Annotated in this window: 53 protein-coding genes (1 of these 53 running past the window's edge); 24 read left to right on the forward strand and 29 right to left on the reverse strand. The window is 75.6% G+C overall.

Going from position 1 to position 54,925, the window contains the following annotated elements:
- The first annotated feature begins 244 nt into the window (after positions 1 to 244).
- The 4 genes from OG550_RS08270 (at position 245) to OG550_RS08285 (ending at position 4,460) form a co-directional block, all read left to right on the forward strand.
- On the forward strand, positions 245 to 565 hold the full coding sequence (locus OG550_RS08270; RefSeq protein WP_327676022.1) for a hypothetical protein: 321 nt from the start codon (positions 245 to 247) through the stop codon (positions 563 to 565).
- Positions 562 to 2,055, forward strand: coding sequence for a dihydrolipoyl dehydrogenase family protein (locus OG550_RS08275; RefSeq protein ID WP_327676023.1), 1,494 nt, complete (start codon positions 562 to 564; stop codon positions 2,053 to 2,055). Before OG550_RS08270 ends, OG550_RS08275 begins: the two co-directional genes overlap by 4 nt.
- 206 nt (positions 2,056 to 2,261) lie before the next feature.
- A complete protein-coding gene (locus OG550_RS08280; protein ID WP_327676024.1) occupies positions 2,262 to 3,386 on the forward strand; it encodes a WD40/YVTN/BNR-like repeat-containing protein in 1,125 nt (374 codons plus the stop codon).
- 297 nt (positions 3,387 to 3,683) lie between these two features.
- A complete protein-coding gene (locus OG550_RS08285) occupies positions 3,684 to 4,460 on the forward strand; it encodes a GNAT family N-acetyltransferase (protein ID WP_327676025.1) in 777 nt (258 codons plus the stop codon).
- Positions 4,461 to 4,500: 40 nt separating this feature from the next.
- Here the strand turns inward: OG550_RS08285 and OG550_RS08290 are convergent, their stop codons facing one another.
- Positions 4,501 to 5,406 carry a DMT family transporter gene (locus OG550_RS08290; protein WP_327676026.1) on the reverse strand — a complete coding sequence of 302 codons (906 nt, stop codon included), beginning with the start codon at positions 5,404 to 5,406 and terminating at the stop codon, positions 4,501 to 4,503.
- A 62-nt stretch (positions 5,407 to 5,468) separates the two neighbouring features.
- Between OG550_RS08290 and OG550_RS08295 the strand changes: the two genes are divergently transcribed.
- Both OG550_RS08295 and OG550_RS08300 read left to right on the forward strand, forming a co-directional pair.
- Complete coding sequence (locus OG550_RS08295) at positions 5,469 to 6,335, forward strand: MurR/RpiR family transcriptional regulator (RefSeq protein ID WP_327676027.1); 867 nt, start codon at positions 5,469 to 5,471, stop codon at positions 6,333 to 6,335.
- A gap of 201 nt (positions 6,336 to 6,536) precedes the next feature.
- Entirely contained in the window at positions 6,537 to 7,619 is a 1,083-nt protein-coding gene (locus OG550_RS08300) for a LacI family DNA-binding transcriptional regulator (RefSeq protein ID WP_327676028.1), read from the forward strand.
- Positions 7,620 to 7,695: 76 nt separating this feature from the next.
- Here the strand turns inward: OG550_RS08300 and OG550_RS08305 are convergent, their stop codons facing one another.
- From OG550_RS08305 to OG550_RS08340, 8 genes are all read right to left on the reverse strand, one after another.
- Positions 7,696 to 8,982, reverse strand: a complete 1,287-nt coding sequence (locus OG550_RS08305) for an FAD-dependent oxidoreductase (RefSeq protein ID WP_327676029.1) — start codon at positions 8,980 to 8,982, stop codon at positions 7,696 to 7,698.
- A gap of 325 nt (positions 8,983 to 9,307) precedes the next feature.
- Positions 9,308 to 9,499, reverse strand: a complete 192-nt coding sequence (locus OG550_RS08310) for a hypothetical protein (protein ID WP_327676030.1) — start codon at positions 9,497 to 9,499, stop codon at positions 9,308 to 9,310.
- Between the two features lie 11 nt (positions 9,500 to 9,510).
- Positions 9,511 to 10,542 carry an ABC transporter permease gene (locus OG550_RS08315; protein WP_327676031.1) on the reverse strand — a complete coding sequence of 344 codons (1,032 nt, stop codon included), beginning with the start codon at positions 10,540 to 10,542 and terminating at the stop codon, positions 9,511 to 9,513.
- Positions 10,539 to 11,555 (reverse strand): ABC transporter ATP-binding protein, encoded by a 1,017-nt coding sequence (locus tag OG550_RS08320; RefSeq protein WP_327676032.1) that lies wholly within the window; start codon positions 11,553 to 11,555, stop codon positions 10,539 to 10,541. Before OG550_RS08320 ends, OG550_RS08315 begins: the two co-directional genes overlap by 4 nt.
- Positions 11,552 to 11,980, reverse strand: coding sequence for a GntR family transcriptional regulator (locus OG550_RS08325; protein ID WP_327676033.1), 429 nt, complete (start codon positions 11,978 to 11,980; stop codon positions 11,552 to 11,554). The genes OG550_RS08320 and OG550_RS08325 overlap by 4 nt, the downstream gene beginning before the upstream one ends.
- A 90-nt stretch (positions 11,981 to 12,070) precedes the next feature.
- Positions 12,071 to 13,681 (reverse strand): DUF2079 domain-containing protein, encoded by a 1,611-nt coding sequence (locus tag OG550_RS08330; RefSeq protein ID WP_327676034.1) that lies wholly within the window; start codon positions 13,679 to 13,681, stop codon positions 12,071 to 12,073.
- Positions 13,682 to 13,875: 194 nt separating this feature from the next.
- Positions 13,876 to 14,520, reverse strand: coding sequence for a response regulator transcription factor (locus tag OG550_RS08335; protein ID WP_327676035.1), 645 nt, complete (start codon positions 14,518 to 14,520; stop codon positions 13,876 to 13,878).
- A complete protein-coding gene (locus OG550_RS08340) occupies positions 14,508 to 15,815 on the reverse strand; it encodes a sensor histidine kinase (RefSeq protein WP_442905958.1) in 1,308 nt (435 codons plus the stop codon). Before OG550_RS08340 ends, OG550_RS08335 begins: the two co-directional genes overlap by 13 nt.
- A 199-nt stretch (positions 15,816 to 16,014) precedes the next feature.
- Here OG550_RS08340 and OG550_RS08345 point away from each other — a divergent pair, with 199 nt between their 5' ends.
- Complete coding sequence (locus OG550_RS08345; RefSeq protein WP_327676037.1) at positions 16,015 to 17,079, forward strand: fatty acid desaturase family protein; 1,065 nt, start codon at positions 16,015 to 16,017, stop codon at positions 17,077 to 17,079.
- A 121-nt stretch (positions 17,080 to 17,200) separates the two neighbouring features.
- Here the strand turns inward: OG550_RS08345 and OG550_RS08350 are convergent, their stop codons facing one another.
- On the reverse strand, positions 17,201 to 17,713 hold the full coding sequence (locus OG550_RS08350; RefSeq protein ID WP_327676038.1) for a GNAT family N-acetyltransferase: 513 nt from the start codon (positions 17,711 to 17,713) through the stop codon (positions 17,201 to 17,203).
- Positions 17,714 to 18,033: 320 nt separating this feature from the next.
- A complete protein-coding gene (locus OG550_RS08355) occupies positions 18,034 to 18,360 on the reverse strand; it encodes a rhodanese-like domain-containing protein (RefSeq protein ID WP_327676039.1) in 327 nt (108 codons plus the stop codon).
- Positions 18,361 to 18,407: 47 nt separating this feature from the next.
- Between OG550_RS08355 and OG550_RS08360 the strand changes: the two genes are divergently transcribed.
- Entirely contained in the window at positions 18,408 to 19,169 is a 762-nt protein-coding gene (locus OG550_RS08360) for a TetR/AcrR family transcriptional regulator (protein ID WP_327676040.1), read from the forward strand.
- 124 nt (positions 19,170 to 19,293) lie between these two features.
- Here the strand turns inward: OG550_RS08360 and OG550_RS08365 are convergent, their stop codons facing one another.
- Complete coding sequence (locus OG550_RS08365; protein WP_327676041.1) at positions 19,294 to 19,575, reverse strand: SHOCT domain-containing protein; 282 nt, start codon at positions 19,573 to 19,575, stop codon at positions 19,294 to 19,296.
- Between the two features lie 78 nt (positions 19,576 to 19,653).
- Positions 19,654 to 20,133 (reverse strand): DUF6325 family protein, encoded by a 480-nt coding sequence (locus OG550_RS08370; protein WP_327676042.1) that lies wholly within the window; start codon positions 20,131 to 20,133, stop codon positions 19,654 to 19,656.
- Positions 20,134 to 20,527: 394 nt separating this feature from the next.
- Between OG550_RS08370 and OG550_RS08375 the strand changes: the two genes are divergently transcribed.
- Complete coding sequence (locus OG550_RS08375) at positions 20,528 to 20,905, forward strand: YciI family protein (RefSeq protein WP_327676043.1); 378 nt, start codon at positions 20,528 to 20,530, stop codon at positions 20,903 to 20,905.
- A 238-nt stretch (positions 20,906 to 21,143) separates the two neighbouring features.
- Entirely contained in the window at positions 21,144 to 22,475 is a 1,332-nt protein-coding gene (locus OG550_RS08380) for an RNA polymerase sigma factor (protein ID WP_327683739.1), read from the forward strand.
- Here OG550_RS08380 and OG550_RS08385 read toward each other — a convergent pair.
- Positions 22,441 to 22,875, reverse strand: a complete 435-nt coding sequence (locus OG550_RS08385) for a MarR family winged helix-turn-helix transcriptional regulator (RefSeq protein WP_327683741.1) — start codon at positions 22,873 to 22,875, stop codon at positions 22,441 to 22,443. The two genes, OG550_RS08380 and OG550_RS08385, sit on opposite strands and share 35 nt — an antisense overlap.
- A 226-nt stretch (positions 22,876 to 23,101) precedes the next feature.
- Between OG550_RS08385 and OG550_RS08390 the strand changes: the two genes are divergently transcribed.
- Positions 23,102 to 23,884, forward strand: a complete 783-nt coding sequence (locus tag OG550_RS08390; RefSeq protein WP_327676044.1) for a dioxygenase family protein — start codon at positions 23,102 to 23,104, stop codon at positions 23,882 to 23,884.
- Positions 23,885 to 24,034: 150 nt separating this feature from the next.
- On the forward strand, positions 24,035 to 24,634 hold the full coding sequence (locus tag OG550_RS08395; RefSeq protein WP_327676045.1) for a maleylpyruvate isomerase N-terminal domain-containing protein: 600 nt from the start codon (positions 24,035 to 24,037) through the stop codon (positions 24,632 to 24,634).
- Between the two features lie 51 nt (positions 24,635 to 24,685).
- Here OG550_RS08395 and OG550_RS08400 read toward each other — a convergent pair whose 3' ends face one another.
- The 3 genes from OG550_RS08400 to OG550_RS08410 form a co-directional block, all read right to left on the reverse strand.
- Positions 24,686 to 25,099 carry a VOC family protein gene (locus OG550_RS08400; RefSeq protein WP_327676046.1) on the reverse strand — a complete coding sequence of 138 codons (414 nt, stop codon included), beginning with the start codon at positions 25,097 to 25,099 and terminating at the stop codon, positions 24,686 to 24,688.
- 125 nt (positions 25,100 to 25,224) lie between these two features.
- Positions 25,225 to 25,797: a GNAT family N-acetyltransferase gene (locus OG550_RS08405; RefSeq protein WP_327676047.1), complete on the reverse strand. Its 573-nt coding sequence runs from the start codon at positions 25,795 to 25,797 to the stop codon at positions 25,225 to 25,227.
- Positions 25,794 to 26,267, reverse strand: coding sequence for a group II truncated hemoglobin (locus OG550_RS08410; RefSeq protein ID WP_327676048.1), 474 nt, complete (start codon positions 26,265 to 26,267; stop codon positions 25,794 to 25,796). The genes OG550_RS08405 and OG550_RS08410 overlap by 4 nt, the downstream gene beginning before the upstream one ends.
- Positions 26,268 to 26,437: 170 nt before the next feature.
- Here OG550_RS08410 and OG550_RS08415 point away from each other — a divergent pair, with 170 nt between their 5' ends.
- The 3 genes from OG550_RS08415 to OG550_RS08425 all read left to right on the forward strand — a co-directional run bounded on the left by OG550_RS08415 (position 26,438) and on the right by OG550_RS08425 (position 29,351).
- Positions 26,438 to 27,223, forward strand: a complete 786-nt coding sequence (locus OG550_RS08415) for an SDR family NAD(P)-dependent oxidoreductase (RefSeq protein ID WP_327676049.1) — start codon at positions 26,438 to 26,440, stop codon at positions 27,221 to 27,223.
- Positions 27,224 to 27,309: 86 nt separating this feature from the next.
- On the forward strand, positions 27,310 to 27,669 hold the full coding sequence (locus OG550_RS08420; RefSeq protein WP_327676050.1) for a MerR family transcriptional regulator: 360 nt from the start codon (positions 27,310 to 27,312) through the stop codon (positions 27,667 to 27,669).
- A gap of 149 nt (positions 27,670 to 27,818) precedes the next feature.
- Entirely contained in the window at positions 27,819 to 29,351 is a 1,533-nt protein-coding gene (locus tag OG550_RS08425) for an AMP-binding protein (RefSeq protein ID WP_327676051.1), read from the forward strand.
- On the opposite strand, the gene OG550_RS08430 is transcribed toward OG550_RS08425, so the two are convergent.
- A complete protein-coding gene (locus tag OG550_RS08430; RefSeq protein WP_327676052.1) occupies positions 29,348 to 30,124 on the reverse strand; it encodes a helix-turn-helix transcriptional regulator in 777 nt (258 codons plus the stop codon). The two genes, OG550_RS08425 and OG550_RS08430, sit on opposite strands and share 4 nt — an antisense overlap.
- 187 nt (positions 30,125 to 30,311) lie before the next feature.
- Between OG550_RS08430 and OG550_RS08435 the strand changes: the two genes are divergently transcribed.
- Entirely contained in the window at positions 30,312 to 31,154 is an 843-nt protein-coding gene (locus OG550_RS08435) for a TIGR03084 family metal-binding protein (protein WP_327676053.1), read from the forward strand.
- A gap of 85 nt (positions 31,155 to 31,239) precedes the next feature.
- Positions 31,240 to 31,722, forward strand: a complete 483-nt coding sequence (locus OG550_RS08440) for a hypothetical protein (RefSeq protein WP_327676054.1) — start codon at positions 31,240 to 31,242, stop codon at positions 31,720 to 31,722.
- A gap of 207 nt (positions 31,723 to 31,929) precedes the next feature.
- Here OG550_RS08440 and OG550_RS08445 read toward each other — a convergent pair whose 3' ends face one another.
- Positions 31,930 to 32,559, reverse strand: a complete 630-nt coding sequence (locus tag OG550_RS08445) for a DUF7691 family protein (protein ID WP_327676055.1) — start codon at positions 32,557 to 32,559, stop codon at positions 31,930 to 31,932.
- A gap of 150 nt (positions 32,560 to 32,709) precedes the next feature.
- On the reverse strand, positions 32,710 to 33,516 hold the full coding sequence (locus OG550_RS08450) for a DUF4232 domain-containing protein (protein WP_327676056.1): 807 nt from the start codon (positions 33,514 to 33,516) through the stop codon (positions 32,710 to 32,712).
- Between the two features lie 60 nt (positions 33,517 to 33,576).
- Between OG550_RS08450 and OG550_RS08455 the strand changes: the two genes are divergently transcribed.
- The gene (locus OG550_RS08455; RefSeq protein WP_327676057.1) at positions 33,577 to 34,380 is read left to right on the forward strand and encodes a serine/threonine protein kinase; all 804 of its coding nucleotides are present in this window, start codon (positions 33,577 to 33,579) and stop codon (positions 34,378 to 34,380) included.
- A 117-nt stretch (positions 34,381 to 34,497) separates the two neighbouring features.
- Here OG550_RS08455 and OG550_RS08460 read toward each other — a convergent pair whose 3' ends face one another.
- From OG550_RS08460 to OG550_RS08470, 3 genes are all read right to left on the reverse strand, one after another.
- Positions 34,498 to 37,854 (reverse strand): error-prone DNA polymerase, encoded by a 3,357-nt coding sequence (locus tag OG550_RS08460; RefSeq protein ID WP_327676058.1) that lies wholly within the window; start codon positions 37,852 to 37,854, stop codon positions 34,498 to 34,500.
- Between the two features lie 218 nt (positions 37,855 to 38,072).
- The gene (locus tag OG550_RS08465) at positions 38,073 to 40,346 is read right to left on the reverse strand and encodes a Y-family DNA polymerase (RefSeq protein ID WP_327676059.1); all 2,274 of its coding nucleotides are present in this window, start codon (positions 40,344 to 40,346) and stop codon (positions 38,073 to 38,075) included.
- Between the two features lies 1 nt (position 40,347).
- Positions 40,348 to 41,139, reverse strand: a complete 792-nt coding sequence (locus tag OG550_RS08470) for a hypothetical protein (protein WP_327676060.1) — start codon at positions 41,137 to 41,139, stop codon at positions 40,348 to 40,350.
- A gap of 68 nt (positions 41,140 to 41,207) precedes the next feature.
- On the opposite strand from OG550_RS08470, the gene OG550_RS08475 reads away from it, so the two are divergent.
- Together OG550_RS08475 and OG550_RS08480 are read left to right on the forward strand one after the other, a co-directional pair.
- Positions 41,208 to 41,420, forward strand: a complete 213-nt coding sequence (locus OG550_RS08475; protein ID WP_327676061.1) for a hypothetical protein — start codon at positions 41,208 to 41,210, stop codon at positions 41,418 to 41,420.
- A gap of 220 nt (positions 41,421 to 41,640) precedes the next feature.
- Entirely contained in the window at positions 41,641 to 42,252 is a 612-nt protein-coding gene (locus OG550_RS08480; protein ID WP_327676062.1) for a DinB family protein, read from the forward strand.
- Positions 42,253 to 42,311: 59 nt separating this feature from the next.
- Here the strand turns inward: OG550_RS08480 and OG550_RS08485 are convergent, their stop codons facing one another.
- The 5 genes from OG550_RS08485 to OG550_RS08505 form a co-directional block, all read right to left on the reverse strand.
- Positions 42,312 to 43,169 (reverse strand): class I SAM-dependent methyltransferase, encoded by an 858-nt coding sequence (locus tag OG550_RS08485; protein ID WP_327676063.1) that lies wholly within the window; start codon positions 43,167 to 43,169, stop codon positions 42,312 to 42,314.
- Between the two features lie 17 nt (positions 43,170 to 43,186).
- The gene (locus tag OG550_RS08490) at positions 43,187 to 44,530 is read right to left on the reverse strand and encodes an RNA polymerase sigma factor (protein WP_327676064.1); all 1,344 of its coding nucleotides are present in this window, start codon (positions 44,528 to 44,530) and stop codon (positions 43,187 to 43,189) included.
- Complete coding sequence (locus tag OG550_RS08495; protein WP_327676065.1) at positions 44,527 to 44,928, reverse strand: YciI family protein; 402 nt, start codon at positions 44,926 to 44,928, stop codon at positions 44,527 to 44,529. Before OG550_RS08495 ends, OG550_RS08490 begins: the two co-directional genes overlap by 4 nt.
- Positions 44,929 to 45,225: 297 nt before the next feature.
- On the reverse strand, positions 45,226 to 46,836 hold the full coding sequence (locus OG550_RS08500) for a S1 family peptidase (RefSeq protein WP_327676066.1): 1,611 nt from the start codon (positions 46,834 to 46,836) through the stop codon (positions 45,226 to 45,228).
- Positions 46,837 to 46,913: 77 nt separating this feature from the next.
- A complete protein-coding gene (locus OG550_RS08505; RefSeq protein WP_327676067.1) occupies positions 46,914 to 47,402 on the reverse strand; it encodes a hypothetical protein in 489 nt (162 codons plus the stop codon).
- A gap of 468 nt (positions 47,403 to 47,870) precedes the next feature.
- Between OG550_RS08505 and OG550_RS08510 the strand changes: the two genes are divergently transcribed.
- Together OG550_RS08510 and OG550_RS08515 are read left to right on the forward strand one after the other, a co-directional pair.
- A complete protein-coding gene (locus tag OG550_RS08510; protein ID WP_327676068.1) occupies positions 47,871 to 51,413 on the forward strand; it encodes an ALF repeat-containing protein in 3,543 nt (1,180 codons plus the stop codon).
- Entirely contained in the window at positions 51,410 to 51,940 is a 531-nt protein-coding gene (locus OG550_RS08515; protein WP_327676069.1) for a hypothetical protein, read from the forward strand. Before OG550_RS08510 ends, OG550_RS08515 begins: the two co-directional genes overlap by 4 nt.
- Before the next feature lie 109 nt (positions 51,941 to 52,049).
- On the opposite strand, the gene OG550_RS08520 is transcribed toward OG550_RS08515, so the two are convergent.
- Positions 52,050 to 52,511 (reverse strand): MarR family winged helix-turn-helix transcriptional regulator, encoded by a 462-nt coding sequence (locus tag OG550_RS08520; protein ID WP_327676070.1) that lies wholly within the window; start codon positions 52,509 to 52,511, stop codon positions 52,050 to 52,052.
- A gap of 71 nt (positions 52,512 to 52,582) precedes the next feature.
- On the opposite strand from OG550_RS08520, the gene OG550_RS08525 reads away from it, so the two are divergent.
- Together OG550_RS08525 and OG550_RS08530 are read left to right on the forward strand one after the other, a co-directional pair.
- On the forward strand, positions 52,583 to 53,698 hold the full coding sequence (locus OG550_RS08525; RefSeq protein ID WP_327676071.1) for a substrate-binding domain-containing protein: 1,116 nt from the start codon (positions 52,583 to 52,585) through the stop codon (positions 53,696 to 53,698).
- A 192-nt stretch (positions 53,699 to 53,890) separates the two neighbouring features.
- On the forward strand, positions 53,891 to 54,925 hold the 5' portion of the coding sequence (locus OG550_RS08530; RefSeq protein ID WP_327676072.1) for an APC family permease. It continues 402 nt past the right edge of the window; 1,035 of the gene's 1,437 nt are visible here — the first part of the coding sequence; the start codon lies at positions 53,891 to 53,893; the stop codon falls past the right edge of the window.

The following is a 54,925-nucleotide window of genomic DNA, read 5'->3' on the forward strand; positions in this document are numbered from 1 at the left end:
GGCGGGGACGGGGAAGGCGGGCGGGGAAGGCGGGTAGGGAACGCGGGTGGGGCAGGGCGGGTAGGGCAGGGCGGGGATGGGGCCCCGTGGTCTCCGGATCCGGGCCGGACAGCAGGATCGTCCGCGTGTTCGGATGCGTCGGACGGGCGGGGCGGAGCAGGATGGGCACGACGCTCCCGGCCCGGGCCCGGCGCGCCGACCTGCACCGACCTGCGCCGACGACCGAACGGGGGCGGACCCGCCGATGAGTCAGTACCCCGTCTCCACGGACGACGGCGCCGTGCCCGAGGCCGTGTCCGCGCCGGGGCGGGCCGCCGCCGCCGCGGCGACCGGCGGCCCTGCCGACGCAGCGTCCCCCGGTGCGGTGGACGCCCGTTCCCGACCGCCCCGCCCGGACCAGCCGGTGCGGGCGGGCGGTTCGGACGGCGGCGCGGTCCGTGGCGTCGTCGGCGGCGTGCCCGGCGCGGGCGGGCGCACCCCGATCCCCCGCACCCGCGAACGCAAGCCCGTCGCCCCCGCCCCGCGGGCCGGGGCGGCCACCGAGACCACGGAGGACCAGGCATGACCACCGCTTCCACCGCTTCCGCCGCTTCTTCCTCGGCCGCTTCGTCGTCGGCCGCCCCCGAGGAGTACGACGTGATCGTCGTCGGGGCCGGACCGACCGGCGAGAACGTGGCCGACCGGACCGCCGCCGCAGGCCTGCGCACGGTGATCGTGGAGAGCGAACTGGTCGGGGGCGAGTGCTCGTACTGGGCCTGCATGCCGAGCAAGGCGCTGCTGCGCCCGGTGGCGGCGCTGGCCGACGCGCGCGCGGTGGCGGGCTCCCGGGAGGCCGTCGGCGGCGGCACGCTGGACCCGGCCGCCGTGCTGGCCCGGCGCGACTCCTTCACTTCGCACTGGCAGGACGACGGCCAGGTGAAGTGGCTCCGCGACACCGGGATCGACCTGGTCCGCGGCCACGGCCGGCTGGCCGGCGAGCGACAGGTGACGGTCGAGGCGGAGGACGGCAGCGAGCGGCTGCTCGTCGCCCGGCACGCCGTCGCGGTCTGCACCGGCAGCCGGCCCGTCCTCCCGCAGGACGTCCCCGGGCTGGCCGAGGCCCGGCCGTGGACCAACCGCGAGGCGACCGGCTCGTCCACCGTGCCCGGGCGGCTGGCGGTGGTCGGCGGCGGGGTGGTCGGCGTGGAACTGGCCACCGCCTGGCGGGCGCTCGGGTCGGAGGTCGTGCTGCTGGTACGCGGCTCCGCGCTGCTGCCCCGGATGGAGCCGTTCGCGGGTGAGCTGGTGGCGGACGGGCTGCGGGAGGCGGGCGTGGACGTGCGGTTCGGAGCCTCGGTCGGCTCCCTGGAGCGCGCGGACGGGCCCGGTTCGGAGGTCGGGCTGGTCCTGGCCGACGGCGGGCGGCTGACCGTCGACGAGGTCCTCTACGCCACCGGCCGGGCGCCGCGCACGGCCGACATCGGCCTGGAGCAGGTCGGCCTGCACCCCGGCGGCTGGCTCGACGTGGACGACAGCTGCACCGTGCTCGGTGTCGACGGCGACTGGCTGTACGCGGCCGGGGACGTCAACCACCGGGCGCTGCTCACCCACCAGGGCAAGTACCAGGCACGGATCGCCGGTGCGGCGATCGCCGCACGCGCCCAGGGGCGGCCGCTGGACACCGCACGCTGGGGCGCGCACGCCGCGTCGGCCGACAGCGCGGGTGCGCCGCAGGTCGTGTTCACGCACCCGGAGGTCGCGGCCGTCGGCCTCACCCTGGACGCGGCCGAGCGGGCCGGGCTGCGGGTCAAGGCGATCGACCACGACCTCGGCGCGGTCGCCGGCGCCTCGCTCTACGGCGACGACTACCGGGGCCGGGCCCGGGTCGTCTTCGACCTGGACCGGGAGGTGCTGGTCGGCGCCTCGTTCGTCGGCCCCGGGGTCTCCGAACTGCTGCACTCGGCCACCGTCGCCGTGGTCGGCGAGGTGCCGATCGACCGGCTCTGGCACGCGGTCCCGGCGTACCCGACGATCAGCGAGGTCTGGCTGCGCCTGCTGGAGGGCTGCCGGGGGTGAGCCCGCCGTCCCCCGCCCGCCGTCCGCCTCACGTACGTGGGACGGGCGGCACTCGGGGACGGGCGGCGCGGCGCGGGGACAGCACGGGGACAGCGCGGCGCAAAGGGCGCGGCCCGGCGCGGCGAGGTGTGGGAGTCGGCGGAGGGCGCGACACTGGCCGGAGGGGGTGTCAGGGCGGGGCCGTTACGCCGACCAGGTGGTGTGTGATGACCGAGGTGCTGTTGGCCGTCGGGACCGAGAAGGGCCTCTTCCTCGGACGCAGCCGCGACCGGCTGGACTGGGAGTTCAGCGGGCCGCACTTCCGGATGAACGCGGTCTACTCCGTCGCGATCGACGGCCGGGACCCGGTCGACGGCAGGAACCGCCGTGACGGCCGGGCCCGGCTGCTGGTGGGCGCCGACAGCAGCCACTGGGGCCCGTCGGTCTGGCGCTCGGACGACCTGGGCGCCACCTGGTCCGAGCCCGCCGCACCGGCCATCCGCTTCCCCGAACACACCGGCGCCTCGCTCACCCGGGTCTGGCAGCTCCAGCCGGCGGGGCCCGAGGCCCCCGGTGTGGTCTACGCGGGCACCGAACCGGCCGCGCTGTTCCGCTCCGCGGACGGCGGCGCGACCTTCACGATGGTGGAGTCGCTCTGGGAGCACCCGCAGCGGGCCGAGTGGGGCGCCGGCTTCGGCGGCCAGGGCCTGCACACCGTGCTCACCGACCCGCGCGACGCCGAGCGGCTGCTGGTCGCGGTCTCCAGCGGCGGCGTCTACCGCAGCAAGGACGGCGGCGGCAGCTGGGTGCCGTCCAACTCCGGGCTGCGGGCCGAGTTCCTGCCCGAGGAGAGCCAGTACCCCGAGTTCGGCCAGTGCGTCCACAAGATCGCCCCGGACGCCGTCGACCCCGACCGGCTCTACCTGCAGAACCACGGCGGCGTCTACCGCAGCGACGACGCGGGCGAGAGCTGGCGGTCCATCGCCGACGGGCTGCCGGCCGATTTCGGCTTCGCCGTCGCCGCGCACCCGCGCCTCGCCGACACCGCGTACGTGTTCCCGCTCGGCGGCGCCGACGACCGCATCCCGCCCGGCCGCCGCTGCCGGGTCTTCCGCACGGCCGACGGCGGCGACAGCTGGCAGCCGCTGGCCGAGGGCCTCCCCGGCGAGGACCACTACGGTGTCGTGCTGCGCGACGCGCTGCGCACCGACGACGCCGACCCGGCCGGCCTCTACTTCGGCACCCGCACCGGCGAGGTCTACGCCAGCCACGATGAGGGCGAGCACTGGTCGTCGCTGCTCTCCCACCTGCCGGACGTCCTGTGCGTCCGGGCCGCCGTGGTCGCCGACTGACCCCTAGCGCACCGCCCCACCGTGCCGCGCCGGGCTCGGGTGGGGCCGAGGGTGACGTTCACGGAGCCGTCCCCTTCCGGTGCCTCCGTGAGCGTGGGGGTTCCGTCCTCGGCCTCGACGGAACTCGCACCGTGGTCCCGCCGCGGTCCTCACCGGAAGACGCAAGGGATGAGGTGGGGATCCACGGCCCCTGGGGCGACGTGGCCGGGCGGCCAAACCCGGTTGCCGCCGGGTGGGACGCTCACGGAGCATGGCGGACGGCACGGTGTTCTCACTCCCGGAGATCGGACGGTCGGCGTGGCGGATGCGGAAGCGGAGTGGCAGGTCGGGTACGGCGTCGACGGACGTCCCGTCGTGCGGTACCAGCGGGGCGAGCGGGACGGCCGCCCCTGGGCCGACCGGCTGGAGGTGCTCGACCCCGGCGCGGACCCGGCCGTCCCCGCGCGGTACGTGCTGGCGGAGCTGCCCGGCTGGGTGGTCTCCGGACCCGTCCCGCTCGGCGAGGAGCTGATGCGCCACGGGGCGACCGCCCTGCGGCACGGCCACACCATGCACCGGCCGCTGACCGGCGAACCTCCCGCCGGGGGCTGGGCGTCCTGGGCGGAGGCCCCGGTCCGGGACGGGTTCCACCTGGTGCCGTGCGACCGGGAGGCCGGGGAACTGGTCCGGGCCTCGGTCGGCGCCTTCGGCCCCGGTCACCCCGACCACCGCCCCGGGGAACTCGACGACGAGCAGACCGCGGTGCGGCGACTGGACGAACTGCTCTCCGGGGAGGTCATCGGCCGCCTGCTGCCGACCAGCGCCCTGGTCGTGGACGGCGCCGACCGGGTGGTGGCCGGCGCCGTCCTGACCGACTGGGACGGCCTGCCCTGGATCGCCCACGTCTTCCGCGACCCGGACCTCGGCTACCCCGGTCTCGGCCGCGGCCTGCTGTGCCGCGTCCTCGCCGACACCGCCGCGCGCGGCGCCGCCCAGATCGGCCTGGCGGTGACCGAGGGCAACCGGGCGCGGCGGCTGTACGAGTCGCTCGGTTTCACGGTCACCCGCAGCACGCTGACGGTGGTCGTCCCCTGAGACGCCCGGCGCCGCGGGCGCCGCCGTCCTGGAGCCGGCCTCAGGGGCGGGCCAGCTCCAGGACGGCTATCCCGGCCAGGACGGTCGCGCTCGCCGCCATCCGCAGCCGCCCGAGCCGCTCCCGGAACACCACGGTGGCGATCAGCGCCGCGATCACGATGCTGGTCTCGCGCAACGCGGCGATGCTCGCGAGGTTCCCCCTCGACTGGGCCCAGACCACCAGCCCGTACGCAGTCAGCGACAGCACCCCGCCGAGCAGGCCCACCGGGACCAGCGGACCGGCCCCGGCCAGCAGGCCCCGCCCCCGGCGCGCCCAGGCGATCAGTGCCAGCGCCGGCCCCTGAAGCAGGAACAGCCAGGCGACGTAGCCGCCGACCGTCCCCGCGTGCCGCACACCGCCGCCGTCCAGCACGGTGTACGCCGCGATCATCACGCCGGTCCCCGCGGCCGCCCCGAGCGCGGGCAGCTGCGCCCGCCCCGGTATCCCCTTGGCGAAGGCCAGCCCGATCAGGCCGCAGGAGATGACGGCGACGCCGAGCAGTTCCCCGCCGCCGAGCACGTCGCCCAGCACCGTGACGGACAGCACCGCCACCAGCAGCGGCGCGGAACCCCGGGCGATCGGGTACATCTGCCCGAAGTCCCCCAGCTGGTAGGCCCGGAGCAGGAAGAGCTGGGACATCACCTGCATCGCCACCGAGGCGATCAGGTACGGCCAGGCCGCCGCGGCGGGCAACGGGTTGAGCAGCACCAGCACCACCGCGCAGCCGGTGTACGCGAGGTTGATCAGGGCGAAGCCGACCAGCTTGTCCCCGATCCGGTGCGCCAGTCCGTTCCAGACCGCGTGCAGCACGGCCGCGGCGAGGACCGCCGCGGGAACGACCGCGGCACCGCCCGCGGGCGCGGCGACGGCGGTGGCCGCAGCGGCGGCACCGGCGACAGCAGGCATGGCGGAACTCCCGTTCGACAGGCCATCAGGCTCGGAATCGGATTCCAGGCTACACTTGATTCATGGAAGAGCGTTCCGAATATTTCTCCCCGCTGGAGTCCCAGCTGGCCGCGCACATCCGCGCCCGGCTCGGCGAGCTGCGGGGCACCGAGGCCCGGGTCGCCCAGGTGGTCCTCGCCCGGGGCGCCGACCTGGTCGGGCTCAGCGTCAGCGACGTCGCCGAGCTCGCCGGCACCGCGCCGTCCTCCGTGGTCCGGGCCTGCCAGCGGCTCGGCTTCCGCGGCTACCAGGAGCTGAAGATCGCCGCCGTCCGGCAGGCTCCGGCCCCCGCCCCCGACCCGGCCGACGCCCGGGACCCGGCCGCCCGGGCGCTCGCCGACACCGTCCGCGCCGCCCACGAGGCACTCGACGGCATGGCCACCACGCTCGGCGCCGACGACCTCCGGGCGGCGGCCGGGGCACTGAACGCCGCCGACCACGTCCTGGTCGTCGGCGCGGGCCTCTCGGCCGCGGTCGTCGTCGACGCCGCCTACCGCCTGCGCGCCCTCGGGTTCCTCACCGACTCCCCCGCCGACCCGATCACCGCCCAGTTCGCGGCCGCCCAGCTCCCGCCCACCGCCGCCTGCCTGGCCGTCAGCCACACCGGCTCCACCCGCACCGTGGTCGACGCCGCCCGCCACGCCCGCGCCAACGGCGCCGCCGTCGTCGCGCTCACCAGCTACGCCCGCTCCCCGCTCAGCGAGGCGGCGACGCACACCCTGGTCGCCGGCGGCCAGGACCTGGTCTTCGGCCTGGAGACCACCGCCAGCCGCATCGCCCACCTCACCGTCGTCGACGCACTGACCTCGACCCTGCTCGCCCTCCGCGGCGAGACGGCCGAACGGGCCCTGCGGCTGTCGGCGGACGTGACGGCGGACCACGCGTACTGAGGCGCACCGGCGGGTTCCCGGCGGCGGGCCGGAACGGGCCGGAACGGGAGCGCGGCGGCGGGGCGGCGCTGCGCCGCACCCGTCCCGGTGAAGCACGGACGGCCCCCCGCGGCCCCGGGGGTGAGTCCGGGGTGAGCCGGGCCCGTTCGAGGGGTGGAACGACGGCCTGGCCGGTCAGTGGCGGTGTGTAGGCTCGCGGGCATGGCGAGGGTGACGCGGGACGACGTGGCGAGGGTGGCGGGGACGTCTACCGCGGTCGTGAGTTATGTGATCAACGACGGGCCGCGGCCGGTGGCCGCTGCCACCCGGGCGCGCGTGCTGGCGGCGGTCGAGGAGCTGGGGTACCGGCCGAACCGGGTCGCGCAGGCGATGGCCCGGCGGCGGACCGACCTGATCGGCATGGTCGTGCCGGACGCCCGGCAGCCGTTCTTCGCCGAGCTGGCGCACACGGTGGAGCGGGCCGCCGCGGAGCGCGGGCGGCTGCTGCTGATCGGCAACTCCGACTACGCCGACGAGCGCGAGGCCCACTACATCCGCGCGTTCCTCGGGATGCAGGTGGACGGGCTGATCCTGGTCACCCAGGACCCGTCGGCGCCCGGGGTGGTCGGCATCGACTCCACCGAGGGGACGCCGGTCGTGCTGCTGCACCACCGGGCGGAGACCGAGCGCGGCATCGCGGTGGTGGCGGACGACGAGGGCGGGGCCAGGGAGGTCGTGCACCACCTGCTCGGCCACGGGCACGCCGAGGTGCACTGCTTCGGCGGCACCTTCTCGCTCAGCCCGAGCGACCCGGTGACCGTGCGGACCGCCGGCTGGGCGCTGGCCCTCGCCGAGGCGGGTATCCCCACCGAGGGGCTGCTGCTCCAGGCGCCGTTCGACCGCGTGCGGGCCCACCGGGAGGCGCTCGTGCTGCTGGCGCGCGCCGACCGGCCGTCCGCGGTCTTCTGCGCGACCGACGACCAGGCGATCGGCCTGCTGCGGGCCGCCGACGACCTGGGCATCCGGGTTCCGGAGGACCTGGCGGTGGCGGGGTTCGACGACATCGCGGAGGCGGTGATCGCCGGTCCGCCGCTGACGAGCGTGGCCACCGCGCAGGAGGAGATGGCGCGGGCCGCGGTCGGCCTGGTGCTCGGCGACCACCCGGGCGGCGGCGGGCCGTCGGGCCGGAACGGCGACCGGGCCGACGGGCAGGCCGGGCCGAACGAGGCGATCGGGGTGAACGGGGCGCGGATGTTCCCGGCCCGGATGGTGGTCCGCCGGTCCTGCGGCTGCACCCCGGAGTGAACGGCCGCCGCACGAGGGGGCGGACGGGAACGCGGGCCGGAGCGGAAGGGCCGTGGCCGCGCCCGGGCCGCCCGGCCTACCCCTCCGCCCCGGGCGGCGGACCGAGCATGACGTCCAGGTTCCGGTGGCCGTCGGGGGCGATGAGCCGGTCGAGGTTGAGGGCGGAGATGCCCGCCCAGAACGCGCCGCGCTCGAACATCGCCTTCTCGTAGCCCGCGAGCGCGGCGTCGAGCGCGCCCGCGTCCCACGGCGCCCCGGTGCCGACCGGCGCGCCGGCGAGGACGGGCGCGACGGCGAGGGCGAGTTCGGCCGCGTCCCACATCGCGAGGTTGACGCCCTTGCCCGCGAACGGCGACATCAGGTGCGCCGCGTCGCCGACCAGGGTGGCGCCCGGGGTGCGGGGCCAGGTCAGGCCGACCGGGAGCATGTCCAGCCGCTGGGTGCGCACGGTGTCGTCACAGGCGGCCAGGGCGGCCCGGAACTCCGGTGCCCAGTCGGCGAAGTGCTCCTCGACCGCGGCGCGGGTGCCGGCCGGGTCCTGCTCGGACAGCCCGGCGGCCGTCAGCCAGTCCTCGGCGCAGCGGTAGAAGGCGTAGACACGGATCCGGCCGTCGCTGTTGCGCTGGAGGGCGAGGCCCTTGTTGTCCTGGAAGCCGTACAGGCTGCCGTTGCCGACGAAGGCCGCGGTTCCGGGGGCGGTGCGGTCGGCACCGGGGACGCCGAGTTCGACGAGGCTGACTCCGGTGTAGCGGAGGACGGCGTCGGTGAGCAGCGGGCGGACGCGGGAGCGGGCGCCCTCCGCGCCGACGAGCAGGTCGCAGGTCTCCACGGTGCCGTTGTCGAAGTGGAGCCGGTGCCGGCCGTCGCCGAGCGGTTCGGCGTGGTCGAGGCGGTGGCCCCAGCGGACGGTGGCCGGTTCGAGGGAGTCGAGGAGGAGGGTGCGCAGGTCGCCGCGGTCGATCTCGGGGGCGCCGTCGCCGTCGGGGACGCCCGTGCGGTTGCCGGGGGTGCCGGCGGACGGGCCGGCGGACGGGTGCTCGCCCGCCCGGGTGCCGTCGCCGGCGGGGACGCCGGGGCCGAAGGCGCTGTGGACGGTGCCGTGCTTGTCGAGCAGCCGGAAGTCCTCGCCCTCGGGTCGGGCCCGGGCCCAGAACTCCGCCTCCAGTCCGGCCTCGCGGACGGCGCGCCGTCCGGTGTCGCCGTGCAGGTCGAGGGTGCCGCCCTGGACGCGGGCGTCCCGGGAGGGCTCGCGCTCGTACACGGTGGCGGCGATGCCGTGGACCCGGAGGACCCGGGCGAGGGTGAGGCCGGCGGGGCCGCCGCCGATGACGGCGATGCGCGGGGTGGTCGTCATTCCGGTCATGGTGCGCACTTCTCCTTGGGTGGGGAGATCGCGGAGCCCGAACGACGTCCCAGTCTGGTCGACCGGGCACGCGGGCTGAAGACCGGAATCGGACGGTGCGGCCCGTACTGCGACGGGCAGGGGCGGGGCGGGCGGGGACGGGGCGGGGAGGCGGGCCTGAATCGGGCCGGAGTCGGTACGGGGACGGGCGGGTGGAAGGGGGCGGGGCGCGGGCGGGGCGATCGGACGGGCGGACGACGGGGCGGGCCCGTACCGGTGTCCGGTACGGGCCCGCCCGCTCGTGCCCCGGCCCCGTCCCGGGGCCGGGCTGCCCGTGCCCCGCAGGTCACGCCTCCGGCGGCGGGCGGTCCCGGGGGCCGGCGACGGCCTCGTCCCCGCCGGGCCCGGTGGTGCCCGGCCGGCGGGGACGGGAGTCGCCGGAGGTGTCCGAGACGACGTACTTGCGGATCGTGCCCGCCCCGGCGACGGGCCGGTCGCCGCGGTGCGGGGGCGCGGCAGCGGCGCTGCGCCCCGGCACCGCGGCGGGTGTCAGCCGGCGGCCTTCGCGACCCGGCGGAACACGACCGCGAGGGCGGCGGCGGAGAGCAGGACCAGGGCGCCCGTCTCGACGAGCTGGATCGGGACGAAGTGCGAGACCGGGTGGTACTCGCCCCAGGCGGTCCCCACCCCGTCGCAGATTCCGTCCACGCCGCTGTAGCAGTAGGAGGACCCGACCTTGGTCCCGTCCGGGAGGATCGCCCCGCTGTCGATCAGCCAGGAGTCACCGGGCTTCACGAAGCCGGACATGTGGTGCTCGTACGGCTGCTCCTCGTAGACCACGGGCCAGAAGTACGGACGGACCAGCAGCACCGTGACCTGCGCGACGACCACCAGCACCCCGCTGACCAGCACGGCGGTGACCGTCCGCCGCACGAGCTCGCCGACCAGCACGCCCAGCGTGAGGCCGAACAGCGTCCAGGCGACCGGGACCAGGCCCAGTACGGGGTAGGTGAAGGCCTGGAACGGCGGGTCGAAGCCCACCGGAGCGCGGAAGACGTCCGCCCACCACACCCAGGTGGTCAGCCCGGCGACCACGCCGACGGCCGGCAGGACGACCAGTCCGGCCACGCCGAGCCGGGCCGCGAGCCAGCGGCGCGGGGAGACGGACTGCGCCAGCACCATGCGGATCGTGCCGCGCTCGTACTCCTGGGCGAGCAGCGGCCCGCCGAGGAACATGCCCAGCAGCAGCGGGACCGCCGCCGCGACCGGCTGGAACAGGGTGGTGAACCCCGCCGTGATCAGGTCGATGCGCTGGACCTGGGGCCAGCACTCCGGGCGCGACCAGGCGTGCACGCCGTAGCAGTCCGTCCGCTCCATGACGCCGAGCCGGTCCTGGATCGTGAAGTGGGCGGTGAGCAGGGCGCCCGCGGCGAGGACGAAGAGGGCGGTGGTGAACCGGATCGCGGTCCGGTTCTGCCGCAGGGCCAGCCAGAGGAGTCCTCCGGGGCGGCGGCGGGCCGGGCCCGCCGGGCGGTCGGCGGGCTCCTGGACGGCCCGGCCGGTCATCAGGCTGGTGCTCATGCGGCGGCCTCGCGGTCGGGAGCGGCGGTTTCGGCGGGTTCGGCGGAGTCTGCGGTTTCGGCGGGTTCTCCGGTGCGGGCGGGTCCGGCGCCGCCCGGGCCTCCGGGAGGCGGACCTCCGGGGGTCGGGTCCTCCGGAGCCCGGTCTGCGGGCGCCGGGGTCCGGAGGTAGGCCAGCAGCAGCTCCTCCAGGCTCGGCCGGACCGTCTCCCACGGACCGGCCACCGTCTCCGTGGTGCGGAGCAGCGCGGTGACCTGGCGGCCCCGGACCCGTCGCTCCACCGCCATGTCGCTGGGGAGTTGGGCCGCCTCCGCCGCGCCGGTGACCAGCCGGTGGCCGTCCAGGATCTCCTCCAGGTCGCCGGCGAGCCGGATGCGCCCGGACTGCACCAGGAGCAAGTGGTCGATGACGCCGTCGAGTTCGGGGAGTATGTGGGAGGAGATCAGGATGGTGGTGCCGCGTTCGGCGGCTTCGGCCATCAGGGTGCCCATCAACTCGTGCCGGGCGAGCGGGTCGAGGTCGGCCATCGGCTCGTCCAGCAGGAGCAGGTCGGCGCGCTTGCCGAGGGCCAGCGCGAGCGCGACCCTGGTGCGCTGGCCGCCGGAGAGCGACCCGACCTTCGCCCGGTGGTCCAACTCGCCCAGGTTGACTACTCGTTGTGCCGCCTCATCGTCCCAGCCGGGGTTCAGCTCGCGGCCGAGGCGGAGTGTCTCGGCCACCGTGAAGGAGGGGTAGAGCGGCTTCTCCTGGGTCACGTGGGCGACCCGGGTGCGCTGCTCGGGGGTGGTCGACTGCTCGCCGAAGACCCTCAACTCCCCCTCGGACGGCTTGATCAGGCGGGCCGCCAGGGTCAACAGGGTGCTCTTTCCCGCCCCGTTGGCGCCGACCACCCCGCAGATCCGGCCGGTCGGGACGGTGAAACTGCAGTCGCGCAGCGCCCAGCGGTCCCCCCGGTAGCGCTTGCCCAGCCGCACGGCCTCGACCGCCGGTCGGCTGTCAGCCTCGGATGTCATGCGGTCCCCCCGCCCTCCTCGTTCGGCGCAGCCGGGGCGACCCCGGTCTCGAAGCGCTGTTCCAGTACGGAGGACATCAGTGCGGCGACGTCCTCCCGGTCGAGCCCGGCCTGCCGGGCCTCGTCCACCCACCCGACCAGTCCCGCCCGCAGCGGCCCGTCGGCGGCCGCTTCCGGTCTGGCGAGGGAGCGGCGGACGAACGTGCCGAGCCCCGGCCGGGGTTCGACCAGTCCTTCGCGTTCCAGCTCGCGGTAGGCCTTGAGCACGGTGTTGGGGTTGATCGCCGTCTGCTCGACCACCTCCCGCGCGGTCGGCAGCTTGTCCCCCGGTTGGAGCACCCCGAGCCGCAGTGCCTGCTTGGTCTGCTGCACGATCTGCTGGTAGGTGGAGACGCCGCTGCGCCGCTCGATGCGGTACTCGATCACACTCGATTCGCCCTTTCACTAGTTCAATAGTGGAATGGTGGCGCACCACACCACCTCGGTCAAGTCGGCACCCGGGGGGCGGTCGAAGGACTACGGCCGTTCCAGCAGCAGCAGGCCGTCGCCGTCCACGACGGTCCGGTAGCCGTCCCGCTCGTACCGGTCGAGCATGCGCCTGGTGTCCTCGATCGCGCAGGGCGCCCGGACGCTCGGATCCGCGAGGTCGACGGCCACCCACTGCGGCCCGCCGGAGGCCGACGCACCGGAGGCGGACGCGGGTCCGGGGACTGGCGGCGCGGACGCGGGTCCGGGGACTGGCGGCGCGGGCGCGGGTCCGGGGACTGGCTCCCGGCAGACCAGCGCGACCGTCGCCCGCCCGGTCAGCTGCGCGGCGAGCCGGTTGGACGCCGCGACGGTGGCGCCGTCGGGTATCCGGGCGAGCAGTTCCCGGGTCTGGGCGAGCCGGGGCGGGGTCCGCCAGGCCTCGGGCATCACCACCTCGTGCAGCGGGTAGACCGGGATCGTCACGGCGGCGACCAGCAGGCCGACCGCCAGGGCCCGCCGGGCACCGCGGACACCCACGGCCCCGCGGACGCCGCGGACACCGGGAACACCGGGAACACCGGAGCCGGGGCCGGTACCGCGCGCGCCGGCGTCGGCGCCGTCCACCGGGCCCGCCGCGCCCTTCCGGCCCGGCAGGCCGGCCCGCCCGAGGGTGTCCACCAGGGCCGCCACCAGCAGCGGCATGAGCACCGCGCTGTAGTGGTAGCCCACGCCCCAGTAGTGCGGGTTGTCGGCGAGGAGCCGCCAGGCGAGCGTGGGTACGCAGAGCAGCGCGAGCGGCGAGCGGACCCCGAGGAACCCGGCGGTCGCGGCGAGCAGGAACAGCAGCAGCCACTTCAGCGGCGGCCACCCGAGGCGGACCGCCGCCGCCCACGGCGCCGACGAGGTGCCGCCGGCACCCAGCTGGTGCCAGTAGTCGAACCCGCCGTCGGGGTTGAACGCCGGCAGCACCACCAGCACGGTCGACGCGGTGGCGGCGACACCGAAGAGCGCGACGGCGAACCCCAGCGCACGGCCGCCGCCCGCCCGCGGCGCGCGCCGGAGGATCAGCACCCCGAACGCGGCGACCGTCAGCCCGAGGTCCTCCTTCACCAGGACCAGGGGCAGCGCCCAGCAGGCCGCCGCCACCGGTCGGCCCCGCCCGAGCGCCGTCGCCGCGAACGCGAGGAGCGGCACCGCGAACGCGATCTCGTGGAAGTCGTCGGCGGCCGCGTTGACGATCCCCCAGGACGCCCCCGTGACCACGCCGACGGCGACCGCGACCCGCCACCCGCCCGCCTCGTACGCCCAGCGGGTGAGCGGCACGACGGCCAGCGCCATCAGCACCGCCTGCGCGACCAGCAGCGTCTCGGCGTGCGGGAACAGCCGGTAGAACGGGGCCAGCGCGGCCAGCATCGGGTGGAAGTGGTCCCCGAGCAGGTGGTACCCGGGCCCCTTGAGCAGGACGACCGGCGCCTCGCCGTGCGCGTACGCGCGCACCGCCTGCTCGAAGATCCCGAGGTCGTACGCCTGGGTGAGCACGCGCCGGTGCCGGTTGACGGCGACGCAGCCGTACAGGGCGGCGAAGAGACCGGCCAGCGCCCAGGCCGGGACCCAGGGCCCGCGGAGGCGGCGGCCGAGGAGGGGTGGGAACGGATGCATGAAAGAAGTACCCTTCCACTAATGAATTAGTGGAAGGGTGATTCAACCCCCGACGATCGGTCAACCCCGGTCCGGCCGACGCCGACCGGGCCTCCGGCCTGCCCGCCCGACGGCGCTCCGGCCCAGGTCGGACGGGTCCGGACGCCGGGAAGCCCGGCGGGCGGGTGCGCCGGGAGGCGGGCCGGGCCCGGACCTCAGAAGTTGAGGTGGGCGAGGACGGCGAGGACCCGGCGGTTGTCGTCGCCCGACTGGGCGAGGCCCAGCTTTCCGAAGATGCTGTTGGTGTGCTTGCTCACCGACTTCTCCGTGATGCAGAGCTCCCGCGCCACCGCCGCGTTGCTGCGGCCCTCGGCCATCAGGGCGAGCACCTCGCGTTCCCGGGTGGTGAGCGAGCGCATCGAGTCCTTCGTCGAGTTGCGCTGCAGCAGCTGGGAGATGACCGAGGTGTCCATCGCGGTCCCGCCCGCGGCGACCCGCCGCACCGCGTCGACGAACTCGCTGACCTCGAAGACCCGGTCCTTCAGCAGGTAGCCGATGCCGCCCCGGTGGTCGGTGAGCAGTTCCCGGGCGTAGAGGTGCTCCACGTGCTGCGACAGCACCAGCACCGGCAGGCCGGGGAGTTCGCGGCGGGCCCGGGTGACCGCGTGCAGCCCCTCGTCGGTGAAGGTCGGCGGCAGCCGCACGTCGACGACCGCGACGTCCGGGCGGTGCTCCAGCAGGGCCGCCAGCAGGCTCGGGCCGTCGTCCACCGCCGCGACCACCTCGAAGTCGTTGAGGGTGAGCAGCTGGGTGATGCCCTCCCGCAGCAGCGCCAGGTCCTCGGCGATCACAACACGCATGGCAGCTCCATCGTCACCGTGGTGGGGCCACCCACCGGGCTTTCCAGGTCGAGGGTCCCGTCGAAGGGTGCGAGCCGCCGGCGCAGACCGGCCAGCCCGCCGCCCTCGCGGACCGTCGCACCCCCGCCGCCGTCGTCGCCCACGACCAGCCGGAGCCGGCCGTCGGCGTACCCGAGCCGGACCCAGGCCGAGGCGGCCGCGCTGTGCTTGGCCACGTTCGCGAGCACCTCGGCGGCGGCGAAGTAGCCGGCCGACTCGACCGGCGGTTCCGGCCGTCCGGGCAGGTCGATGTCGACCCGGACGGGGATCGGCAGGTCGAGGGCGAGCGCGCGGACCGCGCCGTCGAGTCCGCGTTCGGCGAGGACCGGCGGGTGGATGCCGCGGACGAGGTCCCGCAGCTCGGCGAGGGCCTGGGCACTGGCCGCGCGGGCGTCGGCCAGCAGCCGGTACGCGGTGTCGGGGTCCTTGCGGAACATCTGCGACGCCAGCCCGAGCTTGAGCCCGATCGCGACCAGCCGGGCCTGCGCGCCGTCGTGCAGGTCGCGCTCGATCCGGCGCAGCTCGGCGGCCTGCGCGTCCACCGCCGCCGAGCGGGTCTCGGTCAGCTCGGCGACCCGGCGGGAGAGGTAGGCCTCGGCGGTCGGGGAGAGGAGCCTGCGGCTGATCCGGCTGTGCGCGCGCAGCAGCCGTTCCGAGCTCCAGAACCCGAGGAGCAGGAAGCCCACCCCCTGGAAGAAGGAGAGCAGCGCCGTCGTGGTGCTGTGGACGGGCCAGACCAGCCCGTACCCGTAGCCGGGGTCCATCAGCGGCCAGAACAGCGGGGTGGCGACCACGCCGTGGGCGCCGTAGATCATCAGCCAGCCGGGCAGGAGTCCGAGGAGCAGGCCGACCGGGACGTCGATCAGCAGCCAGAGCAGGTCCCGCCAGGTCGAGCGGTCGGTCAGCAGCAGCCGGCAGTAGCGCACGCTGCTGGGCACGTCGAGCAGCTCGAACTCGTCGCCCTCGCGGGGCCGGTAGGGGCTGGGTATCGCGGCCCCGCACCAGCTGCCGAGGAACCGCCGGTGCAGGTCCGCCAGGCCGCGGACGGCGAACAGCGCGATCGGCAGGGTGATGAAGCCGACCCCCAGGGGGAGCAGGCCCAGCGACACGACCGAGAGCACGAGCAGGGGAACGGCACCGAGCTGGGAGAGCAGTGCCACGGCCAGGCCCCGCCGGGCGGCGACCAGGCCGTCCCGCAGCCAGGTGAGGAGGTCGGCGCGCGGCCACGGCGGCCACCGGGCACTGCTCAAGGGCACTGTCGGCTCCCGGCTCACGGCTCGTCCGTCCACGGCGCGTCCGCCCACGGCTGCCGCCACGGACCCCCCACCACGTCCCCCCCTCACGTAGGGTACTTGAGCAGGACAGCCCCAGGACGCGAAGGGGGGTTAACTCCCCCTCCAGGAGGGGGGTTACTCCGGTTCTCCCCGGGGGTGCCCGCCGACCAGACTTCTCGGCATGAGCGCTGAGTCCGCGACACTGCCCGAAGTCCCCGCCCTCAGCCGGGACGCCTCCCGGCCCGAGTCCGGCGGCAGCGACTTCGCCCAGCTGAGCCGCCGAATAGCCGCCGAGGGGCTGCTCGACCGGCGGCCCGTCTACTACACGGTCCGGGTCTGCGTGGTGCTGGCCGCGTTCGCCGGCGGCTGGTGGGCGCTCTTCGCGCTCGGCGACTCCTGGGCGCAGCTGGGCCTCGCGGCGGCGATGTCCGTCGTCTTCGCCCAGCTCGGACTGCTCTCGCACGACCTGGCGCACCGCCAGGTGTTCAACCAGCGGACCCACAGCGAGGTGGGCGGGCGGATCGCCGCCAACCTGCTGATGGGGATGAGCTACGGCTGGTGGATGAACAAGCACACCCGCCACCACGCCAACCCCAACCACGAGGAGCGGGACCCGGACGTCAATCCGGAGATCGTGGTGTGGTCCCAGCGGCAGGCCCGGCAGGCGCGCGGGGTGGCCCGGTTCATCGGCCGGCGGCAGGCCTTCCTCTTCGTCCCGCTGCTCACCCTTGAGGGCCTCAACCTCAGCTTCAACAGCTTCCGGGCGCTCCGCAGCCCGATCATGAAGCGCCCGTACCTGGAGGGCGCCCTGCTCGTGGTGCACTTCGCCGCCTACTTCGGGCTGGTCTTCGCCGCCCTCCCGGTCGGCAAGGCGTTCGCCTTCCTCGCCGTCCACCAGGCGCTGCTCGGGATCTACCTGGGGTGCGTCTTCGCCCCCAACCACAAGGGCATGCTGATGGTGACGCCCGAGATGAAGCTCGACTTCCTGCGCCGCCAGGTGCTCACCTCGCGCAACGTCCGCGGCGGCTTCGCCATCGACGCGCTGATGGGCGGCCTCAACTACCAGGTCGAGCACCACCTCTTCCCCAGCATGCCGACCCCGGCCCTCGGCCGGGCCGCGGAGCTCACCCGCGAGTTCTGCGCGGAGAAGGACATCCCGTACTACGAGACCGGCCTGCTCCGCTCCTACCGCGAGATCTTCGCCCACCTCCACCGCACGGGCGAGCCGCTCCGCAGCGGGGAGTGAGCGGGGCCGGACCGGGGGCCGGCGGGAGCCGGACGGGGAGCCGTGGAGGCCGGCGGGCGATCGTGGAAGGACCGGCGGGGGCTCCCCCTGCCGGTCCGTGCCGTGCCGTCGGGCGGACCCGTCAGACGAGTTCGTCGGCGAGCAGGTCCATCAGCAGGTTGTCGTGCCACGTCCCGTCGGGCCCGCGCTCGTACTGGCGCATCGTCCCCACCGGCCGGAAGCCGACCTTCGCGTAGCAGCGGATGGCCGCCGCGTTGTCGGCCGCCGGGTCGATGATCAGCCGGTGGTAGTGGTGGTGGTCGACGAGGTGGCGGGCCAGGGTGCGGACGGCGTCGGTGCCGTAGCCACGGCCGTGGACGGCCGGGTCGAGGTAGATGTCCATGCCGGCGTGGCGGTACTCGTCGTCGTTCTCGGCGTACCACTGGACGGCGCCGACGGTCCGGCCGAGCGCCTCGATCACCAGGGTCTCCGTCCCCGGCTCGGCGAGGTCGGTGGTGACGGCGTCGGTGAGGTCGTCACCACCCCGCCAGCGGGCGTAGACCTCGGGCTCGCGGCGGATGACGACCAGGGCCGGGATGTCGTCGGCCGTCGCCGCGCGGAGCGTGACGTGGGTGCCGTGCAGGATCGTCCCCATACCGTGCATGCTTCCACGGAAAGGGGTGTCCGGCGAACGCTTTTCGGGGCCCCCGGTGCACCGGCGATCCGCCGCCCGGGTGCGGCGTGACGGCCGCCGGAGGCTGATCGCCGCCGGGGGGACGGGGCGGGCCCGGCCGGGTGTCGACGTGCCCGGCCGGGCCCTTCGTCCGCGGTGCGGGCGACCGGGGACTCCCGCCGCCGACGGCGCCGAGGCGTTCCGCGGTACCGGCGTGCGGCTTCACCCGGGTCGCCGGCCCCCGGCACGGGACGGCGCGCCGCCGGGTCGCCGCCTTCCGCCCGCCGTGCGCGGGTCTCCGGTCAGGCGCGCTCGACCGGGAGCCCCGCCTCGGACCAGTCCTGGATGCCCTCGCGGTACTTGCGGACGTCGGTGTAGCCGAGGGCGGTGAGGCGGTCGGCGACCTGGCCGCTGTTCGGGCAGGCCTCGTTCGAGCAGTAGGTGACGATGGCGGCGCCGAGGTCCGGGAGCAGGGCGGGAGCGAGGCGGTCGACGTCGGCCCGGACCAGCTCGACGGCGCCGGGCAGGTGCTGCTGCGCGTAGTACTCGCCGCCGAGGGTGTCGAGGACGGTCACGGCGCCGGTCTCGATGGCGTGCGCCAGCTCGTCCCGGGTGATGAGTGCGGTCATGCTGCGGCCTCCTGGGGCTGCGAGCCGATTCGGACTATAGTCCGCTTATGACTCAGGACAGTACCGGACCGCAGTCCGCTTACGCAACGGGCGGGGACCCCGCCGGGCCCGTTCCGCTGGAACTGCTGCGCACCCCGCCGCCCGTCGAACGCGCCGACGCCGCCCGCAACCGGCTCGCCGTCCTGGAGGCGGCCGCCCGGCTGTTCGCCGCGCACGGGGTGGAGTCGGTCTCGATGGACCAGGTGGCGGCGGAGGCGGGCGTCGGCAAGGGCACGCTGTTCCGCCGGTTCGGCGACAAGGCCGGGCTGGGTGCGGCGCTGCTGGACGCGCGCGAGCGCATGCTCCAGGACGCCGTGCTGCGCGGGCCGGCGCCGCTCGGCCCGGGCGGTGGGGAGGACGCGGGCGGTGGGGAGGACGCGGGCGGTGGGGAGGACGCGGGCGGCGCCGAGGGCCCGGGCGGCGGGGGGAAGCCCGGGAGCGGCGGGGAGGGCGGCGGGGCCCCGGACCCCGGTGAACGGCTCGCGGCCTTCGTCACCGCGTACCTGGACTACCTGCTGGAGCACCTCGACCTGGTCCGGATGTCCGAGACCGCGGGCCGCGGCGCCCGCTACCGCATCGGCGCGTACCGGTTCTGGCACCGGCACATCGTCGTCCTGCTCGCGGCGGCCGGCGCCAGCGACGATCCCGAGCACGACGCGCACGCCCTGCTGGCGGCCCTCGGGGCGGAGCACGTGGCCTCGCTGCTACCGGAGTTGGGCGAACAGCGGATCCGGGCGGGCGCACTGCGGCTCGCCGCCCGGCTGGTGTGAGCCGGGCGGGCCCCGGACGGCGGGCCCCGGACGGGCGCCCGCCCGGCGCCGGGCGGCGCGCCGACGCGCGGGGCGGCGACGAAGCGGAGGCGGACGGGCCGGGACGGACGGCCCGTCCGCACGGTCAGCTGCTGAGGATGCGGGCCTTCTGGGCCGCGAACTCCTCCTCGGTGAGGACGCCCTGCTCCTTGAGCGTGGCGAGGTCCTTGAGCTGGTCGAGCTTCGCCTCCATGGAGGTCGGGGCCGCGGCCGGGGGCGGCGGAGCGGCGGGCGCGGGCGCGGGAGCCGCGACGGGCTCCTGCTGGGCCCACCGGCCGGCCTGGCGGCGGGACACCCGGTTGGAGACGGCTGTCGCCGTGCCGGCGACGACCGCGGTGCGGGCGACCCCGCGGAGCAATCCGGGCATGGTCTCCTCCTTCGGGGAGTCTTCGGGGAGTCTCGGGGGTGGGGACGGGCGGGCCCGTCCGTTCGTTCGTCGGGCCGGTCAGCGGAGCGCTTCGAGGGCGTCCAGCGCCTCCACGAGGTCCTGCAGCGGGACCCGGCCGCTGGCGATCATCCGGGCGCCGGTGCGGCGCAGCGCGGCGGCCAGCGGTGCGGCCCAGACGTTCTCGTAGAGCAGCACCGCGGCGGAGTCGCCCGGCTCCAGCAGGGCTCCGGCCTCGGCGATGTCGCCCTCGTCGACCAGTCCGGTGGAGGCGCCCTCGAAGACGGTGAGGTCGAGTTGGCCGTCCCCGTTGACGTCCGCGAGTTCGAGGCCGACCAGTGATCCGTCCTGCTCCTTCTTGACGAAGGTCAGGTCGAGGATGCGGATGACGCCCCGGTCGACCAGGTCGATCAGCAGCGGCAGCCCCTCACCGGTCAGCCGGCTGCCGGGGAACTGGATGATCACGTAGTCGATGGGGCCCGGTTCGAGTGGTTCGCCGGCTTCGCCGGTCCCGGCGGCTTCGGCGGGTTCGTTGCTCACATCAGCTCCTGGGGGGCACGGCCCGGTGGGAAGGCGGGCTCGGCGACGCCGGGGGACGGCTGCGGCGGTGGGCGGGACGTCGCGACGACGCCTTCGGGCACGGCGTGACGCCGCCCGGGGCAGCGGCCGGCGGGCCGGGGAGAAGTGTCGTCTGCGACGCTACCCCTCCGGCCCCGGCCCGGCATCACGGGCGGGGCGGGGCGGGGCGAGCGCAGGGCGGGGGCCGGGCGGGGGCGGGGCTAGCGCAGGGCGGGGGCGGGGGCGCGGGCCCGGTGGCCGGTCCGGAGATCTCTCGGAAGAATTCCGGCGTGGGTGTCGATCCGGCCGCCCCCCGTTCGACGCAGGGGTGAGAGGCGGGGAGAGGCCCCGCCCCATCGACGAGGAGTGAGCCACCATGCCGCGCTTCATGACGCTGATCCGCATCGACGAGCAGAACGGCCCCGGCCAGGCCGAACCCGACCCCGGCTTCGAGGAGCGGATGGGGGCGCTGTTCGCGGAGATCACCCAGGCCGGGGTGATGCTGGACACCGCCGGGCTGCTGCCGACCGCGGAGGGTACCCGGGTCCTCTGGGAGGGCGGGAAGCTGAGCTACACCGACGGGCCGTTCACCGAGACCAAGGAGGTGGTGGGCGGCTACGCGCTCCTCCAGTGCAAGGACAAGGCGGAGGCGCTGGAGTGGACCAGGCGCTTCCTGGAGACCCACCCGGTGAACTGGACGGTGGGTGCCGAGCTGCGGCAGATCGACGAGGCCGCCACCCCGCCGGAGGCCTGACCGCCGGGGTCGGCCCCGGGCCCGCCCCCGGGGCCGGCCCTCCCGCGGCCCGCCGCCTCCCGGCCGCGTTTGCCCCGGCCCCGCGCGGCTGCTCTGATGGGTGACCGTGACGGAGCGCGACGGGGCCGACCCGGCCCACGGGTCCGCAGGGGCCCACCGGGCGGGTGCGGCGGGTGCGGCGGATGCCGCTGGTACGGCGAGCACGGCGGGTGCGGCCCGGCCGGCCGACGTCGCCGCGATGGTCGAGACGGTCTTCCGGATCGAGTCCGCCCGGATCATCGCCGGTGTCACCCGGATCGTGCGCGACGTCGGCATCGCCGAGGAACTGGCGCAGGACGCGCTGGTCGCGGCGCTGGAGCAGTGGCCCGGGTCGGGTGTCCCGGAGCGTCCGGGCGCCTGGCTCACGGCCACCGCCAAGCACCGTGCGATCGACCTGGTCCGCCGCCGGGAGGTCTACGCGCGCAAGCTCGCCGAGGTCGGCCGGAGCCTGGAGGACGTCCCGCCGCCCGAGCCGGCCGGTCCGGACGACATCGACGACGACCTGCTGAGGCTGATCTTCACCACCTGCCACCCGGTGCTGTCGGCGCAGGCCCGGATCGCGCTGACCCTGCGGCTGCTCGGCGGACTCACCACCCCGGAGATCGCCCGCGCCTTCCTCGCCCCCGAACCGACCGTCGCCCAGCGGATCGTGCGCGCCAAGCGGACCCTCGCGAAGGCCCGGGTCCCGTTCGAGGTCCCGTACGGGGAGGAGCGGGCGGCGCGGCTCGCGTCCGTCCTGGAGGTCGTCTACCTGGTCTTCAACGAGGGCTACTCGGCCACCGCCGGGGACGACCTGCTCCGCCCGGCGCTCTGCGAGGACGCGCTGCGGCTGGCGCGGGTGCTCGCCGGGCTGGCGCCGGAGGAGCCGGAGGTGCACGGGCTGGCGGCGCTGCTGGAGTTCCAGGCGTCCCGGACCGCCGCCCGGACCGGGCCGGACGGCCGACCGGTGCTGCTGGCCGACCAGAACCGGGCGCGCTGGGACCGCCTGCTGATCCGGCGCGGCTTCGCCGCCCTCGGGCGGGCCGGCACCGGGCCGTACGCGGTCCAGGCCGCGATCGCGGCCTGCCACGCGCGGGCCGCGCGGTACGAGGACACCGACTGGGCGACCATCGCCGCTCTCTACGCGCGGCTGATGGCGCTCACGCCCTCCCCGGTGGTGGAGCTGAACCGCGCGGTGGCCGTGTCGATGGCCGAGGGTCCGGCCGCCGCGCTGGAGGTGGTGGACGCCCTGGCGGCGGAACCGGCTCTGAGCGGGTACCACCTGCTGCCCAGCGTCCGGGGCGACCTGCTGGTGCGGCTGGGCCGTGGCGCGGAGGCCCGGGCGGAGTTCACCCGGGCGGCGGAGCTGACCCGGAACGCGCGCGAGCGGGAGCTGCTGCTGGCGAGGGCGGCGGACGCGGTGGCGGCAGGGGAAGCGCGGGAGGCGGGGACGGACGCCTCCGCGGGCGGCACCTCCTCGGGGGCGGGAGGGGACGTGCGGCGGGAGGGGCCGGGGGTCAGAGCGCCTCGTCCAGGCGCAGCCGGGCGCTGACCTCGCCGAGGCCCCGTGCCAGGACGGCGAGTTGTTCCCGGCTGAGGACGTCGATCAGCAGTTCGCGGACCAGGGTGACGTGCCCGGGGGCGGCGTCGCGGAGCGCCTCGTGCCCTTCCTCGGTGAGTTCGGCGAAGACCCCGCGCACGTCGCTGGGGCAGGAGCGGCGGCCGACCAGTCCCATCCGCTCCAACTGGGTGACCTGGTAGGTCAGTCCGCTCTTGGAAGTGACGAGCCTCTCCGCCAGTTCGGTCATCCGCAGCGAGCCGGCCGGGGCCGCGGAGAGGTGGACGAGGATCTCGTACTGGGTGTGGGAGAGGCCGGAGTCCTCCTTGAGCTGGCGTTCCAGGCGGCGGTTGAGGAGGTTGCTCGCGGTGACGAAGCTCCGCCAGGCGGCCATCTCCTCCTCGTCCAGCCAGCGGGGTTCGCTCGGCAGCCGGGTGGAGGGCGCGGGGGGCGCGGGCGCGGGGGGCGCGGACGGTGCGGACGGCGTGGAGGGCATGGATTGATCGTACTCCTGTTGTTCAAATTCGAACGAAGGTGTACGGTCCAAGTGTCGGAGTTCAAATTTGAACTACTTGCCGAAGTCGCCCGACCACCGACCGAGGAGCAGAGGAAGAGACGCCATGACCACCGCGGCCCCCGAGCGCATGCCCGCCCTCTACCTGTCGCACGGCGCGCCGCCGCTCGCCGACGACCCGATCTGGCCCGGCCAGCTGGCCGCCTGGTCCGCCGACCTGCCGCGCCCCAAGGCCGTCCTGATGGTCTCCGCGCACTGGGAGGAGGCCCCGCTCGCCCTCGGCGCCGTCACCACCGTGCCGCTGGTCTACGACTTCTGGGGCTTCCCCGAGCACTACTACCGGGTGCAGTACGCCGCCCCCGGCGCACCGGAGCTCGCCGAGCGCGTGCGCAAGCTGCTGCGCGCCCCCGGCACCCCCGTCCAGGACATCCCGGACCGCGGCCTCGACCACGGCGCGTACGTCCCGCTGGTGGAGATGTTCCCGGAGGCCGACGTCCCCGTCCTCCAGGTCTCCCTGCCCACCCTCGACCCGCAGCGGCTGATGGAGATCGGCCGCCGGCTCGCCCCGCTGCGCGACGAGGGCGTGCTGATCGTCGGCAGCGGCTTCTTCACCCACAACCTCCGGGCGCTCAGCCAGGACGGCCGGGTCACCTCGGTGATGGCCGAGTTCGACGACTGGGGCCGGCGCGCCCTGGCCGCGCAGGACCTCGACGCACTGCTCGACTTCGAGCGGAAGGCCCCCGCCGGGCGGCTCGCCCACCCGCGGACCGAGCACTTCGCGCCGCTGTTCGTCACGCTCGGGGCGGGCGAGGCCGAGCTCGGCAGCCAGCGCACGGTCATCGACGGGTTCTGGATGGGGCTGGCGAAGCGGTCGATCCAGATCGGATGACGGCGGTCCGGGCCGGTGGCGGCGGTCCGGGCCGGTGACGGATCCCGGGCCGAACGGGGACGGGGCCGAGGGGACGGGGCCGAGGGCGGGCTCCGGCGCCGGACCGCCGGAGCCCTGGTGGACACGCGGGCCGGATGAGACCGTGGCCCGATGACTGCCACCGCGATGACCGGCGACGACGTCCGAGCCGCCCTCGGCGAACTGACGGACGTGCTGGCCCCGCTCACGAGGTCGGACGCCGCCCGCTGGGACGCCCCGGCCGGGCCGCTGGAGTGGAGCTGCCGCGAGACGGCCGCGCACATCGCGCACGACCTGCTCGCCTACGCCGGCCAGCTCGCCGCCCGACCCGCCGACCGCTACCTGCCGTTCGACCTCACCGTCCCGCCGGACGCCGGGCCGGCCGAGGTGCTGACCGTCGTCACGGCCTGCGCCCGGCTGCTGGCCACCGCCCTCGACGCGGCGCCGCCCGGACTGCGGGCCTGGCACCACGGGCCGTGCGACCCGGCGGGCTTCGCCGCGATGGGGGTCACCGAGACGCTGCTCCACACCCACGACATCACCCTCGGGCTCGGCGTGGACTGGCGGCCGTCCGAACGGCTCTGCCGCGCCGCCCTGGCGCGGCTCTTCCCCGACGCGCCGGAGGCCGCGGCCGGTCGCGCGGCCGACGTCCTGCTCTGGTGCACCGGGCGCGGGGAACTGGACGGCCGCCCGCGCCGGACTTCGTGGAGCTGGCGGGCGGCCGTGGCCTGACGGGGTGGGGCGAGGGCCCGTCCGGCCGAGGGCCGACGGGGCCTGACGGGGTCAGCCGGCGGTGGCGGCCGACTCGGTGGCGGCCGACTCGGTCGCGATCCGCTCGGCGGCGCTGCGCTCGACGCAGAACTCGTTGCCCTCGATGTCCCCGAGGGTGACCCAGCCCCTGCCGTCCGGCGTGCGGTGGTCGGCGAGCAGCGTCGCGCCCAGGGCGAGCAGGCGGTCCACCTCCTCGTCCCGGGTGCGGTCCTGCGGCTGGATGTCGAGGTGGACGCGGTTCTTCACCGACTTGCCGTCGGGGACCCGGACGAACAGCAGCGCGGCGCCCGGCGTCTCCACCAGGGCCTCCGGGTCGCCGGGGTGGTCGTCGTCGCTGACCTTGCCGTCCAGCACCTCCGCCCAGAACCGGGCGAGGCGGTAGGCGTCGGCACAGTCGATCGTCACATGTCGCACAAGAGAAGCCATGGGGGCCACTCTGACCCGGTTCTCCGCTCCGGTCCAACACTTGGTCCGACGCTTCGTCCGACGCTTGACCCGCTGGCCCGCTGGCCCGCTGGCCCGCGCCGCGCGAGGCCCGCCGGGCCGCGGGTTCAGCCGGCCGGGCGGCCCTCCCCGCCGCGGACGGGCGGGGCCGACGTGTCGCCGCGGCTGTGGAGGTGGCCGTCGAGCGGGTACGGCGGGTGCGCGGGGAGGAGGGCCTCGAAGCGGTAGCCGGCCTTCGCGGCCACCCGGCAGGACGCCTCGTTGTCCACCTGGTGCAGCAGGTCCAGCCGGACCAGGCCGTCGGCCGCGAACGTCTCGAACGCCCAGCCCGTGAGCGCCTCCAGTGCCCGCGGCGCCACTCCGCGGCCGCGCGCCGCGGCGGCCGTCCAGTACCCCACCTCGGCGGCGGGACTGCCCGGCGCACCGCGCTTGAGCACCACGTCGGCGACCAGGGCGCCGTCGCCCGCCTCGACGGCGAAGGCGTAGCGGGTGCCGTCCGCCCGGCCCCGCTCCTGCTCCCCGACCCAGCGGACCGCCTCGTCGAGGTCGGTCAGCGGGGACCGGATGAAGTGGCGCAGCGTCACGTCCCGGTGGATCTCGACCAGGGCCGGGGCGTCCTCCGCCCGGAAGGGGCGCAGGAGCAGCCCGTCGGCCGCCGGTGCGTCGTACGCGGTCGTCACCGCAGGCCCTCCCAGCCCCAGCGCGGGGTGGGGCCCGGGTCGCCGAGGTCGGTGCCGGCCGGGGAGGCGGAGACGTCCTTGGCGATCCTGGTGCCCCAGTCGAAGTACTCCAGGACGCGGCGGCGGAGCAGTTCGTCGCCGGGCAGTTCCTTGTCGACGGCCGCGGCCATCAGCTCCACCCAGCGGGTGCGCTGCTCCTCGGTGATGGCGAGGCCGAGGTGGGAGCGGAGCAGGGACTGGTGGCCGCCGAGGTCGGTGGTGAAGCGGTCCGGGCCGTCGAAGACCTCGGCCAGCCAGACGGCGACGTGTTCGATGTGGGTGGGCGTGAAGTCCGCGAAGACCGGCGCCAGCAGCGGGTCGGCGAGGACGCCCTCGTAGAAGGTGTCGCTGAGTCTGCGAAGGGCGTCGAGGCCGCCGATCGCGTCGTAGAGGCTGTCGGAGCGGCTGTCGGAGCGGTGCTCGTCGCTCATCTGCGGTACTCCCCCGTGGGTCGGTGTGTCGTGACCCTTCCTAGCAGTGCCGCGGAGTGTGCGATTCCTCCTCCCCGGTGTGTTCGCCGCCGGCTCAGCAATCGGATGTCCGGCCTCCGGTTCGAACCGGCTTGACCTTGACGCTGGCGGCAGGGTCGGAGGGTTGCGGCATGAGCGAGACGACGCGGACGGACGAGGCAGTGCGGCGGGGACCCCGGGTGGTCGTGGTCACCGGGGCGGGGACGGGGATCGGACAGGAGACCGCGTGGGCGTTCGCCGCGCAGGATCCGGACGTCCGGGTGGTGGCGGTCGGGCGGCGGGCCGAACCGCTCGCGCGGCCGGCCGGCCGCGCACCGGACCGGATCGTTCCGCTGGCCGCGGACGTCACGTCCCCGGACGGGCCGGAGGCGGTCGTCCGGGGCGCGCTGGAGCGGTTCGGGCGGTTGGACGTCCTGGTGAACAACGCCGGCATCGCCCCGCACGGACAGCTCGGCGACTACACCCGGGAGGGCGTCGAGGCGGTGCTGGCGACCAACCTGACGGCGCCCGTCCTGCTCGGCCAGGCCGCCCTGCCCGCGCTGACGGAGAGCCGGGGCGTGATCGTCAACGTCAGCACGGCCGTCGGTCAGCGCGGCTGGCCGACCAACTCGGTGTACGCGGCGGGGAAGGCCGCCGTCGACACGCTCACCCGCAGCTGGGCGGTGGAGCTGGCGCCGCGCGGCATCCGGGTCGTCGCGGTGGCGCCCGGCGCGATCGCGACGCCGATCGGCCGGCACGCGGGGTTCAGCCCGGAGCGACAGGCGGCCGTCCGCAGGTGGCAGCTGGAGAACACCCCGCTGGGCCGGATCGGCGAGCCGGCCGAAGTGGCCTGGGCCATCGTGCAACTCGCCTCGCCACAGGCCTCGTTCGTCACCGGAGTAGTCTTGCCGGTGGACGGCGGCGCCGTCGTGGGATAGCGCGGCGCCGACGGCGGGCGCCGGACGGAGGCGTGCGCGAGCGGACGCCGGGCGGAAGCGGACGGGGAACGGGCGGGGGCGGGCGGATGCGGATCGGCGAGCTGGCGCGGGTGGCGGGCACGAGCCCCCGGGCACTGCGGCACTACGAGCAGGCCGGGCTGCTGACCTCCGAGCGCGCGCCCAACGGGTACCGGGTCTACGACGACGGCGCGGCGGTCCGGGTCCGCAACATCCGCGGACTGCTGGACGCCGGGTTCACGCTGGAGGACGTCCGGCCGTTCCTGGGCTGCCTGGACAGCGACGCGTTCGGCCCGCCGTCCGCCGGTGCGCTGCGGATCGCCCGGGAGCGGCTGGCGGTGCTGGAGCGCCGCATCGCCGCCCAGCACGAGACCAGGGACCGGCTGGTCGCGGCGATCGCGGCCGCGGAGGCCGCCGTTCCGGGCTGATCCCGGAACGGACCGGACCGGCCCGGGGGGTACGCGGGCCCGTGCCCGGCCCTGGTGCCCGGCCCTGGCGCCCGGCCCGGGGCGGCCCGTACGGGTGACACCCCCGATCGGGGGTGTGCAGGGGGCGGCGCGCGGAGGACAGTGGGCGCATGCAGATTCCACTCTCCGTGATGGACTTCCTCGACCGGGCCGAGCTGGTCTACGGCGACCGGGTCGGCATCGTCGACGAGCCGGACCAACCGGCCGAATCCTGGGGCGATCTGACGTATCGCCGGGTCGCCGAGCTGGCCCGGGCGCAGGCGGCCGGACTGGACCGGCTGGGCGTCGGGCCGGGCGAGCGGGTGGCCGTCGTGTCGCACAACTCGGCCCGGCTGCTGACCTCGCTGTACGGCGTGAGCGGCCACGGCCGGGTGCTGGTGCCGGTGAACTTCCGCCTCAGGGCGGAGGAGGTGTCGTACATCGTCGAGCAGAGCGGCGCGTCCGTGCTGCTGGTCGACCCCGAACTCGCCGACCCGCTGGCCGGGGTGGTCGCCAAGCACAAGTTCACGATCGGCGCGGACAGCGACGCCCTGCTGTACGACTTCGACAACGCGCCGCGCCGGTACCCGGTCGCCGAGGGCGACACCGCCACCATCAACTACACCAGCGGAACCACCGCCCGCCCCAAGGGCGTTCAGCTCACCCACCGGAACGTCTGGCTCAACGCCGTCCTGATGGGCCTGCACTTCGGGGCGAGCGACCGGGACGTCTACCTGCACACCCTGCCGATGTTCCACGCCAACGGCTGGGGCCTGCCGTTCTCCCTCACCGGCCTCGGCGCGCAGCACGTGGTGCTGCGGAAGGTCGACGGCGCCGAGATCCTGCGCCGGGTCGAGCGGCACGGCGTGACCTTCCTGTGCGGTGCGCCGGCGGTGGTGCAGATGGTGCTGGACGCCGCCGAGGACTGGGACGGCCCGGTCCCCGGCCGGGACCGGGTGCGGATCATCGTGGCCGGCGCACCGCCGCCGACCTCGGTGGTGCAGCGGATCGAGACCGAACTCGGCTGGGAGTTCCTGCAGATCTACGGCCTGACCGAGACCTCGCCGGTGGTGACGGTCAACCGCACGCGCGCCGAGTGGGACCGGCTCCCCGCCGCCGAGCGGGCGGAGAAGCTGGTGCAGGCGGGCTCGCCGGCGATCGGCAACCAGGTGCGGGTGGACGGCCAGGGCGAGGTGCTGGTGCGGTCGAACGTGGTGCTGGACGGCTACTGGCAGCAGCCGGAGGCCACCGCCGAGGCGATCCGGGACGGCTGGTTCCACACGGGCGACGGCGGCACCCTGGTCGACGGCTACCTGACCATCTCGGACCGGAAGAAGGACGTCATCATCAGCGGCGGGGAGAACGTCTCCTCGATCGAGGTGGAGGACTGCCTGTACGACCACCCGGCGGTGGGCGAGGTCGCGGTGATCGGCGTGCCGGACGCCAAGTGGGGCGAGACGGTGAAGGCGCTGGTGGTGCTCAAGCCGGGTGCCGAGGCCGGCGAGGCGGAGCTCATCGCCCACTGCAAGGCGCGGCTGGCCGGCTACAAGTCGCCCACCTCGGTGGAGTTCAGGGACGACCTGCCGCGGACGACCACCGGGAAGCTGCAGAAGTTCCGGCTCCGCGAGCCGTACTGGGCGGGGCGGGAGCGGAAGGTCAACTAGTCCGCGTCCAGGAGGCCCGACTCGCGTGCCGCCAGCGCGAGTTCGGTGCGGTTGCGGACGCCGAGCTTGTGCATGGCGCTCTTCAGGTAGCCGGTCACCGTGTTGCAGGTGAGGCCGAGCTGGGCGGCGATCTCCGGATTGGTCCGGCCGGTCGCCGCCCAGCGGAGCACCTCGTGCTCGCGCCGGGTCAGCGGCGCGGCGGGGGCGGTCGCCCCGGGCTCCCGCCGGTGCGGCGGGCCGCTCCAGGCGGCGGCCCCGGCCAGCGCCCGGGTGGCGGCCTCGGCCAGCCTGCCGACGGCGGCGATCCGGACGTCGCCGAACGGGACCACCGTGCGCAGCGACGCGTACACCACGCCGTGCACGGTGCCGCCGTGCAGCAGCGGCACGGTGAGCATCGCGTAGAGGTCCTCGGCGGTGACGGCGGCGTCGTAGTGGTGGGAGATGCCGGTGGCGGCCCGGTAGTCGGGCACCCAGCTGGGGGTGCGCTCGGCCAGTGCCCGGCCGCCGAGGCCGGTGCCGGCCGGGACGGCGAGGCCGTGCAGGAGGTCCGCCCGGGTCCCGGCCCAGTGCCGCAGCACCATGCCCTCCGGTCCCCCGGTGCGGGCGCGCCCGCCGGGTGAGCCCGGCTCGGGCACGCCGACCAGGCCGACGTCGGCGCCGCAGTCGGCCACCACCCGGCGGGCGAGGTCGCCGAGCACGGCGTCCCGGACCAGCTCGGCGGCCCGGACGGCGAGGTCGTCCGGGGGTCCGTCGGCGGCGGGCGAGGCGGTCATCGCGTGATTTTCACACGGAGTCCGGGCGGTGGGGAGGGGGCGGACGCACCTTCGGCGCACGCGTTCGGCGGAGTTCCGCGGAGTTCGGCGGAGTTCCGGGCGGGCCGGGGCGGGGCGGCGTAGGGTGCGGGCGCGAGGTTACCGGCGAGTCACTCACGGGTTGGCCACTGTTGCGAAGGGGATATCCATGACGGACCCGAACGTTCCCAGGGGATCGGCCGTGCTGGCCGGGCTGTTGGCCGACCTGCGGGCCGAGAGCGAGGTGCTGGACGGGCTGGTCGCCGGGCTGGCGCCGGAGCGGTGGGCCACCGGCACTCCCGCACCGGGGTGGACGGTCGCGCACCAGATCGCGCACCTGGCGTGGACGGACGACTGGTCGGAGCTGGCCGCGCGCGACCCGGAGGGCTTCGTCGCCGAGTCCGGCCGGGTCTTCGGCGAGCTGCTGGCCGCCGGTGCGGACCCGGTGGAGGACGGCGCCGCGCGCGGGGCCGTCGAGGAGCCGGCGGCCCTGCTGGCGCGCTGGCGGGCCGGTCGGGAGCGGCTGGCGGCGGCGCTCGCGGCCGTTCCGGCCGACACCCGGCTGCCGTGGATGGGCCCGCCGATGAAGGCCCCGTCGATGGCCACCGCACGGCTGATGGAGACCTGGGCGCACGGGCAGGACGTGGCGGACGCACTCGGCGCCGTCCGGGAGCCGACCGCGCGGCTGCGGCACATCGCCCACCTGGGCGTGCGGACGGCGGGGTTCGCGTTCACGGTGCACGGGCTTCCGGCGCCGCAGGCCCCGGTGCGGGTCGAACTCACCGCCCCGGACGGGGAGCCGTGGACGTGGGGCCCGGCCGACGCGGCGGACCGGGTGGCCGGTCCGGCCCTGGACTTCTGCCTGCTGGTCACCCAGCGGCGCCACCGGGACGACCTCGCGCTGACGGCCGTCGGCGCGGTGGCGCAGGCCTGGCTGCCGATCGCGCAGGCCTTCGCCGGACCGCCCGGAAAGGGGCGGGATGCCGGATCATCGCCCCGGATGATCGAGTGATGATTCGTCAAGTATGCGCACAATGACGCTAAACCACACGTTTCGGGGATATGCGGAGTTCGTCGGCGAATGATGGACTTCCGTCATGACACGGATGAACCCGATGCGCACCGTCCTGGCCGGTGCCGCCGCCCTCCTCGCGGTGGGCGGCCTGGCCGCCGGCCCGGCCCAGGCCGCGTCCGCGCCGCCCGCCGGCACCGCCGTCGCCGCCCGCGCCCAGGTGCGGGCCGGTACCCCGGCCGCCCACCGGGTGGTGACCTTCTTCGAGGAGTACCGGCGGGCGGTCCTCGGCGAGAGCGGCGAGACGCCGCGTGCCGTGCGCGAGCGCTACCTCGCCCCGGGCCTCGACCGCCGACTCGACGCATGGGCACAGGAGCACGACGCCGACCCGGTGTTCCGCGCCCAGAACGTCCCGGTGGACTGGTCCGCCCAGCAGGTCGAGGAGGCGTACGGCCTCGCCTCGGTCAGGCTCACCGAGTTCTGGGGCGGCGGCGGCCAGGACGTCTGGTTCGTCGTCCGCCTCTCCGACCTGCGGATCATCGGACTCGACGACCAGCCCGCCTTCTGACCTCCGGCAGGGTGGACCGGGGAGTGCACCCGGGAGGATCGGAAAGAGCTCCGGCGCGGCGCAGGCAATCCCCCACGACTGCGCCGCGCCGGTGTACCCATCGGGCGCCGTCCGGGCCGGAGTCCGGGGCAGGGAGCCCGGGGAGCCGGGAACCCGGGGGCCCCGGAACCGGACCGCGTGAGCCCGTGGGCACCCGGGGCGCCGGGGTCACCTGCCGCCGTCGCGGACGAGCAGCAGCCCGCGACCGGCGGCGAGCGCCCCGTCGACCCAGGCCGGAAGGGCCTCCGCGACCAGCTCCTCGACCTCCTCGGCCGCGTCGTCGTCGCCGCCCGGGAGCAGGTCCGCGTCCTCGTGGATCCGGTCGGCGTCGAAGCCGGCCAGCTCGGCACGGACCACCGCGAGCTCGCCCGCCGCGGTGAAGGACGGGAAGGGCCACGGATCGTCGGCGGACGCCGCGGCACCGGCCGGGAAGGGCCAGGGCCGCCCCCAGAGGGCGGCGAGGGCCGGCAGCCCCCAGACACGGAAGGCGTCCGTCAGATCGTCCCAGTGCCGCCCCGGCAGGACGGCCGAGCCGAGCGGCGTCCCGAGGACGGGGCCGAGGAGCTCCAGCAGCCAGGTGTAGCCGCCCGGGCGGGCGGGGTCGGGGCGCCCGGCGACGACCTCCCGCAGCGCGGCGCCGACCTCGGCGGGACCGGTGGCCCGCAGCAGGCTGCCGGCCTCCGTCAGCTCCTCGATCCTGCCGAGGGCCGCCCGGACGAGCCCCTCGTCGTGGGAGCCGGCAACGGCGAGGAGGACGTCTGCGTCGACCCCGAATGCGGACAGGTACTGTTCGGCCATCCCCGATTATCGGCACACCGCCATGTCCGCCTCCCCGCAGGGGGGTTGGTTGCGCGGCGGCACGGTCGGCGGGACGGCCGGCGGCGTGGTGCGGCCGGCTGGCCGCGCCGCGCCGCGCCGGGTCGGGTCGGGTCGGGTCGGGTCGGGGGATCAGGGGGCCTGCTGTCCGGGCCGCTGCTCCGGCGTCCCCCCGGCGGTCCCGGACGACTTGGTCCAGGGGGAGACACCGAGCTTGCCGGTGGTGCCGAGGTCGAGGTCGGCGGGGACGGTGAGGCGGGGACGGCCCGGGAGCGGGGCGACGTCCAGGAAGCGGCCGTTGTCGGCGGCCTTGTCCCCCGCGAGGACGGTGTTGCGCCAGACCACCTGGAACTGGGCGGACTCCTGGGGCTGGAGGGTCAGCGGCTTCGCCGCGGCGTCGAAGCCGTCCAGCGTGGCGATGCCCGCCGAACCGCGGCCGACGGTCACGGCGAGCGGCGAGCGTTCGGCGTCGAGGACACGGACGCCGGGGTGGCCGTTGAGGGCGTAGGACCGGGTGCCGCAGTTGGTCAGCCGGACCGGCATGACCCGCAGTCCCATCGCGGCGGACACCTCTCCGACGGCCAGCGAGACGCCCTCGGGGGAACAGACCGGGGCCGGCGGCGCGGAGGGCAGGGCAGCGGAAGGCACGGCGCCGGAGGGCAGCGGATCGGCGGTGACCAGCGGGAAGGTGGTCGGCCGGGTGCCGGTCGGCGGCGCGGAGGGTGTGGACACGGCCGGGGGCGGCGTGTCGCCGATCGTGCGCGCCGGGCCGGGCGCTCCCCCGCCGGCCCCGGTCACCGAGGTGCTGCCGCACCCGGCCGCCAGGGCGGCGGCCGCGAGCAGCACGCCCGCCCGGACGAGCGGCGGTATCCGGCGAACGGCGGTCGGCGACAACGGCGACGGGGACAGCGGCGGCGGGGACGACAGCAGCGGGGTCATGGCACCGATCATGGCACGGAGGAGCGGACGCCACGGCCCCGCCGGGCATAGGGTCACGGCATGATCGAAGCTTCCTCGGTACCCGAACTCCTGCCCTGGCTCGGTTCCGTGGGCAGGGTGTTCGCCTCCTTCACCGGGCAGGACTCCGGCTGCACGGCGTACGGGGTGGAGGAGCCGGACGGCGCCCGCTGGTTCGTGAAGGCCGCCACGACGGAGGGCGCCGTGTCCTCGATGGAGCGGGCGGCCGCGCTGCACGCCGCCGTCCGGCACGAGGCGATCGTCCCGCAGCTGCACCGCTTCACAGCCGCCGGGCTGCCGGCGGTGGTGATGCCGTGGCACGACGGCGAGGTGCTGTACCACCCGACCACAGGGGGCGGCCGGGGCGCCGCGGCCCGGACCGACCCGGCCGGCCCGATGGCCCGGTTCCGCGCCCTGCCGGTCCCCCTGGTGGCGGCGGCCCTGGACACCGTGCTGGACGCCCATCTGGCCGTCTCCGCCGCCGGGTTCGTCGCCTGCGACTTCTACGACGGCTGCCTGCTCTACGACTTCGCGCGGCACCGGATGCACCTCTGCGACCTGGACGAGTACCGGCCGGGACCGTTCACCGTCGAGGCGGACCGGCTACCGGGCTCGAAACGGTTCATGGCCCCGGAGGAGTTCCGGCGCGGCGCGGTGATCGACGCCCGCACCACGGTGTTCACCCTGGGCCGCACCCTGCGGCTGCTGCTCGACGCGGGTGACGGGGAGCGGCACTGGCGCGGCACCGGGGAGCAGCTCGCCGTGCTGGGGCGGGCGACGGCGCCGGACCCGGCCGCGCGCTGGCCCGGCGTGGAGGAGTTCGCCGCCGCCTGGCGGGCCGCCTGAACTCCGGGCGACGGACGGAGCCGTCGGGGCGGGGGCGCCGGGGCCGGGGCGTCGGGGCGGGGCGCCGGGGCGGGGGCGCCGGGGCGGGGGCGCCGGGCCGCCTCGGATCCGGCCGCCTCAGACGCCGATCCGCAGCGGTGTGAGCCGGGTGGCGATCAGGTTGGTGGCGCCCCGGTCGCGTTCGATGTGCCCGTGGACGAGCAGCCCGGCCCGGTCGAGGGCGGCGCGGCGCTGCGACTCCCAGACCGGGCGGCTGCAGATCACGTTGATCAGCCCGGTCTCGTCCTCCAGGCTGAGGAACAGCACGCCGCCCGCGGTCGGCGGCCGCTGCCGGTGGGTGACCAGCCCGCCGACCACCACCGCCGACCCCGGTACCACGTCCGGGAGTTGGGCGGCGGTGAGCGCCCCGCCGCGCTCCAGGTGGTCACGCAGGTGCTGGAGCGGATGGCTGGTCGCCGAGGTGCCGGTCGCCCAGAGGTCGGCGATGGTCTCCTCGATCGGGGTCATCCCGGGCAGTGGCGGCGCCTGCGTCCCGGGTGTCGTCCCGGGGATGAGATCCGCCGTCACCCCGGCGAACGCCCCTGCGGCCCAGAGCGCCTGACGCCTGTTCAGGCCGAAGCAGCCGAACGCCCCGGCCGAGGCGAGCGCCTCCAGGGCCGGCGCGGGCAGGCCGGTCCGGCGGGCGAAGTCCTCCAGGTCCGCGTACGGCTGCCCGGCCGCGATCGCCCCGGCCTGCGCGGCGCCGATGCCGCGCACGGTGTCCAGGCCGAGCCGGATCGCGGGCTGGGGCTTGCCCGCGGTGAGCGGCGGTGCGGGCGTCGGCCCCCGGTACGGCTCCAGGGTGGGCCGGGACCCGCTGGCGTTGACGTCCACCCCGCGCACCCGCACGCCGTGCCGCCGGACGTCGGCGATCAGGCTGAGCGACGAGTAGAAGCCCATCGGCTGGTTGGCCAGCAGCGCGCAGGTGAAGGCCGCCGGGTAGTGGTACTTCAGCCAGGCGCTGGCGTACACCAGGTAGGCGAAGCTGATCGCGTGGCTCTCCGGGAAGCCGTAGTTGGAGAAGGCCTCGATCTTGGTGTAGACGTCCTCGGCGACCTCCGCCGGGATGCCGCGCTCGGCCATCCCGCCCAGCAGCCGCTCGCGCAGCCGGGCGACGCGCTCGTGCGAGCGCTTGGCGCCCATCGCCTGCCGGAGCCGGTCCGCCTCCGCGGGGGTGAACCCGGCGCAGTCGATGGCCAGTTGCATCATCTGCTCCTGGAACAGCGGCACCCCGAGGGTCTTGCCGAGGGCGTTCTCCATCAGCGGGTGCGGGCACTCGGCCGGTTCCGCCCCGGCCCGCCGGCGCAGGTACGGGTGGACGGACCCGCCCTGGATCGGGCCGGGCCGGATCAGCGCCACCTCGACCACCAGGTCGTAGAAGTGGTCCGGCTTGAGCCGCGGCAGGGTGGCCATCTGCGCGCGCGACTCGACCTGGAAGACGCCCACCGTGTCGGCCCGCCGCAGCATCGCGTACACGCCCGGGTCGTCGTCCGGGATCGTCGCCAGGTCGTAGCGCGGGCCGTGGTGCCGTTCGACCAGGTCGCAGGTGTCGTGCAGGGCGGCGAGCATGCCGAGGCCGAGCAGGTCGATCTTCACCAGACCGGCGCCGGCCACCGACTCCTTGTCCCACTGCAGCACGGAGCGGCCCGGCATCCGGGCCCACTCGGTCGGGCAGATCTCGGCGATCGGCTCCCGGGTGAGCACCATCCCGCCCGAGTGGATGCCCAGGTGGCGGGGCAGGCCGTGGAGCTGCCCGGCGAGGGAGAGCACGTCGGCGGGCACGACGGCGTCGGCGCCGGGCGGGGAGCGGAAGTCGGCCTGCCGGCTGAACGCGTCCACCTGCCCCTGCGGGTAGCCGAGCACCCGGGCGGCGTCGCGCAGCGCCAGCCGGGGCCGGTAGGTGATCACGTTGGCGACCTGGGCGGCGTGCTCGCGCCCGTACCGGCGGTAGACGTACTGGATGACCTCCTCGCGGCGCCGGTTCTCGATGTCCAGGTCGATGTCGGGCGGCCCGTCGCGGGCGGTGGAGAGGAAGCGCTCGAAGAGCAGCCGGTAGTGGACCGGGTCGACGGCGGTGATCCCGAGCGCGTAGCAGACCGCCGAGTTGGCCGCCGAACCGCGCCCCTGGCACCAGATCCCCTCCCGGCGGCAGAAGTCGACGATGTCGTGGACGATCAGGAAGTACCCGGCCAGGTCGAGGTCCTCGATGACGTCGAGCTCCCGGGCGAGTTGGCGGCGGGCCGGGCCGTTGCCGGGCCCGAAACGCGCGGGGCCGCCCTCGGCGACCAGCGCGCGCAGGTGGCTGATCTCGGTGTGGCCGGACGGGACGGGGTAGCCGGGCAGCTCCGGGTCCAGCCGGGCGAAGTCGAAGGCGCAGGCCCGGGCCAGCTCCACGGTCGCCTCCCGGACGCCGGGGAAGCGGGTCAGCCGGGCCGCCATCTCCCGGCCGGAGCGCAGGTGGGCGGTGCCGGCGGCCTGCGTCCAGCCCGCCGCCTCGGGGAGCGTGCGGCGGTCGTGCAGGGCGGCGAGGCTCTGAGCGAGCCGCCCCTGGGCCGGGCCGGCGTGGTGGGCGTTGGTGGAGGCGACGGCCGTCAGGCCCGTCCGGGCGGCGAGCGCCGCGAGGGCGTCGTTGCGCAGGTCGTCACCGGGAAGCCACTGGTCGATCAGCTCGACGTGGACGTTGTCGCGGCCGAACGCCTCGGTGAGGGTGAGGAGTCGGCGCTCCGCCCCGGCGGCGTCCGCGGCGGCGGGGCTTCCGGCGGGGCTTCCGACGGGGAGGCCGGTGGGAAGGCCGATGGGAAGGCCGGGAGCGCCGCCGGGAGTACCGGTGGAGGCGGCGGTGAGGGCGGCGGTGACGCGGCCCAGCCGGCAGCCGGTGAGCACCGCCCAGTGGCCGTCGTGCGCGTCGGCGAGGGCCGCGAAGTCGTAGACCGGCTTCCCCTTGGCCCCGCCCGCGAGCTGGGCCGCGCCGATGGCGGCGGAGAGGCGGCGGTAGCCCTCCGGATCGCGGGCCAGCACCAGGAGGTGCTCGACCCGGTCCCGTTCGTGACGGATCGTCAGCTCGGCGCCGAAGACCGTCGCCACCCCGGCCTCGCGCGCCGCCCCGGCGAAGCGGACCGCGCCGTAGAGGCCGTCGTGGTCGGTGAGCGCGAGCGCCTCGACGCCCAGCCGGGCGGCCTCCGCGACCAGCGCCTCGGGATCGCTGGCGCCGTCGAGGAAGCTGAAGGCGGAGTGGACGTGCAGCTCCGCCCAGGCGGGGGCCGGATCGGCGGCGCCGGACGGTCCGGACGGGGTCGCGGGCGGCCCGGCCGGCTCCCGCCCCTGCGGGTCGCGGCGCAGCGGGACGACGTCGCCGCCCGCCGGGCCGGGCCCGCCGCCGGTCAGCCGGCGGCGCAGCTCGCTCCAGGGGAGGGTGGGGTGACTGGTGAATCCCATCGGGGACGGCGCCTTCGGTCTCTCGTGTTCCTTCCCCCCTCGGTCCTTCCCCCCTTCGTGTCGCCTGCCTCCTCCGCCCTGCTCTCCGCTGTCTGGCCTCTGCTGTCCTGCTCTCCGCTGTCTGGCCTCTGCCGCCGCCCTGCCTTCCCGGCCTTCCCGGCCGTTCGCGGCGGAACGCCGGGGCCGCCGGGCCGCCCGGCCACCGGGCCGCCCGGCCGTCAGTCGTAACCGGCCTCCATGAACCAGGCGCCCCCCTCCACCGTGAGCAGCAGCGCCCGTCCGCCCGCCACCGTGACCTGGAAGCGGGCCCGGCGGCGGGCCCGCGACCGGTCCCACCAGTACTCGACCACCGGCCAGGGCCCGGTCCAGCCGTCCACCGCCAGCCGCCGCCCGCGCACCGCGACGGTGGCCGGCCGGGCCGACACCCCCGCCCGGCCGTCCACCGTCACCGGCCGCCCGTCCGCGTCGAGCACCGTCGCCGGCACCGGAGTGCGGTGCACCACGGACGGCCAGACGTCCCGCAGCCGCCCCGGCCAGGGCGCGTCGGCGGGGGCCGCCGGGTCGTAGGGCTCGCCCCAGGGCACCCGCACCGCCTGTTCGTCCGGGCCGCGTCCGCCGGCCGGTTCGATCCGGCGCAGCCCGGCGTGCCCGAGCACCGCCTGGACCCGGGCCACCGCGCGTTCCACCCGGTCGTCCGCCACCGCCTGCCCCCAGAGGGCGAGTTGGCGACCGCGGTCGGGGGTGAGGTCGTCGGGGACGAGGCGCAGCGCGGTGAATCCCCCGGTGCCGGGGCCGTCGGCGCCCTCCGTCGGGCGGAGGCCGTTCGGGGAGAAGGATCCGTCGTGGGGACGGGTGCCGCCCGGGGGGCGGGTGCCGCGGGGGCCCGCGGCGGGCGCGGCTTCGAAGGTGCCCGCGCTCTGCCAGGCCTGGAGCTGCCAGCGGACCCGTTCGGCGAGCGCCGTCGCCGAGAGCCTGCCCTCGTGCCGCCAGAGCCGCGCCACGGTCCGGCCGTCGGCGCACTCCACCTCGACGGCGACCCGCTGGCAGGTCAGCCCCGCCCCGGCGAGCCGCTGGTGCAGCTGCTCGGCCAGGGTCCGGGCGACGAACACCAGTGGTTCGGCGAGCGGCTCGGGCGGGTCGAAGCGCTGCTCGACCGAGAGGTTCGGCCCGCCCGTACGCGGCGCCAGCGGACGCGGCTGCAGCCCGCGGGCCAGCCGGTGCGCCGTCGTGCCGGCCGGGCCGAAACGGTCCGCCACCGCCTCGGCGGGCAGGGCGGCGAACGTCCCGACCGTGGGCAGGCCCAGCCGGTCCAGCAGTTCCGCCAGCACCTCGTCGCCGAGCGCGGCCACCGGGTAGGGCGCGAGGAACTCCGCCGTCCGCCCGGCCGGCACCAGTACCCCGGCGCGGGCGGCGAGCACGGCGGCGAACAGGCCGTCGGCCACCCCGACCTGCCCGCGCGGGGCGGGAGCCGGAGCAGGCGCGGGGGCGGGCCCGGGAGCGGGCCCGGGGGCCGTGCGGGACTCCGCCGTGCGGGACTCCGCCGGGCGGGACTCCGCCGGGCGGGACTCCGGGTGGGCGGCTTCCCCGGGATGACCGGCCACCGCCGGCCGAGGGCCGGACGGGTGCACGGGCTCCGGGCCCGCGGGGTGGTCCGGGCGTGCGGGCTCCGGGCGCACGGGCTCCGGGCGCACGGGCTCCGACGGGTAGGCGGCCGGACGGGCGAAGCCGCCGCGCGCGCCGTCCCGGGCGGCGGGCGCCGCGTCGAACAGCTCGTCCGACCCGGCGGTCCGGCGGCGGGGCGCGGCCCGGCCGGCGTCCGCCGGGTGCAGCGGAACGACCTCGGCCACCGGGACGTCCTCGGCCCCCGAGGCGGACGTCCGATCGCCGGAACGGGTCCCGGGATGGGCGGCGGGGCGGGCCGCGGGGCGGGCCGCGGCCGTTTCGGCGTCGGCCGGGTGCTCCTGGCGGCCGGGCTCCGCCGGATCGGCGGTCGCCGCCGCCCCGGGTGCGGTCGCCGCCAGGGCGGCCGTCACCGCGCCCTGGACCTTGGCCGCCAGCGCCTCCTCCCCGCCGAAGTACCGGCCCGGCCCCTTCACCGGGATCGCGCATAGCCCCGGGCGCAGCACCTCCACCCGCGGGGTGAACGCCTCCACCGCCGCGACCACCGGCTCGAACCTCCGGGTCTCCGCCTCGGGGTCGCGGTCGCGCAGTTCCAGCGCGGGGCAGAGCCGCTGGGCCAGCTTGAGCCGCTGTCCCTGCCGCACCCCGGCCGCCCGGGCCGCCGCCGAGCACGCCAGCACCCGGCCGCCCTCGACCACGGCCACCGGGGTGCCCCCGTCGCGGCCCGCCGCCGCGCCGCCGCTCCCGTCCGTGTCGCCGCCCGCCGCCGCGCCGGCGTCGCCGGGGCGTTCCACGGCCACCACCGGCCAGTCCGGGCACCAGACCACCAGCACCCGGGGGGTGCCGGTGCCGGCCGCTCCGTCGCCGGACATCTCACACCACCGCCATGCGGTCGAGGCCCGCCCCGGCCCCCGACGCCACGTCCTCCCCCGCCCCGCCCGCCACGGCACCGCCCGCCACGGCACCGCCGGCCGTCTCCTCGACGGCCCGCACCGCGCCGTGGGCGTCCGGCAGCCAGAGCCGGGCGGTGAGCCCGCGCACCGCCGAGCCGCGCCCCTCGGCCGTCACCTCCACCTGCCGTCCGGTGAGCTGCCCGTGCCCGTCCCCCAGCCCGAACCACCGCCCGGACCGCACGCCCAGCCTCAGCCCGGCCCCCGGCCAGGGCCCGGCGACCAGCAGCACGCACCCGCTGCGCCGCAGCACGGCCGCCAGCCGGGCGGCCAGGTTCGGCGGGACCGGGCCGTCCGGGCGCAGCATGATCAGCTCGACCGCCCCGGCCAGCACCGACACCACCTCGGCCCAGTGCGGCCCGGGGTCGTCCGCCACCAGGAGTCTCCGCAGGTCCAGCCCGTACCCGGCGGCGGCGGCCAGCCCGAGGTCCGGCAGGCCGACCGCCGCCGCCCATCCGCCGTCCGTCTCCCGCGCCCCGGCGGCCAGCGCCAGCAGCAGCCCGGCGTCCCCGCCCGCCACCGACACCGCCGTCCCGCGCCGCAGCCCGCCCTCCGGCAGCACGCCCCGCAGCGCCGGCACCACCGGCAGCAGCCCCCGCCCGGTGGCGGCCGTGGCCCCGACGCCCTCCCGCGGCACGGCCGCGGGCAGGGGCGCCACCGGCCGGAGCGGCTTCCGCTCGGCGGTGGATTCGAAAACAGATTCGATAAGGGACACACCCCCAGGATCGAACATTCGTTCGCAAAGATTCAAGTCCGATTAACCCGCCCCACCCGTCACGCTCCGTGACACCCGTCCCCGCGAAGGCCGCCCCGCCCGCATGCCGAGGGGTCTCCACCGCCGACGGCACGATCCCGCCGCCGGACGCCGCCCTCACCGTCCGCATCCGGGTGGACGGCGCCGGGGGCGACACCGGCGGCATCCTCCCGGACCACGACGGCACGGCGAGCACCGGCGGCGGTCCGGCGCTCGGGTCGGCCGCGGGAAGGGAGCGGTGACCCACGACGTGCTCACCCCGAAGAGCCGGCCGGCCTCGGCGGTGACGGACCCGGCTTCCCGACGGACGTCGTCCACGGCGTCGACCGCCTCCGGCACCCACAGGACCGTCCGGAGGTCCGGCCCGGGCTTCCGGCGGGGCCGCCGCCGCCGCGGGAGGGCCGAAGTCCGCTGCCGGGAAAAGGTGGTGAACAAAGGCCGCGGGAACACCAGACTTCCCCCATGACGCGAACGGACCACTTCAAGAAGGACCTCCTGATCTACCTTCAGGACGCCCGGGACGCCCTGCTCTGGAAGCTCGAAGGGCTGTCGGAGTACGACGTCCGCCGCCCGCTGACCCCCACCGGGACCAACCTGCTGGGGCTGGTCAAGCACGTCACCGCCGCGGAGGCGCTGTACTTCGGCGAGACCTTCGGGCGGCCGTTCGAGGCGCCGCGCCCCTGGATCACGGGTGACGCCGAGCCGAACTCGGACTTCTGGGCGACCCCGGACGAGAGCCGGGAGCAGATCGTCGAGCTGTACCGCGCGGCCTGCGCCCACGCCGACGGGACGATCGGGTCGCTGGCGCTGGACGCGGTCGGGCGGGTGCCCTGGGGGAACCGGAGCGAGGTGACGCTCCACCACAGCCTGGTCCACATGACCGCCGAGACCCAGCGGCACGCCGGGCACGCCGACGTCGTCCGGGAGCTCGTCGACGGCGCCACCGGTCAGCGGCGGGAGAGCCCGAACACGGCGCCCGGCGACGGGGCGTGGTGGGCGGAGCACCGGGAGCGGGTGGAGCGCGCCGCCCGGGAGGCCGGGAGGGCCTCCCGGGCGGGCGGGGGCGCGGCGTAGCACTGGGCCGGGCCGAGCCGGGCGCGGGGACGGTGGGCGGGGCGGCGGCGCCCCCGTGGCTACGCGCGCCCGGTGAGGACGGAGACCCGGACGTGCTCCCGGTAGCCGTCCTCGCCGGGCTCGGGCAGCGCGGCGCGCAGCCGGGCGGCGAAGGCGGGGCGGTCGGCCGGGGCCGGCAGCTCGGAGGCGGGGATGGCGGAGAAGACGGTGCCGAGCAGCCGGTCCGGGGTCAGTGTGTCCTCGTAGTCGAGGACGCTCTCGCCCACGTCCGCGAACCCGGCGGCGCTCAGCGCGCGGGCGTACTGGTCGCGTTCGGCGGCGGCGGTGCCGCAGGAGGCGGCGAGCGGACGGCCGAAGTGCTCCTCCAGGGCGGCCCGCAGGGCGCGTGACCAGTCGGTGTCCTGGACCCAGACGGGAGTGCCGTTGGCGATCACCGCGACGCCGCCGCCCGGGCGGGTGAGCGGGTGGAGGGTGCGGAACAGCTCCTCGGGGCGCATCCAGTGGATGGCGTTGCCGATCACCGTCACGCCGAGCGGGCGGCGGTCGGGCAGCAGCGCGGCCAGGGCCGGGACGTCGGCGTCGGTGCCGAGCAGCCAGAGCGCGTTGCGCACGCCGTCGCGTTCGGCGGCGGCCCTGGCCCGGCGGAGCATGTCCGGTTCGGGGTCCATGCCGATGACGGTGCGGACGTGGGCGGCGAGCGGGAGGGCGAGTTGGCCGGTGCCGCAGCCGAGGTCGAGTGCGAGGTCGCCGATGGCGGGGTGGGCGTCCAGGCCGAAGGCGGTGCGCAGCGCGTCGAGGACGGGCGGCGGGTAGCCGCGGCGGTGGTCGGCGTAGTAGTCGGCCACGTCACCGGAGAAGTCGCCGCGCGGGGGCACGGTGTCGGGGGCGTGGGCGGGAGTGGCGGGCGTCGTCGTCATGGTCCGCAGCCTGCCCCTCACCGGAGCGCTTCAGGCGGCTGATCGCTGTCGGCGGACGCCGCACGGGCGGGCGCGCCGTGGACGGGCCCGTCGTCGGCGGACGCCTCCCCGCCCGGGGCGGCCAGCCGGGCGGCGCGCAGGCTGAGGTGGTGGCGTTCCGGGAGGCTGGCGGTGCGGCGGGCGGCGGCGCGGTAGTCGGCGACGGCGGCCTCCCGCTCCCCCGCCAGCTCGTGCAGGTACGCCCGGACCGCGTACAGCCGGTGGTGGTCGGCGAGTTCGGGCGGCACGTCGGCGAGCAGGGCGAGGCCGACGGCCGCGCCGTCCACCATGGCGGTGGCGACCGCCCGGTTCAGGGTGATCAGCGGATTGTCGGAGATCCGGGCCAACACCCCGTACAGGGCGAGGATCTGCGGCCAGTCGGTCCCGGCGGCGGTCCGCGCCTCGTCGTGGACGGCCGCGATCGCCGCCTGCACCTGGTACGGACCGACCGGGCCGCGCGGCAGGGCGGCCGTGACCAGGGCGATGCCCTCGGCGATCGCGGCGGCGTCCCAGCGGGTGCGGTCCTGCTCGGCGAGCGGGACGAGTTCGCCGTCCGGGCCGGTGCGGGCCGGGCCCCGGGCCTCGGTGAGCAGCATCAGCGCGAGCAGTCCGGCCGCCTCGGCGTCGGTGGGGAGCAGCGCGTGGACGGCCCGGGTGAGGCGGATCGCCTCCCGGGAGAGGTCGACGCGCCGCAGGTCGGGGCCGGAACTGCTGGCGTAACCCTCGTTGAAGACCAGGTAGAGCACGTGCAGCACCGCGTCCAGCCGGACCGCCCACTCGGAGGTCCCCCGCTCCGGCATCCGGAACGGCACGCCGGAGGACTTGATCTGCTGCTTGGCCCGGCTGATCCGCCGGCCCATGGTCGCCTCGGGGACGAGGAAGGCGCGGGCGATCTCGCCGGTCGTCAGCCCGCCGACCGAGCGCAGGGTGAGCGCGATCGCCGAGGCGGGCGAGAGGGCGGGGTGGCAGCAGAGGAAGAGCAGGGTGAGCGTGTCGTCCCGGGCGCCGTCGTCCTCCGCGTCGGCCGGGGGCGCGGCCAGCCGGTCGGCCGGGACCTGCCCGGCCACCAGGTCCTCGCGCCGACGGCGGGCCTGTTCGCTGCGGACCTGTTCGGTCATCCGGCGGCCGGCGACATGGAGCAGCCAGCCGCGCGGGTTGCGCGGCAGGCCCTCGGCCGGCCACTGGGCGGAGGCGTCCAGCAGGGCCTCCTGGACGGCGTCCTCGGCGGTGGCGAAGTCACCGTGGCGGCGGGTGAGCACGCCGACGACCTGCGGCGCGAGGGTGCGCAGCAGGTCGTCGACGGCCGGTTCGGGTGTGCTCACTGCTCGGTGGGCGGGGCCGACATCACCTGGCGCACCTCGATCGGCATGTTCAGCGGTGCCCCGCCCGGGCCGGGCGCGGCGGAGACGGCGGCCGCGATCTCGACGGCCCGGCCCTCGGTGTCGCAGTCCACGATCCACCAGCCGGCCACCCACTCCTTGCTCTCGGGGAACGGGCCCTCGGTGACGACCGGGGCGCCGCCGCTGTGCGAGCGGACGATCCGGGCGGTCTCCGGCATGGCCAGGCCCTGGGCGTCGACCAGTTCGCCGTCCTCGGCGAGCTTGGTGTTGGTGTCCCGCATGAACCGGATGTGCGCCTGGATCTCCTCGGGCTTCCACTCGTCGATCTTCGGGAAGTCGGCGGTCTGCTCGCTGAACTGCATCAGCAGCATGTACTTCATGGTTCCGCTCCTCGTTCGTCGTGCCCGCCCCGGTCGGAGGGGCTCTCACGGGTAGGTATAAGCACGCCGCGCGATTCCGACGTCCTCGGCGGGAATCCCCGGAAGAAGTTAGCCGGAACCTCCGCCGCCCCGGGCGCAGCGACACCCGCCCACCGCGGACGGACCCGAAGAGCCCGGCCGGGCCGGGACGTCAGGCGGGCCGCAGCGGAGCGGCGGAAGCGGAGACGGAAGCGAAGGCGGAAGCGAGCGTGCGGCCGAGGCCCGGAAGGGGTCTCGGCCGCACGGCCGGAACAGGGGTCAGCCGGCGGTGGTGGCGGTGATGGCCTTGGCCCCGGCGGCGCCGCCGGGGACCTCGCCCCAGCCGTTCCAGCGGCCGGCGTTGTAGTCGGCGTCGATGCCGTAGACCTTGAAGTCGTCCTTGTTGACGGCGTAGACGTGCACGACGTTGTTGGAGGTGGTGCTGGTGATCGCCGTCAGCCGGTTGTCGCTGATCTTGCTCCACTGCGGGTCCCAGAAGCCGGTGTCGAAGTGGCCGCTGGTGCTGTAGAAGGCGTCGGTGCCGGCGATCGCCAGGTCGATGGTGGTGCCATGGGTGCTGGCGGAGATCGCCTTCACGCCGGGCAGGCTGCCGGGCAGCTCGACCCAGCCGTCGGCGGTGCAGTCGGCGGTGCGGGTGTAGACCTTGTCGTCCTCCTTGATGGCGAAGACGTGGGTGGCGTTGTCGAAGTACGCGCTGGTGACGGCCTTCAGGTGGTTGTCACCGATCTTGTCCCAGACGGGCCGCCACAGGCCGGTGTTGTAGTCGCCGGTGGTGGCGTAGAGGGAGCCGTCGCTGCCGACGATCTCCAGGTCGACGAGGTTGGTGGTGCCGCGGACGGTAGCGGTGATGTCCTTGGCGCCGACCGCGTCGCCGGGCACCTCGTTCCACTCGCCCCAGCGGCCGCCGACCTTGCCGTCCCGGCCGTAGACACGGCCGTTGTCGAGGACGGCGTACATGTGGAGGGTGTCGCCGATGGCGACGCTGTCGACCTTCAGCAGGTGCTGCTCGCCCAGCGGGGTCCAGGCACCCTTCCAGGTGGGCACGGTGTAGTCGGCCACCGCGTCGTACTGCGTGTCGTCGGAGCCGACGATCTGCACGTGGGTGCCGGCCTGGACGTCCGCCGTCCGCAGCCGCAGGCCCTTGATCCACACGCCGAGGTCGTCGACGCGGCTGTTGACGGCGCCGGTGCGGGTCTCGGTGGCGGGCACGCCCAGGCAACCGCCCTGCCAGGAACGCGACGCGACGGCGACCAGTTCGGCCGTGCCGTTCGTCTCCCGGACCACCGGCGCACCGGTGTCGCCCTTGCAGACCGCCGCGCCGCCGGTACCGGTGGTGTCGATCGCCGTCGAACCCACCGCACCGAGGGTGAACACACCCGAGTGAAGACGGTTCGCAATCCAGTCGGCCTTGGTCCGACCGTAACCGGGCACCCGCAGGCTCTGGCCCGCGACCGGAGCGGACGCGGCCACCCCGACCGGGACGACACCGTCGACGGGCGTGGCCAGACGGGCCATCACCAGGTCACGGTCCTGCCGGGGAACCAGCTCGGCGACCTCGACCTGCTGGCCGGCACCGCCGGCCAGGTCGGTACGGCCGACGGTGACGGTCGTGCGCCACTTCGGCACACCGGCGGCGAGCGCGGCCGGCTGGGCCGGATCGTCGGCGAAGCAGGACGCCGCCGTGATCACCCAACTACGGTCGACGAGAGCACCGGTGCAGGCACGGAAGTTGTCACCGATCGCGATCCGCGCCGTGTACGCGTACGAGCCGTCGGCAGCCGGATCGCCGGCCACCGCGCCGGCGGGGGTGGACGTGGTGTTGACGAGCACCCCGACGGTCGCTGCGGTCAGTGCTCCGGCGATGCGCAAGGTGCGTGAACGTACGGGGGTCATGGTCTCCTGGCCCGTCCGGTGGAATGTGGCTGCGTGGTCTGCCGAGCGGTGCCTCACCGGGTGAAGGACAGTTCGACCAGGGTGTGGTCACGGTGCTGCGGGTCGGTGATCTCACCGACCGGGGTGGTGGCGTTCTTCCGGATCTTGACCGAACTCTCCGTCCCGTCGACCGTCAGCCGGGCGGTGGCGTCGGTGTCGTTCCCGGTGATGGCGTACACGTTGGCCAGCTCCATGGTGAGGAAGCCGCTGCTGCCGATGGTCCGGAAGCAGAACTTCTTCTGGAATCGAGCTTCGACCACGATCAGGCCGCTCGGCCCGCAGTCGGTGAGCACTATGCGCCCGTCGCCCTGCTTGAGGAGAATCCCCCGCTCCGCGAGGAGATGCTCGGAGCCGGGGTGGACGTAGTCCTCGACGGCGACCGGCGGCGCGTCCGAGGCGGCCTGGGAGCCGGTGGCACCGGCGGCGAAGACCGCACCGGTACCGGCCAGGAGCGCGGCGGTGGCGGCGACCGACGCGGAGATCAGCCGAAATGAGACCTTCATTGGGATTCAACCCTTCATCCAAGAGTGAACAGATGGCAAAGAACTGCCCGAACGGCCGGACTGCGCCTGCGCCGCGGTCGGCTGAATGCCTCCCGACCTGTCGGTCCGGGCCGACCGGTCACATTGATACCACCTGACCGGGGGCATTTTCGAGAAAATTACCGGGGAAGTTCCGGCGCCTGCCGGAGCCGTCCGAATACATACTTTTTGGACGCACTTGGCACTTTAATCGACCTTCAAAGCGGACATTTCACAAAGCGAGATCCAGCCATCCCCAATGGCTCAAAAGCGTTTCCCATATTCTGTATATTCGACGACCGTGCGACCACGCACAGGGTGATTCCAGATGCCCGGAAACCGGGCGCCAATCGGGCGCCGGCCGACCATTGAGGTGAAATGGGACACGGGAAGAACAGGTGGAGGTGGGCGCCGGACCGCACAGCGGTCGCGCGCGCCACTGCGGTGGGGGTGACCGTGCTCGCGCTCTGCGTGGGAACGGTGGGCGCCTCGCCGGCCGCGGACGGCGGGACGTCCACGGGGACCGCGCCGATCAGCGACCGCGGCCGGGTCCTCGCCGCGTGGCTGGACGGCGGCCGCTCGACCAGGACCGCCGCGGAGAAGGCACTGCTCGGTACGGACGCGGAAGTCCGCGCCTTCCTCGCCGGGCCGCAGCAGGCGGCCGCCGCGGAGGACGACCGGGTCACCGCACTCGCCGTCCTCGGCGAGGGCGGCAAGTCGGTCCGCCAGGCGGTGGACCAGGGACTGGCCGGCACCCCCGAGGCACTGCACACCGTCCTCACCGGCGGGCTCAAGCCGGCCTGGGAGGAGGACCTGCGCGTCTCCGTGCTGACCGTGGTCAGCCTGTCCGACCGCAGCGTGCGGTACGCGGGCGAGCAGGCGCTGAAGACCGGCACCAGCGAGGCGCTGCTGAAGTTCCTGAGCGAGGGCCGGGAGGCGGCGCAGGCCGAGGACGACCGGATCGCCACCATGGGCCTGCTGGGCTCCGGCGGACCGCAGGTCCAACTGGCGGCGGAGGAGGCGCTCAAGGGCACGCCCGCCGACGTCGCGGAGTTCCTGCGCAACGGCCAGCACCTGGCCCGGGCGAGGGACCAGGAGCGCATGACGGTCGCCCAGCTCGCCGCCGAGGCCAAGGCCGCCACCGCCAGGGCCAAGGAGGAGACCGCGGCGGCGAAGTCCGCCGCGGAGCGGGCCGTCGAGGCGACGTCCAAGGCCAAGGAGGCCGCGGAGCGCGCCGAGCGGGAGACCGCGGCCGCGCAGAACTCGTCGACGGTGGCGGCCAGTGCGGCCGGGAAGGCGGCCGACGCCGCCGAGCGCGCGGCGGAGGCGGCCAGGACCGCCGTCGACGCGTCGAGCGCCGCGCGGTCCGCGGCCCGGGCCGCGGCCAACGCCGCCGCCGCGGCCTCCTCCGCCGCCTCGGCGGCCGGACAGGCCGCGGCACGCGCCTACCGGAAGGCCAGCGCCGCCGGGGCCAACCGGGCGGAGGCCTCGGCTGCCCGCCAGGCCGCCCAGGAGGCGCGGGACGCGGTCGTGAGCGCCAACCTGGCGGCCGACGCCATCGAACCGCTCGCGCAGACGGTGTCCGACGCCGCCAGTGCCGCGCGGTCCGCCGCCCGCGCGGGCGCCAACGCCGCCGCGGCCTCCTCCGCCGCCGCCCAGGCGGGCGGGTACGCGCAGGCGGCCGGCGTCCAGGGCCAGCGGGCCAAGCAGGCCGCGGCCAACGCCAACGCCGCCGCGTTGGCCGCGACCGCCGCGGCCAACGCCGCCGAGTCGCTCGCCAACCAGGTGGCCACGGCCGCCGCCGAGGCCCGGAAAGCGGCCACCGACGCCGCCACGCACGCCACCGCCGCGGCCGCCGCCGCCGACGAGGCCGCGAACCACGCCGGCGAGGCGGGGAACCAGGCCGACCAGGCCACCGCCCACGCCGACGCCGCCGCGCAGGCCGCCGACGTCGCGACCAAGGCCGTCGACTCCGCCGCCAAGGTCGAGCAGACCGCCCGGGCGATCGAGGCCAGCCAGTTGGAGACCGACAAGGCGGACGCCCTCAAGGCCGCCGGGACGGCCCGCGAGCAGTACGAGAAGGAGCAGGCCGCCCAGACCGACGCGCGCACCGAGGAGGCGCGTGCGGACACCGAGACCAAGCGCCTGCTCGACGAGGCGGTCAAGCCCGCCACCAGCCCGGGCGACGCCGCGGCCCTGGGCCGCAGGGCCGCACTGCGGCTCGCCGAGAACGGCGGCTCGTGGACCCAGGAGTCGGCCCGGGCGGCACTGTCCGGCACCGACGAGGACGTCCGCGCCTGGCTCCGGTCCGGACGCAGGCTCGCGACCGAGCAGGACGACCGCGCGAAGGTCGCCTACGTGGCGCGGGACGGCCAGCGGCCGGAACTGCGGGCCGCGGCGACCACCGCGCTGAACGGGAACGCCCAGGCCGTCGAGGCCTTCCTGACCCAGGGTCAGGACGCGGTGCAGGAGGACGACTTCCGGGTCCGGATCCTCACCGTCATGAACGGATCGGGCCGTTCGGTGAACGCGGCCGGCCAGCTCGCCCTCGACGCCCGCACCCCCCAGGCGTACCGCAGGTTCCTGGAGGTCGACCAGCACAAGGCGCGGGCCGAGGACGACCGGATCATCGCGCTGACCCTGCTGGAGTCCGGCGGGCCCCGGCTCAAGGCCGCGGCCGAGGTCGCCCTGGCCGGGCCGCCGACCGTGCTGCGCGCCTTCGTCACCACCACCCAGTTCCGGGCGTTCAAGTCCGACACCGACACCGTGGTCCACGTCGCCGACATCCAGCGGATCATCGCCGACGCCGCCGCCGACGCCGCGACGGCCCGGCAGTACGCCGCCGAGGCCGGCGAGGTGGCGGCGTACGCCCGCGACCAGGCGACCGAGGCCGGCCTGTACGCCGACCAGGCCCGGGTCGCCTCCGGCCAGGCCCAGGGCTACGCGGGCCAGGCCCGCGAGTCGTCCCGGCAGGCGGACGAGTCCGCCCAGCGGGCGGCGGCCTCGGCCGCGCAGGCCAAGGAGGCCGCGAAGACCGCCCAGGCCGATGCCCGGACGGCGGCGAAGTCCGCCTCCGATGCGACCACTTCGGCGAGCCGCGCGACGACGCACGCACGGTCCGCGTACGCGTCGGCGGCCTCGGCCGCCGCATCGGCCGTCGCGGCGGGCAAGGACGCGGCGGCCGCCGCCGCGGCCAGGAGCGAGGCCGAGGTGGTCCAGGCGGCCCGGATCATCGAGGAGCAGCGCGCCGCCGCCGCCGCGGCAGCCGCCGCCGCTGCCGCCGCCCAGCAGCCGGCCCCCGTGCCGCCGCAGAACCCGAGCCTCATCCCGCTCCAGGGCCGCGGCACGGACGCTCCGTTCAGCGACCAGGACGACCGGAACCTGCACCCGCCCTACGACGACCCCAACGCCTTCGAGAAGGCGCGCAACCTCGTGAGGATGGGGATGACCCAGGTCGGGATCACGGGGGCGAAGGGCGTCTTCTGCGGCATCGGGCTCAAGCTGAGCTGCCCGCTGTTCAACCACTGGGACGACGGCTCCGGCAAGCCCTACGTGCTCAACGAGACGCAGATGAAGGACGTCTACGGCGACACCGCGCTGCAGGCGGAGCTGAACCGCGAGGCGATGCGCTACGCCCAGTCCGCGGCGGAGAAGTGCGGCGGACCCGCCGGGACCACCTGCCGCGTCAGCCTCGACAGCAAGTGGATGGGCTTCAAGTTCGAGAGTTACAACTCGGACAAGTTCTTCGCGTTCCGGGGCATCGACTACCGGATCACCGCGGACAACCTGACCGCGACGGTGGGTTCGGACGGCTCGGTCCGGCTCGCCGGCGACTACGATTTCGAGATCAGCAAGGCCTACAACTTCGACCGGGGCGAGAGCATCGCGGGCATCAGCTTCGACCTCCTTGCCGAGGCACCCAGTTGGGGCATGGCCCGGGACTACACCGTCACCGGCAAGACACGCGGCTCTCTGGGGGTCAGCAACAAGTGAGGACGACACGAAGCGCGTTCGCGGTGGGGGCCGTGTCCGCGCTGGCCGCCGGGCTACTCGGCGGCTGCACGACGGCGGAGCGGGACCCCCGGGCCTACCCGGGCAGTCCGGGCGGCCAGAAGCTGGAGAACGTGCTGGAAGCGTTCGCGCTCCGGCTGCCGGACTGCCAGGTCGACGAGCTCGGGTTCGCGGGCTCGGCGAAACGGGGGGAGGAGCGCCTCGGGCTGAGCTTCCGGGCGCCGAAGGACTGCGTCCAGGGCTTCCTGGCGGCGCACGGGACGAACACCTCGCGCCCGCTCCACTGGACACCCGGGCGGGAGAAGGAGAACAACGACGCCGGTCTCCCCCCGGTCCTCAAGTCGCGCTCCGACAAGCTGGGCTGGAAGTTCGACCCGGCGGTGACGTACGAGCTGTACGTCAGCGCCACGACGCCCAGCGGGAGCCGCTTCACCGTCGTCGTCGATCCGAACGGTCCGACCGAGCGGGTCTTCATGGACTCCGTGGAGTTGGGCCGGAAGAGAGGCTGACCACCACCGCCCCGAGGCCCGCCGCCGGTCACCACCGGCGGCGGGCCTCGGCGTGTCCGGACCGCTCCCGGCACCCGCCGGGGGCCTTTCCTCAAGCCCTGGAGAGGGCCTAGGCCTCGGTGAGGTGCCTCAGCAGGGGCCCCGGGTCGGCGGTTCCGCAGGCCGCGCGGACGGCGGCGTCGTGGGCGGCGGCGAGGGCGTCGAGGCGGGCGAGGCGGGTGTGGCCGCGGCGGGAGAGGTGGGCGGTGAACCGGCGGCGGTCCTGCTCGTCCTGGCGGCGGTAGACCCAGCCGGCCTCGGCGAGGGCGTCGACGATGCGGCTGAGGCTGGCCTGCGGGATGAGGAGGGCCTGGGCGAGCTCGCCCATCGACTGCCCCGCGTCCCCGGTGAGGGCCCGCATGACGCGCCACTGGTCCAGGGTGCAGCCCTCGGCCTCCAACTGGGTGGCGAGGCCGCGGGCCAGGCGGCGCTGGGCGACCGTGAGGAGCTCGATCAGCAGCGGCCCGTCGGGGTCCGCACCGGGCGTGGGAGCGACGGCGGGGGCGGCGGAGGCGGTCGTGGAAGGTGTCATAGCCGTATCTCTTTCCCCTCCGTCGTACGTTCTGCTTGCCGGATCGGCTGCCATGACGATACTCGCAAGCGATGAGCGCCGATGTGAAGCTGTTGGAGCCCCTCGACGCGCTGCACCTCCCCCGCGAGGTGCCGGCGCTCCGGGTGGGCCTGGTCGTGCCGCAGTCCGGACCGCTGGGGCTGACCGGGCCGTCGGCGCTGGACGGCGCGCTGCTGGCCGCGCACGAGGTGAACGCGGGCGGCGGGGTGCGCGGACTGCCGCTGGAGCTGGTGCTGGTGGACGGCGGCGGCACGCCGGCCGCGGTGGCCGGCGAGGTGGCGCTGCTGCTGGACGCCGGGGCGGTGGACACGGTGGCCGGCTGCCACTCCAGCGACGTGCACCGGGCCCTGGAGGCGGTGGTGGCGGGGCGGGCCGCGTACGTGTTCACGCCGCCGCACGAGGGCGGCACCCGCCGGCCCGGGGTGGTCTGCACGGGGACGGACCCGGTCCGGCAGCTGGACGGGGTGATCGAGCGGCTCACCGCCCGTCACCGGCTGCGCCGTTGGGCGCTGGTCGGCAACGACTACATCTGGCCGCGCGCGGTGCACCGGGCCGCCGAGGCGGCGGTGCTGCGGGCCGGGGCCGGGGTGGTGCTGGAACGGCACCTGCCGTTCGGCACCGCGGAGCGGGAGCTGGAGCCGCTGCTGGACGCGCTCCGGGAGGCCCGTGCGGACGCCCTCATGCTGAGCCTGATCGGCGCGGACCTGGTCCGGTTCAACCGGGTGCTGCGCCGCAGCGGCCTGGACCGGCGGCTGGTGCGGCTCTCCGGGGCGCTGGAGGAGAACAGCCTGCTCGCGTACGGCGGGGACGACACCGGGACGCTGTACGCGGCGATGCCGTCGTTCGTCTCGCTGGCCGAGGAGCGGCGGCTGCGGCTGGCCGAGCAGCACCGCGCGGTGTTCGGGCCGTACGCGCCGGTGCTGGACGCGTACGCGGAGGGCCTCTACGACGGGGTGCACCTGCTGGCGGCGCTCGCGTCGCGCGGCGAGCTGGTGCCGGCGGGCGGGCTGGCGCGGGCGGCGGCGAGGCTGCTGCACGGGGACGGCGCGGCGGTCCGGCGGGCCTGGGCCCGGGCGCCGCTGGGGCCGGCCAGGGAGGGCGTGCACCTGGCGCGGGCGGAGGGGCTGGGGTTCACGGTCCTCTGGTGAGGCGTCCGCCGGGGCCGTCAGAGGCCGTTCGGGGCCGTCCGACGGCGTCCACGACGGCAGGCCGTCGGCGGGAGGTCGGCAGACCGTCGGCAAGTCGTCGGCAGGCCACGGCACAAAAACCCTTCCATTTGGAAATAACTGGCCCTACTGTCTCCCCCACCACCCCGGCCGTCACGGAGGAGAGCCACCCGCATGTCCGAAGCATCAGCACCCCAGAACATCGAGAGCTACGGCTACAGACAGGAACTGCGCCGCTCCCTGCGCTTCACCGATCTGCTGGTCTACGGGCTGGTGTTCATGGTGCCCATCGCGCCGTTCGGCATCTTCGGCAGCGTCTTCCAGGGCTCCGGCGGCATGGTCGCGCTGGCGTACGTGCTCGGGATGGTGGCGATGATGTTCACCGCCCTGTCGTACGCGCAGATGTCGCGGGCCTTCCCGATGGCCGGTTCGGTGTACACCTATGCGGGACGCGGCATCTCACCGCCCGTCGGGTTCCTGTCCGGCTGGATGATCCTGCTGGACTACGTGCTGGTGCCCGGCCTGCTCTACCTGATCGCCGGGGTGGCGATGAACTCGCTGGTGCCCTCGGTGCCGGTCTGGCTCTGGCTGGTCGGCTTCGTGCTGCTCAACACCGCCGTCAACTACCTGGGCGTCGAGATGACGTCGAAGGTCAACAAGGCGATGCTGGTCGGCGAGCTGATCGTGCTGCTGGTGTTCGTCGGCTTCGGCCTGGCGGCGCTGGCCGCCGGCAAGGGCCGGGGCTTCGACTTCACCCCGGTCTACAACTCGCAGACGTTCTCGTGGAGCCTGGTGTTCGGCGCGGTGTCGGTGGCGGTGCTGAGCTTCCTCGGCTTCGACGGCATCTCCACCCTCGCCGAGGAGAACCGCGACTCCGCCCGGGCGATCGGCCGCTCGATGATCGCCGCACTGCTGCTCGCCGGTTCGCTGTTCATCGCGCAGACCTGGATCGCCTCCCTGCTCGTGCCGGCCCCGGACGCGCTGATCGCCCAGGGGGACCCGGACGGCACCGCGTTCTACGACGCGGCCAGGACCGCCGCCGGCGGCTGGCTCGCCACACTGACGGCCGCGGCCACCGCCGTGGCGTGGGGCTTCGCCAACTCGCTGGTCGCCCAGGCCGCGACCTCCCGGCTGCTGTACGCGATGGCGCGCGACCGGCAGCTGCCCGCGTTCCTCGCCAAGGTCCACCCGCGCCACCGCGTCCCGGTG

It is taken from the genome of Kitasatospora sp. NBC_00458, assembly GCF_036013975.1.
Taxonomy (GTDB): Bacteria; Actinomycetota; Actinomycetes; order Streptomycetales; family Streptomycetaceae; genus Kitasatospora.

What these genes read in the sequence shown, in the direction of transcription:
- OG550_RS08270 (WP_327676022.1), top strand. Translation starts at nt 245, where the DNA reads ATGAGTCAGTACCCCGTCTCCACGGACGACGGCGCCGTGCCCGAGGCC.
- OG550_RS08275 (WP_327676023.1), top strand. Translation starts at nt 562, where the DNA reads ATGACCACCGCTTCCACCGCTTCCGCCGCTTCTTCCTCGGCCGCTTCG.
- OG550_RS08280 (WP_327676024.1), top strand. Translation starts at nt 2,262, where the DNA reads ATGACCGAGGTGCTGTTGGCCGTCGGGACCGAGAAGGGCCTCTTCCTC.
- OG550_RS08290 (WP_327676026.1), bottom strand. Translation starts at nt 5,406, where the DNA reads ATGCCTGCTGTCGCCGGTGCCGCCGCTGCGGCCACCGCCGTCGCCGCG.
- OG550_RS08295 (WP_327676027.1), top strand. Translation starts at nt 5,469, where the DNA reads ATGGAAGAGCGTTCCGAATATTTCTCCCCGCTGGAGTCCCAGCTGGCC.
- OG550_RS08300 (WP_327676028.1), top strand. Translation starts at nt 6,537, where the DNA reads ATGGCGAGGGTGACGCGGGACGACGTGGCGAGGGTGGCGGGGACGTCT.
- OG550_RS08305 (WP_327676029.1), bottom strand. Translation starts at nt 8,982, where the DNA reads ATGACCGGAATGACGACCACCCCGCGCATCGCCGTCATCGGCGGCGGC.
- OG550_RS08315 (WP_327676031.1), bottom strand. Translation starts at nt 10,542, where the DNA reads ATGAGCACCAGCCTGATGACCGGCCGGGCCGTCCAGGAGCCCGCCGAC.
- OG550_RS08320 (WP_327676032.1), bottom strand. Translation starts at nt 11,555, where the DNA reads ATGACATCCGAGGCTGACAGCCGACCGGCGGTCGAGGCCGTGCGGCTG.
- OG550_RS08330 (WP_327676034.1), bottom strand. Translation starts at nt 13,681, where the DNA reads ATGCATCCGTTCCCACCCCTCCTCGGCCGCCGCCTCCGCGGGCCCTGG.
- OG550_RS08335 (WP_327676035.1), bottom strand. Translation starts at nt 14,520, where the DNA reads ATGCGTGTTGTGATCGCCGAGGACCTGGCGCTGCTGCGGGAGGGCATC.
- OG550_RS08345 (WP_327676037.1), top strand. Translation starts at nt 16,015, where the DNA reads ATGAGCGCTGAGTCCGCGACACTGCCCGAAGTCCCCGCCCTCAGCCGG.
- OG550_RS08350 (WP_327676038.1), bottom strand. Translation starts at nt 17,713, where the DNA reads ATGGGGACGATCCTGCACGGCACCCACGTCACGCTCCGCGCGGCGACG.
- OG550_RS08355 (WP_327676039.1), bottom strand. Translation starts at nt 18,360, where the DNA reads ATGACCGCACTCATCACCCGGGACGAGCTGGCGCACGCCATCGAGACC.
- OG550_RS08360 (WP_327676040.1), top strand. Translation starts at nt 18,408, where the DNA reads ATGACTCAGGACAGTACCGGACCGCAGTCCGCTTACGCAACGGGCGGG.
- OG550_RS08365 (WP_327676041.1), bottom strand. Translation starts at nt 19,575, where the DNA reads ATGCCCGGATTGCTCCGCGGGGTCGCCCGCACCGCGGTCGTCGCCGGC.
- OG550_RS08375 (WP_327676043.1), top strand. Translation starts at nt 20,528, where the DNA reads ATGCCGCGCTTCATGACGCTGATCCGCATCGACGAGCAGAACGGCCCC.
- OG550_RS08380 (WP_327683739.1), top strand. Translation starts at nt 21,144, where the DNA reads ATGGTCGAGACGGTCTTCCGGATCGAGTCCGCCCGGATCATCGCCGGT.
- OG550_RS08385 (WP_327683741.1), bottom strand. Translation starts at nt 22,875, where the DNA reads ATGGCCGCCTGGCGGAGCTTCGTCACCGCGAGCAACCTCCTCAACCGC.
- OG550_RS08390 (WP_327676044.1), top strand. Translation starts at nt 23,102, where the DNA reads ATGACCACCGCGGCCCCCGAGCGCATGCCCGCCCTCTACCTGTCGCAC.
- OG550_RS08395 (WP_327676045.1), top strand. Translation starts at nt 24,035, where the DNA reads ATGACTGCCACCGCGATGACCGGCGACGACGTCCGAGCCGCCCTCGGC.
- OG550_RS08400 (WP_327676046.1), bottom strand. Translation starts at nt 25,099, where the DNA reads ATGGCTTCTCTTGTGCGACATGTGACGATCGACTGTGCCGACGCCTAC.
- OG550_RS08410 (WP_327676048.1), bottom strand. Translation starts at nt 26,267, where the DNA reads ATGAGCGACGAGCACCGCTCCGACAGCCGCTCCGACAGCCTCTACGAC.
- OG550_RS08415 (WP_327676049.1), top strand. Translation starts at nt 26,438, where the DNA reads ATGAGCGAGACGACGCGGACGGACGAGGCAGTGCGGCGGGGACCCCGG.
- OG550_RS08420 (WP_327676050.1), top strand. Translation starts at nt 27,310, where the DNA reads ATGCGGATCGGCGAGCTGGCGCGGGTGGCGGGCACGAGCCCCCGGGCA.
- OG550_RS08425 (WP_327676051.1), top strand. Translation starts at nt 27,819, where the DNA reads ATGCAGATTCCACTCTCCGTGATGGACTTCCTCGACCGGGCCGAGCTG.
- OG550_RS08430 (WP_327676052.1), bottom strand. Translation starts at nt 30,124, where the DNA reads ATGACCGCCTCGCCCGCCGCCGACGGACCCCCGGACGACCTCGCCGTC.
- OG550_RS08435 (WP_327676053.1), top strand. Translation starts at nt 30,312, where the DNA reads ATGACGGACCCGAACGTTCCCAGGGGATCGGCCGTGCTGGCCGGGCTG.
- OG550_RS08440 (WP_327676054.1), top strand. Translation starts at nt 31,240, where the DNA reads ATGACACGGATGAACCCGATGCGCACCGTCCTGGCCGGTGCCGCCGCC.
- OG550_RS08445 (WP_327676055.1), bottom strand. Translation starts at nt 32,559, where the DNA reads ATGGCCGAACAGTACCTGTCCGCATTCGGGGTCGACGCAGACGTCCTC.
- OG550_RS08450 (WP_327676056.1), bottom strand. Translation starts at nt 33,516, where the DNA reads ATGACCCCGCTGCTGTCGTCCCCGCCGCCGCTGTCCCCGTCGCCGTTG.
- OG550_RS08455 (WP_327676057.1), top strand. Translation starts at nt 33,577, where the DNA reads ATGATCGAAGCTTCCTCGGTACCCGAACTCCTGCCCTGGCTCGGTTCC.
- OG550_RS08460 (WP_327676058.1), bottom strand. Translation starts at nt 37,854, where the DNA reads ATGGGATTCACCAGTCACCCCACCCTCCCCTGGAGCGAGCTGCGCCGC.
- OG550_RS08465 (WP_327676059.1), bottom strand. Translation starts at nt 40,346, where the DNA reads ATGTCCGGCGACGGAGCGGCCGGCACCGGCACCCCCCGGGTGCTGGTG.
- OG550_RS08480 (WP_327676062.1), top strand. Translation starts at nt 41,641, where the DNA reads ATGACGCGAACGGACCACTTCAAGAAGGACCTCCTGATCTACCTTCAG.
- OG550_RS08485 (WP_327676063.1), bottom strand. Translation starts at nt 43,169, where the DNA reads ATGACGACGACGCCCGCCACTCCCGCCCACGCCCCCGACACCGTGCCC.
- OG550_RS08495 (WP_327676065.1), bottom strand. Translation starts at nt 44,928, where the DNA reads ATGAAGTACATGCTGCTGATGCAGTTCAGCGAGCAGACCGCCGACTTC.
- OG550_RS08505 (WP_327676067.1), bottom strand. Translation starts at nt 47,402, where the DNA reads ATGAAGGTCTCATTTCGGCTGATCTCCGCGTCGGTCGCCGCCACCGCC.
- OG550_RS08520 (WP_327676070.1), bottom strand. Translation starts at nt 52,511, where the DNA reads ATGACACCTTCCACGACCGCCTCCGCCGCCCCCGCCGTCGCTCCCACG.
- OG550_RS08525 (WP_327676071.1), top strand. Translation starts at nt 52,583, where the DNA reads ATGAGCGCCGATGTGAAGCTGTTGGAGCCCCTCGACGCGCTGCACCTC.